50 protein-coding genes and 2 pseudogenes (1 of these 52 only partly in view) are annotated in these 56,937 nt (G+C 63.5%); 13 read left to right on the forward strand and 39 right to left on the reverse strand.

Translation table 11 applies throughout. The annotated features are described in order from the left end of the window. Positions 1-150: 150 nt before the first annotated feature. The 15 genes and pseudogenes from CSZ94_RS12695 to CSZ94_RS12755 form a co-directional block, all read right to left on the reverse strand. Entirely contained in the window at positions 151-2,205 is a 2,055-nt protein-coding gene (locus CSZ94_RS12695; protein WP_102121838.1) for a phospholipase D-like domain-containing protein, read from the reverse strand. 25 nt (positions 2,206-2,230) lie between these two features. Further along, positions 2,231-3,067 carry a DUF2345 domain-containing protein gene (locus tag CSZ94_RS28665; RefSeq protein WP_258000955.1) on the reverse strand — a complete coding sequence of 279 codons (837 nt, stop codon included), beginning with the start codon at positions 3,065-3,067 and terminating at the stop codon, positions 2,231-2,233. 63 nt (positions 3,068-3,130) lie between these two features. Beyond that, a pseudogene (locus tag CSZ94_RS28670) lies at positions 3,131-5,107 on the reverse strand (type VI secretion system Vgr family protein); the annotation flags it as partial. A gap of 50 nt (positions 5,108-5,157) precedes the next feature. Then, entirely contained in the window at positions 5,158-7,305 is a 2,148-nt protein-coding gene (locus tag CSZ94_RS12705) for a S46 family peptidase (RefSeq protein ID WP_374703578.1), read from the reverse strand. 40 nt (positions 7,306-7,345) lie between these two features. Further along, positions 7,346-9,034 (reverse strand): PAS domain S-box protein, encoded by a 1,689-nt coding sequence (locus tag CSZ94_RS12710; protein ID WP_258000947.1) that lies wholly within the window; start codon positions 9,032-9,034, stop codon positions 7,346-7,348. A gap of 67 nt (positions 9,035-9,101) precedes the next feature. Next, positions 9,102-9,353 carry a hypothetical protein gene (locus CSZ94_RS27620; RefSeq protein ID WP_146009798.1) on the reverse strand — a complete coding sequence of 84 codons (252 nt, stop codon included), beginning with the start codon at positions 9,351-9,353 and terminating at the stop codon, positions 9,102-9,104. Positions 9,354-9,460: 107 nt separating this feature from the next. Then, entirely contained in the window at positions 9,461-10,882 is a 1,422-nt protein-coding gene (locus CSZ94_RS12715; RefSeq protein ID WP_258000948.1) for an efflux transporter outer membrane subunit, read from the reverse strand. Then, the gene (locus CSZ94_RS12720) at positions 10,879-14,127 is read right to left on the reverse strand and encodes an efflux RND transporter permease subunit (RefSeq protein WP_102121840.1); all 3,249 of its coding nucleotides are present in this window, start codon (positions 14,125-14,127) and stop codon (positions 10,879-10,881) included. The genes CSZ94_RS12715 and CSZ94_RS12720 overlap by 4 nt, the downstream gene beginning before the upstream one ends. Further along, positions 14,124-17,243: an efflux RND transporter permease subunit gene (locus CSZ94_RS12725; protein WP_102121841.1), complete on the reverse strand. Its 3,120-nt coding sequence runs from the start codon at positions 17,241-17,243 to the stop codon at positions 14,124-14,126. The genes CSZ94_RS12720 and CSZ94_RS12725 overlap by 4 nt, the downstream gene beginning before the upstream one ends. Next, a complete protein-coding gene (locus CSZ94_RS12730; RefSeq protein WP_102121842.1) occupies positions 17,240-18,586 on the reverse strand; it encodes an efflux RND transporter periplasmic adaptor subunit in 1,347 nt (448 codons plus the stop codon). The genes CSZ94_RS12725 and CSZ94_RS12730 overlap by 4 nt, the downstream gene beginning before the upstream one ends. Before the next feature lie 428 nt (positions 18,587-19,014). Continuing rightward, positions 19,015-19,554 (reverse strand): GNAT family N-acetyltransferase, encoded by a 540-nt coding sequence (locus CSZ94_RS12735; RefSeq protein WP_102121884.1) that lies wholly within the window; start codon positions 19,552-19,554, stop codon positions 19,015-19,017. Positions 19,555-19,629: 75 nt separating this feature from the next. Then, entirely contained in the window at positions 19,630-21,504 is a 1,875-nt protein-coding gene (gene sppA / locus CSZ94_RS12740) for a signal peptide peptidase SppA (protein WP_102121843.1), read from the reverse strand. Positions 21,505-21,579: 75 nt separating this feature from the next. Then, positions 21,580-23,058: a sodium:solute symporter gene (locus CSZ94_RS12745; RefSeq protein WP_102121844.1), complete on the reverse strand. Its 1,479-nt coding sequence runs from the start codon at positions 23,056-23,058 to the stop codon at positions 21,580-21,582. A gap of 69 nt (positions 23,059-23,127) precedes the next feature. Beyond that, the gene (locus CSZ94_RS12750) at positions 23,128-24,345 is read right to left on the reverse strand and encodes a YeeE/YedE family protein (RefSeq protein ID WP_102121845.1); all 1,218 of its coding nucleotides are present in this window, start codon (positions 24,343-24,345) and stop codon (positions 23,128-23,130) included. 163 nt (positions 24,346-24,508) lie between these two features. Beyond that, positions 24,509-24,928 (reverse strand): annotated as a pseudogene (locus CSZ94_RS12755) (MFS transporter); the annotation flags it as partial. Positions 24,929-25,078: 150 nt separating this feature from the next. Here CSZ94_RS12755 and CSZ94_RS12760 point away from each other — a divergent pair. Further along, entirely contained in the window at positions 25,079-25,315 is a 237-nt protein-coding gene (locus CSZ94_RS12760; RefSeq protein WP_092794973.1) for a DUF3820 family protein, read from the forward strand. Between the two features lie 8 nt (positions 25,316-25,323). Here CSZ94_RS12760 and CSZ94_RS12765 read toward each other — a convergent pair whose 3' ends face one another. Then, on the reverse strand, positions 25,324-25,707 hold the full coding sequence (locus CSZ94_RS12765; RefSeq protein ID WP_102121846.1) for a glutaredoxin domain-containing protein: 384 nt from the start codon (positions 25,705-25,707) through the stop codon (positions 25,324-25,326). 99 nt (positions 25,708-25,806) lie between these two features. Here CSZ94_RS12765 and CSZ94_RS12770 point away from each other — a divergent pair, with 99 nt between their 5' ends. Then, entirely contained in the window at positions 25,807-26,352 is a 546-nt protein-coding gene (locus tag CSZ94_RS12770; protein ID WP_102121847.1) for a hypothetical protein, read from the forward strand. A gap of 52 nt (positions 26,353-26,404) precedes the next feature. Here the strand turns inward: CSZ94_RS12770 and CSZ94_RS27625 are convergent, their stop codons facing one another. Genes CSZ94_RS27625 through CSZ94_RS12785 form a run of 3 tightly spaced genes read right to left on the reverse strand, consistent with a single transcriptional unit; the run spans position 26,405 to position 28,446 of the window. After that, complete coding sequence (locus CSZ94_RS27625; RefSeq protein ID WP_258000950.1) at positions 26,405-27,172, reverse strand: GNAT family N-acetyltransferase; 768 nt, start codon at positions 27,170-27,172, stop codon at positions 26,405-26,407. Further along, entirely contained in the window at positions 27,120-27,941 is an 822-nt protein-coding gene (locus CSZ94_RS12780) for an APH(3')-I family aminoglycoside O-phosphotransferase (protein WP_102121849.1), read from the reverse strand. The genes CSZ94_RS27625 and CSZ94_RS12780 overlap by 53 nt, the downstream gene beginning before the upstream one ends. Positions 27,942-27,957: 16 nt before the next feature. Then, complete coding sequence (locus CSZ94_RS12785; protein ID WP_102121885.1) at positions 27,958-28,446, reverse strand: Lrp/AsnC family transcriptional regulator; 489 nt, start codon at positions 28,444-28,446, stop codon at positions 27,958-27,960. Between the two features lie 76 nt (positions 28,447-28,522). On the opposite strand from CSZ94_RS12785, the gene CSZ94_RS12790 reads away from it, so the two are divergent. Continuing rightward, a complete protein-coding gene (locus CSZ94_RS12790; protein WP_102121850.1) occupies positions 28,523-29,410 on the forward strand; it encodes an EamA family transporter in 888 nt (295 codons plus the stop codon). On the opposite strand, the gene CSZ94_RS12795 is transcribed toward CSZ94_RS12790, so the two are convergent. Both CSZ94_RS12795 and CSZ94_RS12800 read right to left on the reverse strand, forming a co-directional pair. Continuing rightward, entirely contained in the window at positions 29,397-30,698 is a 1,302-nt protein-coding gene (locus CSZ94_RS12795; protein ID WP_102121851.1) for an ATP-binding protein, read from the reverse strand. The genes CSZ94_RS12790 and CSZ94_RS12795 overlap by 14 nt on opposite strands. Beyond that, positions 30,695-31,372, reverse strand: a complete 678-nt coding sequence (locus CSZ94_RS12800) for a response regulator transcription factor (protein ID WP_102121852.1) — start codon at positions 31,370-31,372, stop codon at positions 30,695-30,697. Before CSZ94_RS12800 ends, CSZ94_RS12795 begins: the two co-directional genes overlap by 4 nt. 203 nt (positions 31,373-31,575) lie before the next feature. Here CSZ94_RS12800 and CSZ94_RS12805 point away from each other — a divergent pair, with 203 nt between their 5' ends. From CSZ94_RS12805 to CSZ94_RS12815, 3 genes are read left to right on the forward strand one after another with little or no spacing between them, the layout of a single operon-like run. Then, a complete protein-coding gene (locus CSZ94_RS12805) occupies positions 31,576-32,154 on the forward strand; it encodes a porin family protein (RefSeq protein WP_102121853.1) in 579 nt (192 codons plus the stop codon). Positions 32,155-32,163: 9 nt separating this feature from the next. Continuing rightward, positions 32,164-32,949, forward strand: coding sequence for a MipA/OmpV family protein (locus CSZ94_RS12810; RefSeq protein ID WP_102121854.1), 786 nt, complete (start codon positions 32,164-32,166; stop codon positions 32,947-32,949). Between the two features lie 5 nt (positions 32,950-32,954). After that, entirely contained in the window at positions 32,955-33,635 is a 681-nt protein-coding gene (locus CSZ94_RS12815) for a hypothetical protein (protein WP_102121855.1), read from the forward strand. Between the two features lie 12 nt (positions 33,636-33,647). On the opposite strand, the gene CSZ94_RS12820 is transcribed toward CSZ94_RS12815, so the two are convergent. Continuing rightward, a complete protein-coding gene (locus CSZ94_RS12820) occupies positions 33,648-34,871 on the reverse strand; it encodes an MFS transporter (RefSeq protein ID WP_219726003.1) in 1,224 nt (407 codons plus the stop codon). A gap of 85 nt (positions 34,872-34,956) precedes the next feature. Between CSZ94_RS12820 and CSZ94_RS12825 the strand changes: the two genes are divergently transcribed. Continuing rightward, positions 34,957-35,883: a LysR family transcriptional regulator gene (locus CSZ94_RS12825; protein ID WP_258000951.1), complete on the forward strand. Its 927-nt coding sequence runs from the start codon at positions 34,957-34,959 to the stop codon at positions 35,881-35,883. On the opposite strand, the gene CSZ94_RS12830 is transcribed toward CSZ94_RS12825, so the two are convergent. Together CSZ94_RS12830 and CSZ94_RS12835 are read right to left on the reverse strand one after the other, a co-directional pair. Next, entirely contained in the window at positions 35,880-38,039 is a 2,160-nt protein-coding gene (locus CSZ94_RS12830; RefSeq protein WP_102121858.1) for a putative bifunctional diguanylate cyclase/phosphodiesterase, read from the reverse strand. The genes CSZ94_RS12825 and CSZ94_RS12830 overlap by 4 nt on opposite strands. Positions 38,040-38,229: 190 nt before the next feature. Then, complete coding sequence (locus CSZ94_RS12835; protein WP_102121859.1) at positions 38,230-39,153, reverse strand: LysR family transcriptional regulator; 924 nt, start codon at positions 39,151-39,153, stop codon at positions 38,230-38,232. A gap of 166 nt (positions 39,154-39,319) precedes the next feature. Here CSZ94_RS12835 and CSZ94_RS12840 point away from each other — a divergent pair, with 166 nt between their 5' ends. The 4 genes from CSZ94_RS12840 (at position 39,320) to CSZ94_RS12855 (ending at position 43,365) form a co-directional block, all read left to right on the forward strand. Further along, complete coding sequence (locus tag CSZ94_RS12840) at positions 39,320-40,021, forward strand: pirin family protein (RefSeq protein WP_102121860.1); 702 nt, start codon at positions 39,320-39,322, stop codon at positions 40,019-40,021. A gap of 243 nt (positions 40,022-40,264) precedes the next feature. Further along, positions 40,265-40,918 carry a GTP cyclohydrolase II gene (gene ribA, locus CSZ94_RS12845; protein ID WP_102121861.1) on the forward strand — a complete coding sequence of 218 codons (654 nt, stop codon included), beginning with the start codon at positions 40,265-40,267 and terminating at the stop codon, positions 40,916-40,918. 66 nt (positions 40,919-40,984) lie between these two features. Next, on the forward strand, positions 40,985-42,388 hold the full coding sequence (locus tag CSZ94_RS12850) for a S1 family peptidase (protein ID WP_102121862.1): 1,404 nt from the start codon (positions 40,985-40,987) through the stop codon (positions 42,386-42,388). Further along, the gene (locus CSZ94_RS12855; protein ID WP_102121863.1) at positions 42,385-43,365 is read left to right on the forward strand and encodes an FHA domain-containing protein; all 981 of its coding nucleotides are present in this window, start codon (positions 42,385-42,387) and stop codon (positions 43,363-43,365) included. Before CSZ94_RS12850 ends, CSZ94_RS12855 begins: the two co-directional genes overlap by 4 nt. Positions 43,366-43,458: 93 nt before the next feature. Here CSZ94_RS12855 and CSZ94_RS12860 read toward each other — a convergent pair whose 3' ends face one another. Together CSZ94_RS12860 and CSZ94_RS28010 are read right to left on the reverse strand one after the other, a co-directional pair. Next, positions 43,459-44,115: a CCXG family PEP-CTERM protein gene (locus tag CSZ94_RS12860; RefSeq protein WP_102121864.1), complete on the reverse strand. Its 657-nt coding sequence runs from the start codon at positions 44,113-44,115 to the stop codon at positions 43,459-43,461. A 315-nt stretch (positions 44,116-44,430) separates the two neighbouring features. Continuing rightward, positions 44,431-44,595, reverse strand: a complete 165-nt coding sequence (locus CSZ94_RS28010; protein ID WP_180977453.1) for a hypothetical protein — start codon at positions 44,593-44,595, stop codon at positions 44,431-44,433. A 31-nt stretch (positions 44,596-44,626) separates the two neighbouring features. Between CSZ94_RS28010 and CSZ94_RS12865 the strand changes: the two genes are divergently transcribed. Beyond that, positions 44,627-44,983 (forward strand): MmcQ/YjbR family DNA-binding protein, encoded by a 357-nt coding sequence (locus CSZ94_RS12865; protein ID WP_258000952.1) that lies wholly within the window; start codon positions 44,627-44,629, stop codon positions 44,981-44,983. On the opposite strand, the gene CSZ94_RS12870 is transcribed toward CSZ94_RS12865, so the two are convergent. Further along, complete coding sequence (locus CSZ94_RS12870) at positions 44,984-45,604, reverse strand: TetR/AcrR family transcriptional regulator (RefSeq protein WP_102121865.1); 621 nt, start codon at positions 45,602-45,604, stop codon at positions 44,984-44,986. It lies immediately after the preceding gene. A 91-nt stretch (positions 45,605-45,695) separates the two neighbouring features. Between CSZ94_RS12870 and CSZ94_RS12875 the strand changes: the two genes are divergently transcribed. Next, positions 45,696-46,913 carry an MFS transporter gene (locus CSZ94_RS12875; RefSeq protein WP_102121866.1) on the forward strand — a complete coding sequence of 406 codons (1,218 nt, stop codon included), beginning with the start codon at positions 45,696-45,698 and terminating at the stop codon, positions 46,911-46,913. A 13-nt stretch (positions 46,914-46,926) separates the two neighbouring features. Here CSZ94_RS12875 and CSZ94_RS12880 read toward each other — a convergent pair whose 3' ends face one another. The 12 genes from CSZ94_RS12880 to CSZ94_RS12935 form a co-directional block, all read right to left on the reverse strand. Further along, positions 46,927-47,229, reverse strand: coding sequence for a hypothetical protein (locus CSZ94_RS12880; protein WP_180977454.1), 303 nt, complete (start codon positions 47,227-47,229; stop codon positions 46,927-46,929). A gap of 57 nt (positions 47,230-47,286) precedes the next feature. Beyond that, positions 47,287-48,450, reverse strand: a complete 1,164-nt coding sequence (locus CSZ94_RS12885; protein WP_102121868.1) for a PQQ-dependent sugar dehydrogenase — start codon at positions 48,448-48,450, stop codon at positions 47,287-47,289. Positions 48,451-48,487: 37 nt separating this feature from the next. Beyond that, complete coding sequence (ispF, locus tag CSZ94_RS12890) at positions 48,488-48,991, reverse strand: 2-C-methyl-D-erythritol 2,4-cyclodiphosphate synthase (protein WP_102121869.1); 504 nt, start codon at positions 48,989-48,991, stop codon at positions 48,488-48,490. Positions 48,992-49,011: 20 nt separating this feature from the next. Beyond that, positions 49,012-49,725, reverse strand: a complete 714-nt coding sequence (gene ispD / locus CSZ94_RS12895) for a 2-C-methyl-D-erythritol 4-phosphate cytidylyltransferase (RefSeq protein WP_102121886.1) — start codon at positions 49,723-49,725, stop codon at positions 49,012-49,014. Between the two features lie 20 nt (positions 49,726-49,745). Continuing rightward, the gene (locus tag CSZ94_RS12900; RefSeq protein ID WP_258000953.1) at positions 49,746-50,441 is read right to left on the reverse strand and encodes a hypothetical protein; all 696 of its coding nucleotides are present in this window, start codon (positions 50,439-50,441) and stop codon (positions 49,746-49,748) included. An 8-nt stretch (positions 50,442-50,449) separates the two neighbouring features. Further along, complete coding sequence (locus CSZ94_RS12905) at positions 50,450-51,007, reverse strand: NUDIX domain-containing protein (protein WP_102121871.1); 558 nt, start codon at positions 51,005-51,007, stop codon at positions 50,450-50,452. Positions 51,008-51,076: 69 nt separating this feature from the next. Further along, on the reverse strand, positions 51,077-51,406 hold the full coding sequence (locus tag CSZ94_RS12910; RefSeq protein ID WP_102121872.1) for a DUF2818 family protein: 330 nt from the start codon (positions 51,404-51,406) through the stop codon (positions 51,077-51,079). A 3-nt stretch (positions 51,407-51,409) separates the two neighbouring features. Next, entirely contained in the window at positions 51,410-52,912 is a 1,503-nt protein-coding gene (gene nuoN / locus CSZ94_RS12915; protein WP_102121873.1) for an NADH-quinone oxidoreductase subunit NuoN, read from the reverse strand. Between the two features lie 16 nt (positions 52,913-52,928). Then, the gene (locus tag CSZ94_RS12920; RefSeq protein ID WP_102121874.1) at positions 52,929-54,428 is read right to left on the reverse strand and encodes an NADH-quinone oxidoreductase subunit M; all 1,500 of its coding nucleotides are present in this window, start codon (positions 54,426-54,428) and stop codon (positions 52,929-52,931) included. 29 nt (positions 54,429-54,457) lie between these two features. Continuing rightward, positions 54,458-56,542 (reverse strand): NADH-quinone oxidoreductase subunit L, encoded by a 2,085-nt coding sequence (gene nuoL, locus CSZ94_RS12925; protein WP_102121875.1) that lies wholly within the window; start codon positions 56,540-56,542, stop codon positions 54,458-54,460. A 46-nt stretch (positions 56,543-56,588) separates the two neighbouring features. Continuing rightward, on the reverse strand, positions 56,589-56,897 hold the full coding sequence (nuoK, locus tag CSZ94_RS12930) for an NADH-quinone oxidoreductase subunit NuoK (protein WP_010399724.1): 309 nt from the start codon (positions 56,895-56,897) through the stop codon (positions 56,589-56,591). Further along, on the reverse strand, positions 56,894-56,937 hold the 3' end of the coding sequence (locus tag CSZ94_RS12935; RefSeq protein WP_102121887.1) for an NADH-quinone oxidoreductase subunit J. It continues 589 nt past the right edge of the window; 44 of the gene's 633 nt are visible here — the last part of the coding sequence; the start codon falls outside the window, past its right edge; its stop codon occupies positions 56,894-56,896. The genes nuoK and CSZ94_RS12935 overlap by 4 nt, the downstream gene beginning before the upstream one ends.

Genomic DNA, 56,937 nt, shown 5'->3' on the forward strand with positions numbered 1-56,937 from the left:
TCAAGCTCACCGCGCGTCAGGGCGGAGAGATCGGGAGGGGTACGTTTTTTTGCCATGACAGCATGATGAGCCGGTTTGAAAAGGTTTACAACTGTTTTTTGAAACACTGCTCATGCTGAACAGTTACGAAATTTTTATACTTTTTCATGCTCAACCCAAACGTAACGTTGAACTACGGTTATCTTCCAAGGGAAGCAAAAATCCGGTCATTTTCTTGTGGTCCGCACTTGCAGAATCCGATTTTTTCCTGCCGCGATTTTCTCCCATCAATTCAACCCATTTCCCGAACGCCGACACAATCTCCGCCTTCGTCCCGCCCCCGCCATCGACCAATCCCCCGCTATGCATGCGCCACACCCGCTTGCGCAAATCGCGGGCCACGCGGTAGTCGATGGTGGCGAGATTGATTTCGCTGTCGACGGCCATGCTGCGCTGGTTCAGGTTGGCGCTGCCCAGCGTCATGAACACGTCGTCGACCAGCATCAATTTGGAATGGATGTAGATTTCACGGTAGCGCCAGCGGTCATTGTCAAACGCGCTGACATTGAGCATGGCCACCGATACCTTCAGCCCGAATTCGCTTTCGAGCGTCATCACGTCGGGTTTCTTGATGCCGTTGGAATGCTGCACCACGTCGGGCAACTTGACTTCCGCCTCGGTGGAAATGCCGAATCCTGCCCTGACACGCCGGGTTTTCGGTCGCTTGTTGTAGTCGTCGATCATGGTGTTTTGCCCCGTCATGCCAGCGTGCTGTCCCAGCGCCGCCAGCGTGTCATGGGTGCGCGGCACCATCTGCGCCCGTTCGGGCACCGGGATGACGATGAACACGTGCATGACCGGCATATCTTCAAGACTCTTGCCCGCCTTGACACTGCCGGCCTTCCAGGCGGCGACCACCTTCTTGCGCTCGGCCAGCAAGTGCCGGGCCCATTCTTCATACTGGAAATACTGGTTTTCCACATACAGGTAGCCGGCCGCCAGGCTGGCCTGGGTCACCGCGCGAAAATAGGTTTCCTTGATCGTCTTGTCTTGCTCCTCGGGCTGCGTCAGCACGATCTGCACGGTGGAGTCGTCCGGCCCGGCCTCGTGCAACAGCTGGGCCGGCGGGTTTTTACATGAGGAATACCAACTCACGCATTCCCCGGCGGCTTGATGCGTGCGGTCGTCGACCGCGCGGTCCCATGCCTTCACGAAATTGTTGTACAGCGCGATCAATGCCTTGCCACCGTCGATGCGGCAGGCATAATCCTGGTACGGTTTCAGCGTGGCGAACCCGCCGTCCGCGGCCATTCCCTGCAAACACTCGCGCCGCTCGTTGGCACCGCCCTGTTCGCGGCGCGTGTCGTCAAGCAGATGGGCCGTCGTGTCCCAATAATCGCTCACCGAGTTCAGGCCCATCACGTAACCGACGGCCTTGGCACCCTTTTCGTGGGCGAAATCGATCAGGACCGGCTTCTGGTGATGCGTGCCCAGGTATTGCATGCCGGGCTTTTCAATTTCCCCCATCGTCAAGCCGTGCGGCTGGTTGATTTCGGTCGCGATGCTCTTGCTGATCGCGGCGCTGTCGCCGTGCCGCAAGCGAACCTCTAGGCCCTCCAACAAGCCATGGAACGCGGCCGCATACCAGCTGTGGCAATATTCTTCACGCGCCAGCATCGGGATATCCTCGGGCCGGACGATATCGCCCCTGAAAGCACTGCTTAAAACAAGTTTTTTCCTGACTGCCTCCTGCAACATCGCCAGGCTGGCTCTGGCGCTAATGTCGTCGGCGCGCTGTCCACCGGTTTTCCATGGCGAGGTACCGTGCGAATAGCCCGGCATAGTGCGCGCTATCGGCGAGCCGATCCGGTCATACCAGATCAGCAGGCGCACCCTGACGTAACGTCGCGTGGCGGCGATCAGCAAGTCGCCAAACGTTTCGCCCCGCGGCCAGGTGGCGCTGTTGCCGCGCACCAGTTCCATGCCCGGGTCGAAACCCCAGCAGCACAGGTCAATGGACTTTTTAGCCTTGGCGATCTCGGCGGCGATGTCGGCGAACCCTTCCTGTCCGCAAATGAACAGCGTCAGCTTGTTGTTATGCGTAATCGGATGCGTGGCCTTGCCCTTCAGGTTGCGGTTTTCCAGCAGCCACTGGAGCGAACTGACCGCAGTGCGTCCGACTTCGTCGATATGGGTGGTTTCGATGCGGCCGCTCGATTCCGGCATGATGCTCTCCCGTCAGTGTCGTGAATCATTGAACCCCGCGGCCATCGGCGGTGTCGTCGAATGCGCGCAAGCCGCAGTTCGACAGCTTGTGCTCGCCGTCCGGCGCCGCGTTCGGGTCGAAGCGTGCGCTCGCTTGCAATGAAAACTCTTCGCCATTGCCAAGGACGACACGGTAGCGCGGCGTGCCGTCCTGGTGCGCGATCAGGATGCGGCCGAATTCGTCGGTCAGGCCTTGCTCGACTTCGGCCTCGCCGTTGTACAGCGTGTACGGCACATTGGCGTACTGGCCGCCATCCGCATGGGCCTGTATCGTATGCTGCAATTGCCCCGCGACCGGCGCGATGGGCGGTTCCAGCTCCGGTTGCGGCCGGTTCTTGGGCGCCAGCGTTTCCAGGTTGCCATGAAACAAGGTCGGCGACGCGGTAAAAAACTGTACCTTGTCGCTAATTTCAAGCATGCAATTGGCGCCATGCAGACGCACGCCTTTGCGGCCGCGAATATTCACCCAGTCGCCCTGACTGATCAATTCCAGCACCTTGTTGGCGACGATATCGACCGCATCGGTTTGCGCCGCGATCTGCACCGGGCCAGCTGCGGCGATCAGTTTCATGCCAGCCTTGTGGACGAACAGGCGCAGCGCTGCGCCGATGCTGGCGAACAGGCCACCTCCGGCCGCCAGCGACAGGTCGCACCCGGTCGTCAGCGCCGTGTGCTCGGCGCTGGCGATGTGCGTCGATTGCGCGCTCGTCGTTTCGATACCGGCCGGACTGGCCAGCACCAGATGCGGCTTGGATAATTCGGGAAAGGCGTTTTCTCCATTGCCGGCATCGCCCTTGATCCCGGCATGCTGGGCTTTCAGCACATCGGCGGCGGCGCCCTGCTGGGCGGCGCTTTCTTGCGCGCCGTAATGCTGCGCCAGGGCGGCAAGCGCCTTGTGCCGCTCAGCAGCCTCGGCCAAGCGGCGCAAGGTTTCATCCATGCTCTTGATATGCGAGGCGGCGCCAGGGCGCGCTTCGGTGGTCAGCAACATGCCGCGGCCGGCGCGCGCCACGCCCCAGGCGTCTGACGCCAGTTCCCAGCCCTCGCCACGCGCATCCTTGCGCCCGTTGGCGTCTTCGATGCGGCTGATGCAGCCGAGCGACAATTGGCTGTGCTGATGATCGCTTTTCAGTTGCGCCTGGATGTGCTGGTGCGTATCGTCAAGTACCAACTGGTTGCCGCGCACGCCGTAGCCGCCGCCAGGCATCAGCTCGGCGCTGCGCCAGCCGCCCAGCATGCGTTGCCCCGGCAAATTCCACGGCGGCGCATGCTTGCCGTTGTACACCGCGCCGACAATGACGGGACGGTCGATATTACCGTCGAGAAACTGGATCAGCACTTCCTGGCCGATGCGCGGCAACGCGATCTGGCCGAACGCCTGGCCCGCCCATGGCGTCATGACCCTGATCCATGGCGAACTGCCCGCGTCGAACTTGCCCAGCCGGTCCCAGTGAAATTGCACCTTCACCCGGCCCAGCGCGTCGGTATGGATGGTTTCGCCTGCCGGCCCGGTGACAATCGCCGTCTGCACGCCGGGCAAGGCACAAGGCGTGCTGTTGAACTGCCGCCCCGGATACCAGCGGATGCTCTTGCGGATGCAGCGAAAACGGTTTTCATAATGCGACTTCGCACCCGTCCCTGCCTAGTAATTGTTGCTGGCGAGATGATCGACCGACAGGATCAGGTATTCGCGCGAGCCGATGTCCGGGCGCGCCGCTTCACCTCTGGCCGGCATGGCTTGCTTGCCGCTGAAGTGGCCGCCCAGCGTGAAACTGCGCCCGGCCTGGGCGCAGCGGTGATTGCCGCCAGCTTCGAAGGTTTGCGCCTGGCAGTTATGCTCCTCCAGGCGGCGTTGCGCCAGCGCTTCGCCGGCGCCCTTGTCGGCATAGCCATAGCCGGTGTTTTGATACAGTTCATGGGCAAACACGTCGCCCTGCTGGTGTAGCGCATAGCCACTGGCGCGACTGGCATACGGCTGCTTGTAGTTGAAGCTGGCCAGCGTGAGCGCGCCTGACGCGATCTTCCGTATTGCCTGCCAATCGCGTATGCCGTCGTCCTCCAGCGAGCCCGCGCCGCTGCGAAACACCATCTCGTCGGCTACACTGGCATCGTGGTCGCTTGGATCGATGCTGTCGCTCAGCCAGGTATTGTCGCCCAAACAGAGCGTATGACCGTCGGCGCGATGTTCATACCAGTAATGGAGTCCCTGGTCTTCCCAGCGCCGGTGCAGATGGTTGTAATCGGTTTCATTATGCTGGTTGGCGCAGCTTAATATCGCTTTTTCCTCATGCAGCCGGTTTTGCCAGTCGCGCTGCACATAATGATCGAAGGTCGTTTCGCTGATGTCGATGACCGTGCGTTCGTGGAACGAGACGTTGTCCATGCGCAGCCTGGAAAACGCCAGCCAGGGTTGCAGCACCATCTGGTAGAACGCGAAACCGCCATCGCTGCGCAACAAGCGAAATTCGCCGACATAACCATTAAAATGGCGCAAGCTGCCGTCATCGCGCACCATCGAAATCGTGACCATGCGTCCCATCATCGCGGTCAGGGGAACGTGGAGATTATCAGACAGCAGTTCGGCGTCGAAGCGGAAGTCGCGTGACATTTCCTCGTGTGCCCGCAAGCTGTTGACCAGCAGCGCAGTATCGGGCGGACCATCGTCGCGCGGAAAATCCATGCGCAGCAAGCGGCTGTCCTGGACTCGCCAGCTCGCTCCGAAAAGGCGCGCCAGATCGGCTGCCTGCTTGCCATCATCCATATTGCCTCCTTCGGACTTGCTCCCCTGGCCCATGCTAACCATGGCGGACGCTGGCATGTTGATGGAACTCAAAATAGTTTGCCATACGCAAAAAAGCCGCATCGGCCCTGGGGCAGATGCGGCTTTGCGCTGGCGCAAGCTGAAGTTAAAGATTACTTCTTGGCAGCCTTCGGATACTTGATCGTCATTTCCTTGAGCAAGTTATCCGCGTGGTCCACTTCCTGCATCACCCACAGCATGTAGCGGATGTCGAGGTGGATGGCGCGCGTGATGGCCGTGTCGAAGTACCAGTCCTTGGTGATCGATTCATACGTCGAATCGAAGTTCAGACCGATCAGCTCGCCGCGCTTGTTCATCACGGCCGAGCCGGAATTGCCGCCTGTCGTGTCGGCGCTGGTCAGGAAGTTGACGGGCACCGTGCCCAGCACGGGGTCGCGGAACTGGCCGTAGCGTTTTTCCTTGACGGCGTCGAGCAGCGCTTGCGGCGCTTCGAACGGGGCCTTGCCCGTGACTTTCTCGACGATCCCTTCCACGGTCGTAAACGGGCCCTTGGTGATGCCGTCGCGCGGCGAGTACGGAGATACCGTGCCGTACGTGACGCGCAGGGTCGAGTTGGCGTCAGGATACACCGGCTTGCCTTGTGTTTTCTTCCAGGCAATCACGGCTTGCATGTATTGCGGAATCACGCGCTCCAGGTTGCCGTCGATTTCCTTGCGGCGCTCTTCCAGCGCCGCCTCGACCACGTGCAGCTTGATGGCCAGCTGCATGAAGGCGTCGTCGGACCTTGCAACAGCAGCCTGGTCCTTTTCCAGCCAGGCCAGGCGCTTGGCCGTGTCAGCCAGTTGCGTCTGCTGGTACAGGGCCGCTACGGCGTCTGTCGCCGGCAACAGCGCGTCCAGACCTTGCGGATGGCTCTTCGCCGCCAGCTGGGCGTAACGCTTCAGGCACGCTGCAAAACGCGCCTGATCGACCTTGTTGACATACGACTGCTCCAGGCGGGCCAGACGGGCCTTGATGAAGGCCAGGTCACGCTGCTGGAAGCCCGATTCGCGCTCGGCGTCCGCTTTCTGGCGCTCCAGCGACAAACGGTAGATGGTGCGCGCGCTTTTCAGCAAGTCGCTATTGGTGGCCACCGACCAGGCGAACTCTTCTTCGCTCAAGGCCATGTCGCTGCCAATCGCCGCGTCCAGTTCGGCCAGCAAGGTGCTCGACACGTTCGGCTGCTTCGCATACCAGGCGCGGAACTCAGCATCCTGCACGTCCTTGATGGCGGCGATGTCCTTGCGGGCGAAACCGTCGAGCAAGCCCTGGGTTTTTTTCAGCACGTTGTTGATGCTTTTCACCACGCTGGCATAGCGCACGGCAGCGGCTGCATCGCCATTCGTGGCATCGGCCATCACGGCCAGATCGGCTTGCAGTTCGGCTACTTTCAGAGGGAAAGCCGTATCGCGCGCGAAGCGGATTTCCGCCGGCAGCTTGTAGCGGCTGGTGCGGCCGGGATAGCCCGCCAGCAAGATGCCGTCACCGGCTTTCAAGCCTTCGGCCGAGACGACCAGGAAGTCCTTCGATTTGTACGGCACGTTATCGGGCGACGGGTCGGCCGGACGGCCATCCTTGCCCACGTAGGCGCGCAGGAACGAGTAGTCGCCCGTGTGGCGCGGCCATTCGTAGTTGTCGATGTCGCCGCCGAAGTTGCCGATCTTGTCCGATGGCGCGTACACCAGGCGCACGTCGCGTATCATCATCTGGCGGATGCGGTAGTACTCGAGGCCGCGGTGAAAGGCGGGCACGGAGCAGCGGTACATCTTGTCCGTTTCGCATTCGGCGATCAAGTCCTTGACGCGCTTTTCCACGGCTTCGTGGCGCGCGCGGCCGCTCATGTCGGCCGTCAAGCCTTTCAGCACGCGCTCGCTGACGTTCTCCACCTTGTCGGTCACATACACCAGGCTGTTCGGACCGCCCGGCAGCTCGCTAGCGCGCGTCTTGGCCAGGAAGCCGTTGGTGATGTAATTATGTTCCGGGGTGGAATTGCGCTGCACGGCGCCATACGCGCAATGGTGGTTCGTCACCACCAGGCCCGCGTCGGAAACAAAAGCGGCCGAGCAGCCGCCCAGCGACACGATGGCGCTCATCGGGTGTTTACTCAAGTCGGCCAGTGTTTCCGCAGGTATTTCAATGCCGACCCGTTTCAGTTCGGCTTTCAGCTGTGGCAGTTGGTGTGGTTGCCACTGCCCTTCGTCGGCGTGTGCGCCGGCGAACGCGCCCAGTAAGGCGACTGGTAAAACGATTCTTTTGAACAAGATATGTCCCTCCATAAATAGCAGGCGAAAGTATAGCCTGTCACAGGGACCTGAGTCGGCAAAAATTAACCCATTGCAATTTCTGTATCAGGCGGCCGGCCGCCCCGCCCCCGACAAGGGAATCTGCAGGGACAAACGGCAACCGGCGCCCGACGCCGGCATGCCCACCTCGAAATGGCCGCCCAGCGCCGTCACCCGCTCGGCAATGCCGATCAGGCCGAAGCACTGCTTTTTGCGCTGCTGCTGTGGCGCAATGCCGATGCCGTTGTCGCTGATGGCCACGTACACGGCGCAGGCATCCGAACTGAGCTCGATCTCGACCAGGCTGGCCTGGGCATGGCGCATGGCGCATGACGTTGCTGAGCGCTTCCTGCACGATGCGGAACAGCACGATCTCGACCTGGCTGCCAATGGTGGCAAACAGGGCCTCGTCGCGTATCAGCAGGCGGCAAGCGACGCCGCTGCGCTTGCGGAAGTCACCCACCTGCCATTCGATGGCGGCCTGCAAGCCCAGGTCCAGCGCCATCGGGCGCAACTCGTTCATGATGCCGCGCACGCTCTTGATGGTGGTGTCGACATTGCTGAGCACGGCGCCGACCCGGCGGTGCAGGCGCGGATGGGAACCTTCGGTGCGCGCGCTGAGCATGGAAATATCGATGCGCAGCGCCAACAGGTTTTGCCCCAGTTCATCGTGGATATCGCGCGAGATGCGCTTGCGCTCGTCTTCCTTGGCCGTTTCCAGATGCAGCGCCAGCTGGCGTAGCTGCGCATGCGACTGGCGCAGGGCGCTATCCATCAGCTTGCGTTCGGTAATGTCCGTGTGCGTCACCACCACGCGCAGCGGCCCTTCGCCCAGGAAACGGCTGATCCTGGCCTGCGACCAGCGCGGGCCTGAACGCGTGGCAAATTCATACTCGAGCGCAAACGTGTCGGCAGTGCCGGCAATGACGGAGCGGATGCCGGCGGCCAGCTCGCGTCCGGAGCTGCGCTGCCAGCGCGGGTCCATCTCGCAAAACTCCAGGTACTGCAGCGGCGGCGGGTGCCCGACGAAGGCCACGCAAGCCTGGTTGGCGTGCACGACGCTGCCCGCCTGATCCAGCACCAGCACCCGGTCCGCCAGCGAATCGATGGTGGCGTGAAAGAAGCGCTCGGCATCGCGCAAGGCTTCCTGCGCCCGCTCGCGCTGCTGTACTTCCAGTTGCAGATGTTGGTTGGCGCGCAGCAATTCGGCCGTGCGATCGATGACACGCTGGTCCAGCTCGCGGTGCAGTTCGCGCAAGTCCGCCTCGGCCAGCTTGCGCTCGGTGATATCGGAAAACACGCCGACAAAGTGGCTGATGGCGCCATGCTGGTTGCGCATGGGCGTGATCGACAGCGACGAGACGAAGCGCTGGCCATTCTTGCGCCGGTTCACCAGTTCGCCACACCAGCTGCCATTCTGGTGCAGGCTGCGCCACATGGCTTCATAGAAATGCGGCAAATGCGTGCCGCCGCCGAGGAAGGATGGATCGCGCCCGATGGCTTCCTCCGCCTGGTAGCCGGTGATGGTAGTAAAGGCGGGGTTGACGGAAATGATGCGGTTGCCACTGTCGGTCACCAGCACGCCTTCGCGTATGCTGTTGATGATGACAAAGGCGCGCCGCAAGGCCGATACGCGCGCGTGCTCGTCGCCCAGATCCGTGACCAGCATGCGCACCGTGGTGCTGGCCGCGTCGAACGGTTCGCTCATGGCGCGCCCGCGCCTGCTTTGCCGTCTGCCACGGCGCAGGAAATGCCGTTTTTCCGGGCAAAGAGGATCATGTTGCGGATCTCTTTGCAGACCAGGCAATCGTCCTTGTGCTGCCAGAAAAACCATCCCAGGCACTCAGCCGATACATCGCTGCCAAGCGTTTTCGGAAACCGGCCCTGGTGCGCGCAATGCCGCTTTCCTGCGTCACGTTCACCAGGAAGGCACCGATGGCCGCCAGCGGGAAATCGATGGCGGCCACCTCATGCGCTGGAGCATTGCTGTGTTTGCTGCGTGTCATCGTCGGCAAGAATGCAGCCACGGCACGTGCGCCAGGCTGGCGGATGAATAATCTTGCATTCTAGCACTCAAGATGCGCAGAAAAACACGAATTTGCTGCAGGTTTTTCGGCCCGCGCCGGCCTGCCGTCTACGGCGCCTGCCAGCCGCCACCCAGCGACTGGATCAGGGCCACGGCCGTGGTCTGGCGGTCCACCTGCGCCTGCACCAGCGAACGGCGTGCCGACAACGCCGTCACCTGCGCCGTCACCACGTCCGTGTAGCCGACCTGGCCAGCGTTGTAGCGGTTCAGCATCTGCTGCTCGACCTGGTCGGCAGCCGACGAGGCCTGCTGGCGCAAGGCCAGTTGCTCGGCCAGCGCCCGCGTGGCCGACAACTGGTCTTCCACGGCGCCAAAGGCGGCCAGCACCGTCTGACGGTAGCGCGCCACGGCCGCCTCATGCCCGGCCTTCGCCGCGTCCACGCTGGCGGTGGTGGCGCCCGCGTTGAACAAGGTTTGCGCGGCCGACACGCCCAGCGACCACAGGCTGGACGATGCATTCAACAGGTCACCTACTTTGCTGGCACCGGAACCGTAGGAACCCGTCAAGTTCAGGCTCGGATAGTAGGCGGAGCGGGCGATGCCGATCTGCTCGTTGGCCACGGCCACCCTGCGCTCGGCGGCGGCGATGTCGGGACGGCGCTGCAGCAGGGTCGACGGTACGCCCAGCGGCACCTGGGGCACGGTCAGGGTCCACGGCGCCACGGCCAGGCTGAAGTCCGATGGCGCGCGTCCCAGCAGGATAGCGATCGCGTGTTCCAGCTGGGCGCGCGCGCGCGTCTGGCTGGACAGGTCGATCTGCGCATTGGCCAGCTGCGTCTGCGCCTGCAGCAGGTCGGACTTGGCGGCGATGCCCGAGTTAAAACGGTTGCTGGTGATGTCGAACACGCGCTTGTAGCCGGCGATGGTGGCGTTCAGCAGCGCGATCTGCGCATCGCTCTGGCGCAGCGAAAAATAATTGGTGGCCAGCTCGCCCTGCGCCGACAGGCGCGCGGCGGCCAGGTCGGCCGCGCTGGCCGCCGCGCTGGCGTCCGCCCCCGTCACGCCGGCGCGCAGGCGGCCCCAGATATCCGGTTCCCACGACGCGCCGATGGCGGCCTTGAAATTATTGTTCGTCTGCTGCTCGCCACCGCCACCGGAACGGGCGCCGCTGCCCGTCAGGTTCACGCTGGGGAACAGCGAGGCGCGCTGTTCGCGCACCAGCGCGCGCGCCTGCTCGTACGAGGCAACGGCTTCAGCCACGTTCTGGTTCGAGATGTCGATGCTGTCGGCCAGCTGGTTCAGTTGCGCGTCGCCGAACAGGGTCCACCAGGGGCCGCGCTCCAGAGCGTCGGCCGGCGCGGCAGGCTGCCAGCCGGCCGCCTCCTTGAACGTTTGCGGCGCGGCGGCCGCAGGCACTTCATACGCGGGGCTGACGGCGCAGCCAGCCAGCAGGAGGAAAGTGGTGGCCGCTGCCAGTGCCAGCAAGTGGCGTGCGGGTACGGCGGACGGGATAGGTTTTACTTGCTTCATGATTGTGTGCTCGGGTTATCTGGCCCAGGAATGCGGCTCAATTGCTGCTCGTCGGCGCTGCGCGTGCGCAGCTTGTCGAGCAGGATGTAGACCACCGGGGTGGTCAGCAATGTGAGTAACTGGCTGGCAATCAGGCCGCCGATGATGGCGACCCCCAAGGGCTGGCGTAGCTCTGACCCCTCGCCGAAACCGATCGCCAGCGGCAAGGCGCCAAGCGCCGCCGCAAGGGTGGTCATCAAAATGGGGCGGAAACGCAGCAAACATGCCTCGCGCACCGCTTCCACCGCTGTCAGTCCGCGCGAACGCTCGGCCTCCAGCGCGAAGTCGATGATCAATATAGCATTTTTCTTGACGATACCGATCAACAGGAACACGCCGATCAGGGCAATGATGGAAAACTCCATGCGCAACAGCAGCAAGGCCAGCACGGCGCCCACCCCCGCCGACGGCAAGGTTGACAGCACGGTGATCGGATGGATCAGGCTTTCGTACAGGATGCCCAACACGATGTAAATCACCACGATGGCCGCCAGGATCAACAGCGGCTGCTCCTTGTTGCTGTCCTGCGCACTCTTGGCCGAACCCTGGAAGCTGCCGCGCACATTCACCGGCATGCCGATTTCCGACTCCGCCTGGGCCACGGCAGCTTGCCCGTCGCTGAGCGGATAGCCGTCAGCCAGGTTGAACGACACGGTGGTGGCCAGCTCGCCGCCCTGATGGTTGATGGACGTGGCCGTCGAACTTTCGGCAAAGCTGCTGAACGAAGACAGCGGCACCATCGTCGCCAGGGTGGTACTCAATGCCGAGCCGCGCGACGGATCGCGCGCCGCCGTGGTGTTCGAGGTGGTGGCAGTCACCGCCGAGGTGACTGCGGGCGCGGTCGTGCTGGTGACAGCGGCGACGGCCGCCGCATTCGATGCCGGCACATACACGGAGCGCAGCGCTTCCGGGCTTTGCGCATAGCGCGGCGCCACTTCCATGATCACGTGGTACTGGTTCAGCTCAGCGTAGATGGTCGCCACCTGGCGCTGGCCGAAGCTGTTGTACAGCGCATTGTCGATGTCGCGCACCTGCACGCCCAGCTGCGTGGCGCGGTCCTTGTCGATGCTGACATAAGTTTCCACGCCGTTTTCCGCCTGGTCCGTGTCGACGTCGATCAGGGCCGGCTGCAGCTTCATCTGGTCGGCCAGTTTCGCCGCCCATTTCTTCAGGTCCGCCTGGTTGTCGCTGATCAGGGTGTACTGGTAGGTGGAATTGCTGGAACGCCCGCCCATGCGCAAATCCTGCACGGGGTTGAGGAACAGGGAAATGCCCGTCACCTTGGCCAGTTGCGGGCGCAGGCGCGCGATCACGGCCTGGCCCTTGTCGGTGCGCTGCGAGGCCGGTTTCAAATCGATGAACATGAAGCCGCCCCCTGCCCTGCCGCCGCCGGTGAACCCCACGACGGTGGCGACGGCCGGATCGTCCTTGATGATGTCGACCAGCTGGCGCAGCTTGCCCTGCATGGCCTGGAACGAGATGCTCTGGTCGGCGCGCATGCCGCCATTGATCTGGCCCGTGTCCTGCTGCGGGAAGAAGCCCTTGGGCGCGGCCGCGAACAGGTACACGTTCAAGCCGACGACAAACACCAGGATGGTCATCACCAGTGCGGCGCTGGACAGGGCCCAGTCCAGGCAATGTTCATACACTTTCAGCATGCGCTCGAAACCCCGTTCGAACCAGCGCGCCACTCTACCTGGCGCCTTGTGCTGCGCGCCGCTTTTCAGCAGCCAGGCGCACATCATCGGCGTGGTGGTCAATGAAATGACCAGCGAAATCATCACGGCGGCCGACAGGGTCACGGCAAATTCGCGGAACAATCGCCCTACCTGCCCGCCCATGAACAGCAGCGGGATGAAGACGGCCACCAGCGACAGGCTGATCGACAGCACGGTAAAACCCACTTCGCGCGCGCCCAGCAGGGCCGCCTTGAAACGGTCCATGCCCGCCTCGATGTGGCGCTGCGTGTTTTCCAGCACCACGATGGCATCGTCGACGACAAAGCCGGTGGCCACCGTGAGCGCCATCAGCGACAGATTGTTCAGGCTGAAACCGAGCATGTACATCACGCCGAAGGTGCCCAGCAAAGAGACGATGGTGGCCACGGCCGGGATGATGGTGGCGCGCACGCTGCGCAAAAAAGCGCTGACCACCAGCACGACGAGCACGATGGAGAGGACCAGCGTGAATTCGATCTCGTGCAGGGACGAGCGGATGGAATTGGTGCTGTCGGACGCCACCTGCAGCTTGATGTCGCCGGGCAGCTGCGCCTGCAGTTGCGGCAGCAGGGCGCGCACGCCGTCCACCGTGGCGATGACGTTGGCGCCCGGCTGGCGCGTGATCAGCACGATGACAGCCGGATCGCCGTTGAACAGGCCCAGGGTATTCGTGTTTTCCACGCCGTCGACCACTTCGGCCACGTCGTCGAGGCGGATGGCGGCGCCATCGCGCCAGGCCACCACCAGGCTGCGGTAATCGGCCGCGCTGCGACCGCCGGACGCCGTGCTGGCACCCGAGTAGATCTGCAGGCTGCGCTCATCGCCGGAGATCGCCCCCTTGGGCCGGTTGGCGTTGGTGGCCTGGATGGCCGCGCGCACATCTTCCATCGACACGGCATAGTGATTGAGCTGGTAAGGCAGCAGTTCCACGCGCACGGCCGGCAGCGAGCCGCCGCCCAGCTCCACGTCGCCCACGCCTTTGACTTGCGCCACCTTCTGCTGCACCAGGTTCGACACGGCATCGTAGATCTGGCCCGGCGTGCGCGTCTTTGACGTCAGCGCCAGGATGATCACGGGCGCGTCGGACGGATTGGCCTTGCGATACGTCGGATTGCTGCGCAGGGTGGCCGGCAAGTCCACGCGCGAGGCGGCAATGGCCGCCTGCACTTCGCGCGCGGCCGAATCGATCTTGCGGTTCAGGTCGAACTGCAGGTTGATGCGCGCCGAGCCGGTGCTGGACGACGAGGTCATCTCGTTGACGCCCGAAATCACGCCCAGGCGCCGCTCCAGCGGCGTGGCCACCGAGGTCGCCATGGTCGCGGGACTGGCCCCGGGCAGGCTGGCGCTGACGGAAATGGTCGGATAGTCGACCTGCGGCAGCGGCGAGACGGGCAGCACAAAGAAGGCGCCGACGCCCGCCAGCGCGATGCCGATGGTCAGCAGCACGGTGGCGATGGGGCGCTTGACGAACGGTTCGGACAGGTTCACGCGGCGCTCCCCGCGTTATCGGCCGGTTTGTCCAGGCTCACGCCCCGCGACTTTGGCGCGAAACGCTGGCCCAGGCGGTCGAAGCCCAGGTAGATGACGGGCGTGGTAAACAGCGTCAGCACCTGGCTGACGATCAGGCCGCCGAAGATGGCCAGGCCCAGCGGACGGCGCAACTCGGCTCCCTCGCCCCAGCCCAGCATCAGCGGCACGGCCGCGAACAGCGCCGCCAGGGTGGTCATCAAAATAGGACGGAAACGCAGCAGCGCCGCCTGGTGGATGGCTTCCTGCGGCCCCTTGCCCTCGTCGCGCTCGGCCTCGATGGCGAAGTCGATCATCATGATGGCGTTCTTCTTGACGATGCCGATCAGCAGGATGATGCCGATGATGCCGATCACGCCCAGGTCCTGCCCGGAAATCATCAGCGCCAGCAAGGCGCCCACGCCGGCCGACGGCAGGGTCGATAGTATCGTCAGCGGGTGGATATAGCTTTCATACAGCACGCCCAGCACGATGTAGACGCAGACGACGGCGGCCAAAATGAGCCACAGCTGGTTCGACAGCGAGTTTTCATATGCGCCGGCCGCACCCAGGAAAGTCAGGGTCACCGACGGCGGCATGGCGATGTCTTTCGCCGCAGCGCGGATGGCGTCGACGGCGCTGCCCAGCGCCACGCCTTGCGTGGTATCAAAGCCGAGTGTCGTGGCCGGGTACTGCGCCACGTGCGTGATTTGCAACGGCGCCTGTTTTTCGCTGACGCTGGCAAAGGCGGACAGCGGCGTCGACTTGCCGGATCCCGTGCGCACCTGCAGTTCCGACAGGTCGGCTGGCGTAGTGACGATGCCGGGCTGCGCTTCGAGAATCACGCGGTACTGGTTGGTTTCCGTGAAAATGGTCGAGATGATGCGCTGGCCGAAGGCGTTGTACAGCGCGTCGTCGACGGTGGCCGTGGTGACCGACATGCGCGCGGCGCTGTCACGGTCGATGGCCACCACCACGGCGGCGCCCGTGGCGCCTGCGTCCGTGACCACGTTGCGCAGCTGCGATTTTTCGCGCATGCGCGCCGCCAGCTTGCCGGCCCACTCGGTGACGCTGGCCGTATCGGCCCCTTCGAGCGAGACGCGGTACTGCGTCGGCCCCGATTCCGCATCGATGGTCAGATCCTGCGTCGGCTGCAAATACAGGGTCACGCCGGCCACCTTGGCCACGCGGTTGCGCAGACGTTCCATGATCTCGTCCTGGCTGCCGCTACGCGGACGCTTCAGGTTGATCAGCATGCTCCCCGTGTGCAACATGGTGTTGTTGGCCGCATCCACGCCCACCAGGGAACTCAAGGTATCGACAGCGGGGTCTTCCAGCAGCGCGCTGGCGGCCGCCTGCTGCAAGCTGGCCATGCGTTCGTACGAGACGGCTTGCGACGCTTCGATGCGCGCCTGCAGCTGGCCCGTGTCCTGCGTGGGGAACAGACCCTTCGGTATCGTGATGTACAAAATCACCGTCAGCAGCAAGGTGGCCAGGGCCACCAGCAAGGTCAAGCCCTGGCGTGTGAGTACCCACACCAGCGCATGGTCGTACTGCACGATGACGCGGTCGAGAAATGCCTGGATGCGCTGGCCCGTGGCGCTGACTTTTTCATCGGCGTGGCTTTTCAGCCAGCGCGCCGACATCATCGGCACCAGGGTCAGAGACACCACGGCGGAAATCAAAATCGTGATGGCCAGGGTCATGGCAAATTCACGGAACAAGCGGCCCACCACGTCGCCCATGAAGAGCAGGGGAATCAGCACGGCGATCAGCGACACGGTCAGCGAGATGATGGTAAAGCCGATCTGCGACGCGCCCTTCAGGGCAGCCGCCATCGGCGTTTCGCCCTCTTCGATGTAGCGGGCGATATTTTCGATCATGACGATAGCGTCATCGACGACGAAACCGGTGGCGATCGTCAGCGCCATCAAGGAGAGGTTGTTCAGGCTGTAGCCGAGCAAATACATGACGCCGCAGGCGCCGATCAGCGAGATCGGCACGGACAGGCTGGCGATCACGGTGGCGCGCATGCTGTGCAGAAAGGCGAAGATCACCAGCACCACCAGCAGCACGGACAATAACAGTTCCATTTCCACGTGTTCGACGGAGGCGCGGATGCCCGTCGTGCGGTCGCTCAGCACGTCGAGCCTCATGGCCGCCGGCAGGCTCGCTTGCAGCTTGGGCAGCAGGGCCTTGATGGCGTCGACCGTCTTGATGACGTTGGCGCCGGGCTGGCGCTGCACGTTCAGGATGATGGCCGGCTGCTTGCCCGACCAGGCGCCCAGGCGCGTGTTTTCCGCGCTGTCGACGACGTTGGCCACGTCGGACAGGCGCACGGGCGCGCCGTTTTTATAGGTGATGATCAGGCGCTTGTAATCTTCCGCCGTCACCAATTGATCGTTGGCATTGATGGTAAACGAGCGCGTGGGGCCGTCGAAACTGCCCTTGGCGCTATTGACGTTGGCCGCCGCGATGGCCGTGCGCAGGCTGTCGAGGCCCAGGCCGTACGAGGCCAGCAATTTGGTATCTCCCTGGATGCGCACGGCGGGACGCTGGCCGCCCGACAGCGACACCAGGCCCACGCCGTTGACCTGGCTGATTTTCAGCGCCAAACGCGTGTTGACGATATTTTGCACCTGCGTCAGCGGCATGGTGTCGGAGGTGATGGCCAGTGTCAGCACGGGTGCGTCGGCCGGGTTGATCTTGGCGTACACGGGCGGCGCCGGCAAGTCGGTGGGCAGCAGGGAACCGCCCGCGTTGATGGCCGCCTGCACTTCCTGCTCGGCTACATCCAGGGTCTGGCCCAGGGTGAATTGCAGCGTGATGAGGGAGACGCCGGCGGCGCTGGTGGAACTCATGCGCTGCAAGCCCGACATTTGCCCGAACTGGCGCTCCAGCGGCGCCGTCACGGTCTGCCCCATGACTTCGGGACTGGCGCCCGGGTACAAGGTCTGCACCTGGATGGTGGGGAAATCCACCTGCGGCAAGGCGGCCAGCGGCAGGAACTTGAAGCCGACCAGCCCCGCCAGCACGATGGCCAGCATCAGCAGCGCCGTAGCGACGGGGCGCTTGATGAAGGGAGTCGATGGACTCATTGCGCTGCGCCCTTCGCTGGTGCGGATGCCGATGCGGAAGCCGGGGCGCTGGCCGCGCCTTCAGCCTGCTGGCGGCGGTGGCGACGTTCGCCGTTTGCGCCAGTGGCAGCGCCGGCGCCGGCGCCGCGCGCGCTGGCCGGCTTGTCGCCCACCAGGGTGACTTTCGCGCCTTCCTTCAGGCGGTCCGCGCCTTCCGTGATGACTTGTTCGCCTGCCTCCAGGCCGGCGCGGATTTCCACCATGTCGGTCGTCGCCTGGCCCCGCGTGACCATGCGCACGGTGACGGTTTTATCCGCTTTCAGCACATACACAAAGTCGCCATTATTGCTGTGACGCAGGGCCGTCACGGGCACCAGCACGGCGCCCGTGATATTACCCAGCTCCAGGCGCACGTTGACGAACTGGCTGGGAAACAGGGCCATCTTGTCATTCGCGTAGCGGGCCTTGGCCCGCACGGTGCCCGTCTGCACGTCAACCTGGTTATCCAGCGCGCTCAGGCTGCCCTGGCCCAGCGTATGCGTGCGCGTGCGGTCCAGCGCCAGCGCCATCGGGGCCGTGCCGCCATTCAGGCGCTCCTGGATGGTCTGCACCTTGTCCTGTGGCACGGAAAACTGCACGTCGATGGGCGACAGCTGCGTCACCACCACCACGCCGCCCGCGTCGCTGGTGCTCACCAGGTTGCCGATATCGACCACCTTCAGGCCCGCGCGACCGCTGATCGGCGACACCACTTTTGTATAACCCAGGTTCAGTCTGGCCGTGCCTTCGGCGGCGCGGTCCGTCATGACGGTCCCTTCCAGCTGTTTGACCAGGGCGGCCTGCGTATCGACATCCTGGCGCGCGATGGAATCCTGGCCCAGCAGCGTTTGATAGCGCTTCAGGGTCAGGCGCGCGTTTTCCAGCTGCGCTTCATCGCGCTGGCGCTGGCCCGTGGCCTGCATCAGCGCCATCTCGAACTGGGCCGGGTCGATCTGCGCCACCACCTGGCCCGCCTTGACCATGCCGCCTTCCTTGAATTTCAGCTCCTTGAGGATGCCCGACACCTGCGGGCGCACCGTCACGGTGGACGCCGCAGTCACCGTGCCCAGCGCATCGAGCACCACGGGCAGGTCCGACTTCACGGCCGTGGCCACGCCAACGGTCGTCGAGGGAGCGCCGCGGCGCCCGCCGGGCCCACCAGGGCCACCAGGACCACCGGCGCCGGGCTGCGCGCTGACGCCGGAGTGGGTCAGATACCAGGCACCGCCGCCCAGCGCGGCCATCACTGCCAGCGCGATGACGCTGCCGACGATTTTCGAGCGGCGGCTGCGCCGTGGGGTATGGGGTGCTGTCTGCGAATCCATCGCTTATCCTTGTATAGGCCGCTCGCACGGCGAGTCTGTGGCGTCGGCCGAGGTGGGACACACTCAGGCCGGACGACCGTTTTTCGGGGTTGAATGAGCTGCAAAACGTGAAGGAGTCAAGCGCTGAAAATCAGCTGAAAAAGCCACGCTCCCATCGTGAAACGACTCTAGCATAGTCATGTTTCTGTTTCATTTCCTATTGAAACAATTGCACAGGCGGCCGTGGGCAGCCAGCGGGCGCTGCGGCACGGCACACAAGGGGGAACGGTGGAAAAATCAGGCTTGCGGGGCCAGGAGGCGCAGTCGCGGCACACGGCGGGCTGCTGGCATGTCGATACAAACTCGCTACAAAATTCCCGCCAGCCGCCTTGACAGGGGCAGGCACAGCCATTCCCTGGGCGAAAACGGCAGCGTTTCTTTACCTGGCTTTACAGCGTCATGCCGAGAATCACATCCTGGTAATCGGTGCGGCCCACGCGGAAAGTGCGCCGGCCCACCTGCGCAAAGCCGCAGCGCGCATAAAACGCCAGCGCGTCGTGGTTTTCCGCGTACACGCCCAGCAGCACCCTTCCCGCCCCGCTGGCGCGCGCCTGGCTGAGTGCCGCCTGCATCAGGCGCTGCCCCACGCGCTGGCCCTGGAAGCGGTGCAGCAGGTAGATGCGCTTGATTTCCAGGTCGTCCGGGCGCGGTTCGGCCACCGGCAGGCTGGCCGGACTGAGCACCAGATAGCCGACCGGGGCGCCACCGGGCGTGGCTTCGGCCAGCCACAGCCGCATGGCCGGCAGCGCCAGCCAGTCGCGGTACAGCTGCGCGTCGTGCTGGCGCTGGCAATGGGCGATGATGTCGGCGCCATCGAGGATGCCTGCAAACGCCTCCAGAAAGGTCGATTGTCCCACCAGCGCCAGCGCCTGTTCATCGCCCTTGGCGCACGGGCGAATGGTGATCGCCGTGTCAGTTTGTGTGCTCATGTCGCTTGCCATGCATCGCTCCTGATATGAAACAAGCCGGGCGAAGCCGGCTTGGATATGCTGTTGATGTGGGTGTTACTTGCCGCCCAAAGGCACCTCGCACAGGCAGTGCGTCAGGGCCATGAACGGTTTGTGCTCGCGCGTAATGCCCGACAGCCAGGAGAGGTCCTGCGCCATGCCCAGCGCCGCGTCGGCCGACAAACCCGTACTGGCCAGACCCAGTTTCACGTGCTCGCCCAGCCCCAGGGTAGCCATGGCCTTGGAGCCGAACATGCCGATCAAACGGTCCACGTTCGATGTTTCCTGCTCCAGGTAAGTTACGCGATAGTCGCTGCCCAGCTTGGCGCGCTTGGCGGCCGACGCCAGCGCATCGCCATAGCTGCCGATGCGGTCGACCAGGTTGCGCTCCTTCGCCTGCAAGCCTGTCCAGACGCGGCCCTGCGCCACTTCATTGATTTTTTCCGGCGTCGTCTTGCGCGCCTTGGCAGCCAGGTTCAGGAAGTCGCCATACACGTGGTTGATCGAGCCCTGGATCACTTGCGCGAAGCGCGGGTCGAGCGGGCGCAATGGGTTGCCCGCGTCGGCCAGCCAGGTGGTGGGCGAACCGGCCGTGTGGATGCCCAGCTTTTCCACCACCTTGTCGGCCGTCGGCAGAATCGCGAACACGCCGATGGAACCGGTGATGGTGGCCGCGTCGGCGATCACTTCATCGGACGAGGTGCTGATCCAGTAGCCGCCCGAAGCGGCCACGTTGCCCATCGAGACGACCACCGGCTTGCCGGCGGCGCGCGTCAGTTCCAGTTCGCGGCGAATCAGTTCTGAGCCGAAGGCGCTGCCGCCCGGCGAATCGATACGCAGCACGATGGCCTTGATCGATTTGTCTTCGCGTGCCTGGCGGATCAAACGCGAGGTGGACAGGCCGCCGATGGCGCCCGGTGGCGCGATGCCGTCGCCGATTTCACCCGACGCAATGACCACGCCGACGGCGTCGCCCATGTGCACGGGGCGCAAGCGCGCCAGGTAATCGGTGTAGTTCACCTGGCGGAAGTTCGTGCCTTCCGTATTCTTGGCGCCGCGCGCCATCATGAACTGGCGCAGTTCATCGCGCGTTTTCAGGCCGTCGACCAGCTTGGCGTCCAGCGACAGCTTGCCCAGGTCGCCGCCAGCGGCCGTCATCAGCGCGGGCAGCGCATCGATAGCCTGCAGGATGGCGCCGGCCGGCAGCTTGCGCGCCTTTTCCACATCCGTCGTGTAGGTGGTCCACAGACCGTTGTTCAGGTAGCGGTCCGCTTCGGCCGCCGCTTCGGAGGGGCCGTTGGCGATGAAAGGCTCGGCCGCGCTCTTGTACGTGCCCACTTTCAGCAGGTTCACCGTCACGCCCACTTTATCGAGTGCATCGCGGTAGTAATTGCGGTAGCGGCCAAAGCCTTCCAGCATGACGCCGCCCATCGGATGCAGGAATACCTCGTCGGCCTTGGCCGCCACCAGGTACTGGCGCTGGTTGTAGCTGGAACCCCAGGCCGTGACTTTCTTGCCCGTGGCACGGAAGCGCTCCACGCCGGCCGCCACTTCGCGCAGCGACGCCAGGCCGCCGCCCTGCAACTCGTCGAGCAGGATCACCATGGAGCCGATGTTCTTGTCCTTGGCCGCCGTGTCGAGTACCGCCAGCACGTCGCGCAGCTGCACGCTTTTCTTGGTTTCGCCGCTGACATTGGCCAGCACCGCCTCGCGCACGCCGCCCGGCGTTTCCTCGACCAGCGGGCCTTGCAAGTCCAGCACCAGGGTAGTCTTTTCCGCCAGGGGCTTGGCGCCGCCGCCAAAGATGGCGATCAGGATGGCGACGACGATCAGCAGGAAAATCAGGTTGATGACCGCGCGGCGGGTGGCGTCCAGCGCGCGCCAGAATGCGCCTAAGCCGCGGCGCAGCGGCGGGAAGGGGTTGAGTGACATTGATGCTCCGTGGGTTGATGTACCGAAAGGAAATCAATATAGCTGAAAATGGCTGTGGTCGCCTTGGGATTCGTCTTATTTTGACAAGTATTGCGCGCCTTGGCCGCCCTGCCCTGGCGGCGTGGAAATGAGGAACAGGCCGCCCAGCACCAGGGCGCCATTCAGGATCAGCAATTCCAGGCCGATGCGGTAATGTGCGAACAGCAGCGCCTGCTCCCCTTCGATCAGCGCGCACAGCAATGGCCCCGCCACGGCCACCAAAGGTACCCAGCGGTCGCGCACGCCGCGCCGGCTCAAGAGGCCGAAGGCGAACAGGCCCAGCAGCGGACCATAGGTATAGCTGGCCAGCTTCAGGATGATGACGATCATGCTGGGACTATCGATCCACTTGAAGGCCATGATCAGGAGCAAAAACAGTGCGGAAAACCCCAGGTGGACGCGGCGGCGCCAGCGCATCTGCATGGCCGCACTCAAATCCTGCCTGCGCTGCAGGCCCAGGATGTCGATGCAGAAGGTGGAGGTCAAGGCAGTGAGCGCCCCGTCCACGCTGGGAAACAGGGCGGAAATGAGGGCGATGAAGAAAATCAGCTGCACCACGGCGGGGAAATGCCCCAGCACCACGGCGGGGAACAGTTTATCGCCCGTGGCCGTCACGCCCGCCAGCGGCGCATACAGGTGCAGCAAGCCACCGAGGAAGAGAAACAGCAGCAGCACGCCGGTCAGCACCACGGTCAGGCTGAGCATGTTCTTTTGCGAATCGCGCAAGGTGAGCACGGAAATGTTCTTTTGCATCATTTCCTGGTCCATGCCCGTCATGGCGATGGTGATGAACATGCCGGCCACGATGTGCTTCCAGACATAGGCGGGGCTGTCCGGGTCGACGGTGAAGATGCGCGTGAGTCCCTGCGCGCGCATGCGCTCAAGGCTGTCGATGAGGGACAGGTCCATCTCGCGCAGCAAAAACACGCTGCAAATCACCAGCCCCGCCAGCATGCAGGCCGTTTGCAGGGTATCGGTCCAGACGATGGTTTTCACGCCGCCCTCATAGGTGTAGAGCAAAATCAGCAGCAGCGCGACAGCGGCCGTCAGCCAGAACGGCACGCCGAAGCTGTCGAGTATCGTCGCCTGCAGGATATTGACCACCAGATACAGCCGCGCCGTGGCGCCAAGCAAGCGCGACAGGATGAAAAACGCTGCCCCGCTCTGGTAGGAACGCCGTCCCAGGCGCAATTCCAGGTAGCGGTAAATCGACGTCAGCTGCAGCCGGTAATACAGCGGCAGCAAGATGAACGTGATGGCCAGGTAACCGAGTACATAGCCGAGCATCAGCTGGATGTAGCCGAAACCGTTGCTCCCCACGGCGCCCGGCACGCTGATGAAGGTGACGCCCGTGAGCGTGGTGCCGACCATGCCGAAGGCCACCAGCATCCAGTTGCTATCCTTGTTGCCGATGAAAAAACTGTCGTTGGTGGCGTGGCGCGAGGTACGCCACGCCACGCCCAGCAGGATCAGGAAATACGCGAGGACGACGGCAAACAGGATGGTGGGGGACATGGGCGTTGCGCTGGCGGCAAAGAGGAACAGGGGCAGAAATATACAGCAACGCCCCTATTTACGCCGGCATCAGCAGCCGCTCGGTTTCACGCGCTCCACTTCCAGCCCGAACCATGGACGCAAGCGCGTGCCGACGACGTTGCCGACGAAGGCGCAGACCAGCCACAGCCAGCCGTGCAGGCTGCCCGAGACGATGCCGCTGAAATACGCGCCGATATTGCAGCCATACGCCAGGCGCGCGCCGTAGCCGAGCAGCAAGCCGCCGACGATGGCGGCGATCAGCGAACGGCGCGGGATGCGCCACACGGGCGCATAACGGCCGGCCAGCGCCGCCGCCAGCATGGCGCCCAGCACGATGCCGATATCCATCACGGAAGTCTTGTCTTGCGTCAATGGCGCGGCCAGGGCGGCGGCGTTGGCCTTGGTGGACCAGTAGGCCCAGCTGGCCATGTCGATGCCGACCAGGGACGCCGCTTTCGCGCCCCACAGCGCAAACGCGGACGTCACGCCCCACGGCTTGCCCGACAGCGCCAGGGTGGCAAAGTTCAGCACGACGAGCGCGACGGCGCCCGCCACCAGCGGCCACGGGCCATGCAGCCAGGGCGACGCCTGCGCGGGCCGCAGTGGCGTGGCAACGAGCTTGCCATGACGGCGCTTTTCAACGAGCACCGTGAGGCCGGCGATCAGCGCAAAGACGCTCCAGTTCAGCACCAGCGCGGGCGCCAGGCCCAGGCTTGTGACGAGGGAAATGGGTTTCAATTGCGGCAGCGCCGTCCAGAATGGCATGTGCGCCGTGCCGATCACGGAGCCGACGATGAAGGCCGCCAGGGTGATGAGCATGCGCGTGCTGCCGCCACCGACCGTGTACAAGGTGCCGGAAGCGCAGCCGCCGCCCAGCTGCATGCCGATGCCGAAAAGGAAGGCACCGACAATCACCGAAGTGCCGGCCGGCGAGACCAGGCCCGCCACGGGCGTGCCGAACAGCGTGCCGGCAGACAGGGCGGGGAAGAACAGCGCCACGCCCACGGCCAGCATCAGCATTTGCGCGCGCAAGCCGTCGCCGCGGCCATCGGCAATGAAGACGCGCCAGGCCGACGTAAAGCCGAAGGCCGCGTGATACAGGGTGACGCCAAGCAAGGCGCCCACCACGTACAGCGCGGACAGCGTGGCGCCCACCGTCAGCGCCAGATACCAGGCACCGAGCACGATGAGCAACAGGGCAACGCCCAGCGGTTTCGGATTGAGGGCGGCGCGCAGGCGCAAGGGTGACATTGCGGTATCGGACATGGGGAGTAGGGGCGAGAGGAAGGTAAACGTCATTCTCGCCCGTTTTGGTATTTTCTGCCAGCAACTTACTTGTAACCCAGGCCAACCGGCCCAGGGCTGAGTGCGCCACGGCATGAATCGACTTTTCACCGCCAGCACGCACGGGAATAGGATAGCGCCGGTCCAGGCCGGCGCCCCAGGCGCCTCCGGCGATGCCCAGATTGCAGGCGGCGATATTCAGGCCCGAGGCCACGTTGACGGCGCGCGGCATAAAGTGCTCCGCTTGCTGCACCACATACACTTGCAGACCGGCAACGTTACCGAAGGCCACGGAGACGCCATACACCAGCAGCAGGCGCGGCTGGGCCAGCACCTGTACTTGCTGCAACAAGGAGGCAGGCTTGCTGTGGGCAATATTCGATGGCACCTACAGCAGACTGCCGATGAACGCCACCAGGCCCGGGGCCTGGACGGCGAGGAAAGTTTCGCGCCAGCCGAAATGCTGGCCGATGAAGGTGCCCAGCGGCACGCCCGTCACCAGGGCCACGCTCAAGCCCGTAAACATGATGGCAGATGCGCTGAGGGTCAGCGCGAGCGGGGCAATGGGCATGACAAACTCCGATAAAAGATGTAGTCATGCAGTATCGGGGTTTTCTTTGTAGCGAAAAATACCTCATCGGGCAGAAGATACTTGCGCCTGAATCAATAATATAGCAATCTGCTACACTGGCCCGATCAAAACCGGAGCTGTTGCATGAATTCAGAAAAACTGGCGCTGCTGCTCACACGCGAAATGCCATATGGGAAATATCAGGGACGCTTGCTGGCCGACTTGCCGGGACACTATCTGGGCTGGTTCGCGCGCGAGGGCTTTCCCTCGGGCGAACTGGGCAGCTTGATCGCGCTGATGTACGAGCTCGACCACAATGATTTACGCGGCTTGCTCGACCCCTTGCGCACGCGCAAATCGCCGTGGCGGCCGGGGGAATAAGCCAGGTCTTAAAACTGGCGCACCTTCTTCGCCAGCATGGCGCTGAACTCGCCATTTTCCACCAGTTTTTGCAGCTCGCTGGCGCCGCCAATGAGCACGCCATTGACAAAGACCAGGGGGAAAGTCGGCCAGCCCGTCCACATTTTCAAGGCATTGCGGCGATGCCACTGGTTCAGATAGCTGCCGTATTGCAGGTACTGGTAGGGCGTGCCCAGCACGTCGAGGATCTTGCGCGCCTTTCGCGGAAACGGATTGAGCGCCATGCCGACCACCACCACCTGGTGCGCGGCGATGGCAGCCTGCACTTCGCGTACGATGTCCTGGTGCTTGCTGCCGATCAAAGGGCGAGCGGCGGGATGAATCTGGGCTTCGTCAAGGATGGCGCGGGTCATGAAAGTCCTAGGGTGAGTGGCATGCGGATCACGCATTGTGCCACGCGCACAGGCTGGCGTGCGCTTCACTGCGCTTCTTCGCCTCTTTGCGTGAAATAAATGCAAGGAATCACGCCCCTGTTCCAGTATCGCCACACCCGCCGCCTGATCGCTTCGCTTCTGCTCGCCGCCAGTTGCACCAGCGCCCACGCCGCTGCCAATCCTGGACTCGAAACGGGCTTGCTCCATGCGCTGCACCTGAAAAAGGGCACGACGGACAGAGTCGGTACCTCGGGCAAGGCCATCCGGGCCGACATGCGCGAAGGCTACATCGGCAAGCACCCCGACCAGCGCGCCGACTGCACCGATTACTACCTGCTGAAAAAACCGGCCAGCTTCATGGGGCATGAACTGGTGCGCATCGAGGAAGAATACATCCCGCAATACATCGGCTGCTGCGTCAACCCCGGCGCCGGCGTGATGGTCAGGGTGCGCGGTAAGACGCAGAAGCTGCAAGCGTTCGCCCGTGCCCAGCGCTGCACCTTGCGCGACCCTGTCGATATCCGGCATGAACTGAACAAGGTGGTCATCAAGACCCGGCTGCCCAAGGGCCATTACGCGGCATTGAGCTGCCGGGAACGCGATGCCGAGCGCGATGAGCCGTAAGCCGTAACATGGCCGCCCGCCTTCCGCCCTGCGCAAGTACGCTATCGCCACCTCAAGTCATCGTGGCCGTCGAATACGGTGATTGGACCTGCCAGCCCAGGCTTGCATACAGTTTCAAGCCATCCTCGGTTGCCACCAGCACCCGGCGCGCGCTGCCTGATCTCTGCCTGGCCGCCAGCGCGGCGATCAATACTCGCCCCAGCCCCCGGCGCCGGTGCGCGGCTTCGGTGACAATGCGGTCAAAAACAAAGACGCGGGCATGTTCCACGGCGTGGCCGCTGGCGGCAACAGTGCCCTCGCCGGTGACAATCCGCGCCATCGTGATGGCCTGTGACGTTGCCACTTCCAGCCGGTAGCCGGCCGGCAAGGCTGGTGCATGCAGACTGCCTTCCTGGGTCATGAAAAAGCCGCCAGGCAGCAATTGCCACCGAGGCGGCAAGAGACGGAGCAATTGCTCCCCCGAACCACACATCTTGATGAAGATATGCGGACCGTGAATCGAGGCTGCCAACGCGCTAATGCCTGGAGCAGGCCCTGGAAAAACGTAGCGCCGGATTTCCCCCGGCAAGCCCGTCTCGACGCGCCAGCCGCCATGATCGGGCACGGGTAGCGCCAAACCACGTGCCATGGAACGTGCCGTCAGCCAGGCAGCAAGAAGGCCGGGCTCAAGCAGATGCGCATTTCCTTGCTCCTCCATCGCCAGGCTCCCACAGTCGTCCCTGCTGCTGATGCCAGCGTGCAGCCGGCGGCTACCCGCCGGCCCCCATTCAGAACAGTTCGTCGAGCAGCAAATAAAATTGCAGCTTGCCTTGATCGGCATCAAGGATCCCATATTGCTGCACAAACCTTTGCTGTAGCGCGGCATCCAACTCACCGAGACTACGCCAGACGATGGCCAGGTCCTGGTAGCGGTCGGCAACGCCGGCCCGTCCCACGTCGATGCAGCCGACGACGGCGCCTTCCTGCAGGAGGATATTCTCCAGCGAAAAATCGCCATGCGTCACGGCGAGCTCGGGCACCAGGGGCAGGCAATCCTGCAGCGCCGCCCACACCTGCTGTGCCGTCCAGCCTTCCCGCCCGGCATCGAAATCGTCAGCATCGACCAGGCCCGCATCGATGCGCTGGCGTGCCTGGGCCAGCCGAACAGCATGGCCGGCGTCGAACGGACAGGTAGCCACCGGCAGCGCATGCAAGCGGCGCAGGAAGGCCGCCAGCGCGTCGACCACGACGGGGCCCAGCGCGGGGTGCGCTTCCAGCACCGCGGACGCCGTCGTGCCAGGCAGCGCAGTCAGCAGCAGCCATGCCTGGTCCGGGTCTGCCCGGCGGGCGAACTGCACCACGGCCGGCACGGGAAGGTATGGCGCCAGCCAGCGCAGGCGCGCCATTTCATCGGCGAGGTCGGCGGCGGCGCTACCCCTGCCGTGCTTCAGGTACAAGTCCGGCGCAGCGGCCCTGCCCTGCAGCCGGTAGACGGCGGCGTCCGACGCTCCGACGCTGTCGCTCGCCCACGCATACGCTGCCAGTGCGGCGCGCATGTGGGCGGGCATGGTGGCCATCACGGCGGCTTGTTTCTTTTCGGAGATCGTCATTTGCCTGGACTGTGGCCTATCCCAGCGGCACGTGCAAGCCCATCTTGAGGCAAGTCAAGGCCACCGAAGTGCGGTAGCGCCGGATATTGTCGTCGCCGCCGAACAAACGTTCCGTCAGCGCCTCGTATTCGGCCATGCTGCTGGCGGTAATGATCAGCAGGTAATCGGCCTCGCCCGTGATGCCATAGCATTGCTGGATGGCAGGCTCGGCCATGATGCGCGCGCGCAGGCCGGCCGTGCGCAGCGGATGCTCGTCGTGCAGGTGCACTTCCACCGTCAGTATCAGGGGGCGGCCCAGGCGATTCGCGTCGAGCACGGCCACTTCATGACGGATCACGCCGCTTTCGCGCAGGCGGCGGATGCGTCGCTGCACGGCCGGTGCGGACAAATGCACGGCGTGGGCGATTTCGCGCTGCGAGGTCGTATTGTCTCGCTGCAAGATGTCCAGGATCGCCAGGTCGAAGGCATCGAGGGTGAGGGAAGGCGTGAGCGAAAGTTGCGTCATGATGATCAAAATACAGTGCAAATATCGGAGCAGACACAATAAACTTTCATGCTTCCGATATCAAGTCATACTCGCCATGCCACAGCACCGTTACTCTTCTTTTATCCCCTTGCTGGCCATCCTGGGCTCCGTCACCTGCCTGGGACTGGGCACGTCGTGGGCCAAGCATAGCCTGTTCCCGCTGGTCGGTGCACAGGGCACGACGGCCGTGCGCGTGGGCTTTTCCGCCCTGTTGCTGTTGCTGTTCTGGCGGCCGTGGCGCTGGCAGCTGAGCCGCGCCGACCTGCGCATGGTGGCCCTGTACGGCGCCGCGCTGGGCTTGACGAACCTGTGTTTCTACATGGCCTTGCGCACGATTCCTTTCGGCATCGCCGTGGCGATCGAGTTTTCCGGCCCGCTGGCCGTGGCGCTGCTGGCCTCGCGCCGTCCGCTCGACTTCGTCTGGGTGGCCTTGGCCGTGGCGGGACTGGCGCTGCTGCTGCCGCTCGGCCACGACATCAGCAATCTGGACCCCACCGGCGTGCTGTTCGCCCTGGCCGCCGCCGTCTGCTGGGCTACCTATATTATCTTCGGCAAGCGCGCCAGCCATTTGCATGCAGGCCATTCGGTGTCGCTGGGCCTGGCGATGGCCGCGCTGGTGGTGGTGCCCGTGGGCCTGATGCATAGCGGCGCCGCCCTGCTTTCGCCCGTCGTGCTGGCCGTGGGCCTGGGCGTGGCCTTGATTTCCAGCGCGATACCGATTTCGCTGGAAATGGTGGCCCTGAAACGGCTGACGCCGCAAGCGTTCGGCATCATGAGCAGCATGGAACCTGCCGTCGCCGCCATGCTGGCCTTCATCCTGCTCGATGAACGGCTGGGTGCCGCGCAGTGGCTGGCCATCGCCATGATCATGGCCGCGTCGATGGGCAGTTCCTACATGGCGCAGCGCCAGAAACGCGGTGCGCCGGCGCTCAGGCCCGAATAGAAATCGTGAAGCGCGCGCCGCCCAGCGGCGAGTCGTCGATGGTGATGGCGCCGCCGTGCAGCGCGACAGCCCGGGCGGCGATGGCCAGTCCCAGGCCATGGCCGGCGGCCGCATGGTCCTGCTCGCGGGCCAGGCGGTAGAACGGGGCGAACACCTGTACGCGCTGGTCGGCAGGAATGCCGGGGCCGTCATCCTCGATGACGATGCGCAACGCCTCGCCGTCACGCGTGGCCGACAGCGCGATGCGCGCGACGGCATACTTGGCGGCATTACCGAGCAGGTTGCCGATGGCGCGCGCCAGCAAACGGGGATCGCCGCGCAGTTCGCCCAGGTCGTCGGCGATGCCGGCGTCCACTTGCTGCGGCAAATGCGCCGCCATGCAGGCGCGCAGCAGCGGCGCCAGGGTGAACGGCTGGCCCGGCAAGACTTGCGCATGATCAAGCTGCATCAAGCCCAGCAGCTCGTTGACCAGCGTCTTCAATTCTTCGACATCCACGCCCATGACGTCGATGCGCCGCCGCATGGCAGGGTCATGACCTGCATGCCGTTCGGCCAGCAGCGCCAAGCCGAATTCCAGCCGCGCGATCGGCGTGCGCAGCTCGTGCGACACCGACAGCAGCAAATGCCGGCGCGCCTCCAGCAGGGAGCCGATGCGCTCAGCCATCTCGTTGATGCGGCCCGCCAGCGGCGCGATGCTCGATGCGGGGCTGACCTGCGCCCGCGCCGCCAGGTCGCCCCGTCCGAAATCGTCGGCCATGCGCGACAGCGCCGCCAGGCTGCGGCCGTGCGCGCGCGTCCACCACCCGAGCGGCAGCAGCAGGCATAGGGCGATGACGGCGAAACGGATCGTTTCCATGCGCAGCGCCTGGCCGACGTCGATGGGCAGGTTCTGCGCGTGGATCACGTCGTCCTCGCTGCCGGCATAGCGCGCGCCCGTGCCGTCCACGCGGCGGTAAAAGCCCTTGCCGCCCACATCCATCACCACGGCGCCTTGCAGCAGCGGCGCGCGCCGGGCGGCCGGCAGCGCCGCCAGCACAGTGGACAAGGGCTGCAGCTCCAGCGTGACGTCCGACACTTCGCGCACCTTGTTCAGGCGCGGCAGCCATTCATCGGCGGGCGCCTGGTCGATGTACTGCTCCAGCAGGAAGATCTGGCCGGCGGCCTGGTCGCGCGCAATATGCTCGATCGGATCGCCGAACAGGAGGCTGAAAGTGAAGTAAATGACGCAGCTGGCCAGCGCGATGGCCAGCACCACCAGCAGTGCGAAACGCCAGAATAGACGGCTCATTCCCAGGCGGAGGGCGTGAGCAGATAGCCTTCGCCCCACACCGTCTTGATGCGCTCGGCGGCGCCGTCGTCGAACTTGCGGCGCAGGCGCGAGATGCAGTTGTCGATGCTGCGGTCGAGGCCATCGAATTCGATGCCGCGCATCTTGACGAGGATGTCGTTGCGCGACATGACCTTGCCCGCGGCGTCGGCCAGGATGGCGAACAGCTTGAATTCAGCACTGTTCATGGCGATTTCCTGCCCGCGCCAGTGCACGGCGCGGTTCTCGCGCGACACGCGCAGCTGGCCGATGACGATGTCGCTGCCGGCCGCCGCGCTGCCGCGCCGCTGCAGTGCGCGCAGGCGGGCCAGCAGCACGCGCGGCTGGACCGGCTTGTTCACGTAATCGTCGGCGCCCTGCTCCAGGCCCGAGACTTCGTCGAAGGAGTCTTCGCGCGCGGTGAGTATCAGGATGGGCACGGCGCTGAGCTGGCGCAACTGGCGGCACACCACCAGGCCATCGACGCCGGGCAAGGTCAGGTCGAGTATGACCAGATCAGGCTGGAGGTCGCGGAAGCGCGCCAGGGCCTGGTCGCCGCGCGTGACGACGTCGACCGCATAGTCATATTGTTCCAGATATTCCTTGACCAGCGCGGCCAGCCGCGCATCGTCTTCCACCAGCATGACACCTTGCATCGCTCCTCCGCGCCGCCAATTTTGTGGCGTATTGTAGTGGAGCGCGGCGCGAAAGTGGCACATTCGACAATCAAGTACACATTTGTACACTTTTCATACAAATGCGGCCTACAAATTGCGGACAATTCAAGGACAAACACAGGCGGATTCCGGGACGATGTTTGCCTAACATTCATGGCTCTTACCTCAACCGGAATCCGAACATGAAAAAATTTGTATGCAGCACCCTGCTCGCCGTCGCCGCCACCTCGATCGTCCACGCCGAAGGCCTGTACGTGGGCGCCAACGTCAGCCCGTCCAGCGACGGCAAGATCCAGTATGCGGCTGGCGGCGCGACGAGCCAGCGCGGCGCCAGCGGCAAGGCGGTGCCGTTCGGCGTCTTTGCGGGCTACGAGCTGGCGCCGGCCTGGGCCCTGGAGGGCGGCTACCGCGCCAGCGGCGGCGCGACCAGTTTCGACCTCGCTCCCGGCTACCAGCTCAAGGTGCGCGCCAGCGCCGCCTACCTGGCGGCGCGCGGCACGTGGCGCCTGGACGAGAACTGGTCGCTGTTCGGCAAGGCCGGCGTGGCGCGCAGCCGCGTCGAATTCACCACCGACGGCAAGAATGCGCCGCCCCGTGAATCGGCGAACAATACCGGCCTGTACGCCAGCGTGGGAGTGGCCTATCAGATCAGCAAGGACGTGGCGCTGCAGCTCGAATGGGAGCACGCCCCGAAAGTCAAATACGAAGGACTCGATAGCACGATGAACCGTCTGGCGCTCGGTGTCCGCGTCGGCTTTTAAAAGGATGGCATGAACAAGTTCGCTCCCCGTTTTTCTCCCCTGCTGTTGCTGCTGGCCGCCGGCGTTCCGGCACTGGCCGAGGCAGCCAGCGGCACCAGCACCCTGATGATGCCCGACGGGAGCAGGGATATGTACGTGGGAGCGGCTGTCACGGGCAGTTCCGCGACGGATGATGGCGCACCGCGCACCGCCGTCCTGCGGCCGCTGCTGCAAGTCCAGTGGAGCAACGGCGTGTTCGTCTCGGCCAGCGGCGTGGCGGGCATGCACCTGTCGGCCACGCCGGGCGTGGAATACGGCCCGTTGCTGGCCGCCAGCAATGCGCGCGATCCGGAAGATGGCTGGCGCCTGCGCGGCACGCGGCGCATCAAGGGCTCGCCCGATGTGGGCGGCTTTTATGGCTATTACCTGGGCGACGCGGCGCGCGTCACGTCGAACCTGATGTACGACACGAGTGCGCACGGCTGGCGCGCACAGCTCGCCGTGCAAAAGACCCTGCCATCGCTGGCGGCCCATCATACGGCGATCTTATCGGCCGGCGTCTCGCTGGCCAGCGGCGCCGTGATGGACGAGCGGTACGCCGTCAGCTTCACCGCCGGCGGCGCGCGCGACTACCGCCCGGCCGGCGGCGTCACCTGCATCGACGCGGCTATCCACTGGAACTGGGCCCTGAGCAGCAAGTGGCTGCTCAACAGCGCCGTGACGGGCACGCGGCTGGGCAGCGGGCCGGCCCACAGCCCCTTCATCGAACGGCGCAACGTCATCACCTGGTCCAGCGGACTCGGTTACCGGTTTTAAGCGCCATGCTCAAAGTCCTGCTTCTCGGCCTGGCACTGCTGCCCGCGTTCGCCTGCGCACAGGAAAGCAGCGACTGGACCGCGTATCGCGACGCCTACCGCCACATGATCTGGTTCGAGAAGTACGGCAAGCCCAAGCAATTCCTGCAAAACCATCTGCGCCTGCGTCCGCGCGACGCCAGCGTATCCATGGGCGACTTGCGCCTGACCTTGCACGGCAAGGGCGCGCAGCTGGCGCTGCCGCTCGATGCGCTGGGCCGCGCCGTTTTCCCGTTCTCCAAGGCCGCGTATGACCACAGTGCGGAGCTGACCTGGAACCGCAAGCCGGGGCAGATCACCACAAGCGCCTGGGTCTCCATCGTCACGCGGCCCGATGGCGTCTATGCGGCGGCCGACCTGCGCGCCGCCTGCGAACAGCTGCTCGCCTACCTGCGCTCCACGGGCGGGGCGAACGGCAAGCGCTGCGCCGGCGTGCAGTTTGCGTATGCGAGGACGGATGCGGCGCAAGTGCGCTACCAGGGAGGCGAAAGCACGGCGCTCCCGCTGGCGGCGCAGGAGGGCCCCGCGTTTCCCGGCGACGCCGTGGCCGGTTTCCGCATCTTCGCCTACCGTTTCAGTGCGCACCCGGACGGAGGCCAGGTCCTCACCAGCGGCACGCCGCTGGCGATTGCCGCCCTACTGGAATAAGGCGGGCCGCGTTCAGTGCGCGCCCGCGCCCGCCACGTGGTCAGCCAGGTTGCGGCGCGCCAGCCACGCCAGCGGCAGCAGTGCCAGCAAGGCGGCGGCCGCGCCCGCCCACGGCGACGACGCCATCAGCTGGCGCGACACCAGCAGCGCGCCCAGCATGGAGCCGAAGGAAATGCCCAGGTTAAAGGCCGAGATGTTCAAGCCGGAGGCGAAATCGACGGCTTGCGGCGTGTAGCGCTCGGCCGTAGCCAGCATGCCGGCTTGCAGGGCCGGCGACAGGCCGAAGGCGAATACGCCCCAGACGAACAGCATCACCGTCATCATCCATGGCGAGCTGATGCAGAGCGCCACGCCCACTTGCGTGGCGGCCAGCAAGAGCAGCATCAGGCGCAAGGCCTTTTGCCAGCCCAGGTGGCTGGTCAGATAGCCGCCCGCCAGGTTGCCGCCAAAGGTGGCGGCACCAAACACGATCAGCAAGGCGCTGGCCATGGTGGCGGAAAAGCCCGTCACCTCCGTCAGAATGGGCGTGATGAAGGTAAACGCGGCAAAGCTGCTGCCAAAGCCGAACGTGGTGACAGCCATCATCGTCAAAATGGGGCCGCTGCCGAGCGCCGCCAGCTGCGTCATGGCCTTGCCGCCCTTGCCCTGCTGCAAGCCGGCCGGCAGCCAGCGCGCCATGGCGCCCAATCCCAGCGCGGCCAGCACGACGACGGCAAAGAACGGCAAACGCCAGCCCATCAAATTGCCGAGGAAACTGCCGAGCGGCACGCCGATCACCATGGCCAAAGTCAATCCCGCAAACATCACGGAAATCGCCCTGCCCGCCTGCGCCTTGGCGACCAGGCTGGCGGCCACGGTGGCGCCGATGGCAAAGAAGGTGCCGTGCGCCACGGCCGTGATGACCCGTCCCACCAGCAACAGTGCAAACGTATGCGACAAGGCGGCCAGCAAGTTACCGGCCAGGAACACGCTCATCAGCCCCAGCAAGGCCGCCTTGCGCGGAAGGCGCGACATCAGCAGCACCAGCAGCGGCGTGCCGATGGCCAGCGCCAGCGCATACAGGCTGACCAGGGAGCCGGCCGATTCGATGGAAATATGCAAATCCTTGGCAATGGTCGGCAAGATGCCGACGACGATGAATTCGGTGACGCCGATGGCAAAGGCGCCGACGGCCAGCGCCAGCACGCCGCGCGGCATCTTGCTGGCTTGAGGGGAAACAGGGCTTGCGGTGGTCATGACGGCTCCAACAATGGTTCAAGCCGGTCAGTGTATCGATGGAATTACTTTTGATATAGACTCTAATAATGGAAACACCTGTGAAATGGATTCAATAATGGCGCGGCAAGACATCAACCGTTCATTCGAGATGGCCGTCTTCGTGGCCGTGGTGGAGACGGGCGCATTTTCCGCCGCCGCGCGCCGCCTGGCCTTGACGCCGTCGGCCGTCAGCAAACTGGTCAGCCGACTGGAAACGCGGCTCGGCGCGCGCCTGCTGCAGCGCAGCACGCGCCAGTTGCACAACACGCCAGAGGGCGACGCCTTCTTCGTGCAATGCAAGCGCATCCTCGACGATATCGAAGGCGCCGAGCGCGAAGCGGCGCAGGGCGCGGCGCCGCGCGGGCGCTTGCGCATCAACTGTTTCGTGCCGTTCGGCGTGCACCATCTGCTGCCCATCCTGCCCGAGTTCGCCCAGCGCTATCCCGACATCGTGCTCGACGTCGTCGTCAGCGACGCCATCGTCGACTTGCTGGAAGACCGCACCGACATCGCCATCCGCACGGGCAAGCTGAAGGAATCGAACCTGGTGGCGCGCAAGCTGGGCGAAGATGCGATGGTCGTGGTGGCGTCGCCGGCGTACGTGGCGCGCCACGGCCTGCCGCACACGCCACAGGAATTATCCGCACACAATTTGTTGGCCTTCAACTTCCGCTGCCAGAACGAAACCTGGCCCTTCCTCCACGGGAGCGGCGGTACCATGCAGGTCGCGCCGCAAGGCAATACCTGCGTCAGCGATGGCGAAAGCATGCGCCAGCTGGTGCTGGCGGGCATGGGACTGGGACGGTTTTCGCGCCAGCATGTGCAGCGCGATATCGAGCAAGGTCATTTAATTCCCTTGCTGCAGGACTACAATCCGGGCGACAAGGAACTCGTGCACGCCGTCTTCGTGGGACCGGGCTTGCAAGTGCCGGCACGCGTGCGCGTGATGCTCGATTATCTGCTGGAAAAAGTGCAGCTGGGCAGCGCTTAAACCGCCACCGCTTCCAGGCGCAGCTGCCGCCCCTCGCCCAGCATCACCTCGAATTCCGCCGCCGGCACTGCCGGGCTGAACAGATAGCCTTGCAACTGGTCGCAACCGAGTTCGCGCAGGAAGCGCATCTGCTCGGCCGTTTCCACCCCTTCGGCGACGATTTCCTGGCGCAACTGCTGCGCCATGGTGACGATGGCGCGGGCGATGGCGCAATCGTTTTCCTCGAACGGCAAGCCGATGACGAAGGAGCGGTCGATCTTCAGGGTGCTGATGGGGAACTTCTTCAAGTACGCCAGGCTGGAATAGCCGGTGCCGAAGTCGTCCAGCGCCAGCGCCAGGCCCATGGCCACCAGCTGGTTCATGATGTCGATCACCTTGTCGGCGCCCCGCATCAACAGGCTTTCCGTGATTTCCAGCATGATCTGGTCGGGCCGCACCTGGTAGCGCTCCAGCACGGCCGCTATGCGCGCCGGCAACTGTTCATCGAACTGGCGCGCCGACAGGTTGACGGCGATGGCCGGCATGTGCAGGCCACGGTCTTCCCAGTTGCGTATCTGGCGGCAAGCCTCGTCCAGCACCCAGGTGCCGAGTTCCAGAATCAAACTGGTTTCCTCGGCAACGGGAATGAAGAGGCCGGGCGAGACCATGCCGCGCATCGGATGCTTCCAGCGCAGCAGGGCTTCCGCGCCCACGATGCGGCCGCTGGTCAGGCTCACTTTCGGCTGGTAATGCAATTCCAGTTCCTTGTCGCCCAGCGCCAGCCGCATTTCGCTTTCCAGACGCAAATGTTCCTTGGCACGCCGGTTCATGTCTTCGCGGTAAAACAGGAAGGTCGATTCGATGGCCTGCCCCGCCTTGGCCACGGCCACGTCGGCAAAGCGGAACAGGGCCGGCGCTTCCAGGCCATCTTCCGGATACACGGTGATGCCGATGCTGGCGCCCACGTGCAGGGCGTGTCCATCGATATTGATCGGTGCTTCGAGCAGGTTAAGCAGCTTTTGCGCCACATTCGCCGCGTGTTCGCGCTTTTCGATGTGCAATAGCGCGACGACGAATTTGCTGTTGTCGACACGCGCCAGGATATCGGCGTCGCGCAGGGCGCCACGGAACAGCTGACCGATGGCGATCACCAGCTGGTCACCCACTTCATGGCCCAAGGTATCGCTGATGGAACCGATGCGGCTGATGTCGATGACCATCAGCGCGCCATGCGTGCCCTGCCGTTTCGCTTCGGCCAGGCCCTGGTCGACCAGCTGGTTCAGCAGGCAGCGGTTGGGCAAGCCCGTCAGGCTGTCGTAGTTGGCCATGCGCTGCATGCGCGCCTCGGCATCCTTGTGCACTGAGATATCGGAAAACAGGGAAAACACATGGCTGATTTCGCCAAATTCGTCGCGCACGACGCTGATGGTGACGTCTTGCGGGAACAGTTCGCCATTCTTGCGCTTGCCGATGATTTCGCCGCGCCAGGAACCGTGTCCGCGCATGGCGGCGCGCACCTTGGCGCGGAAATCGGGGTCGTGCACGCCCGAGCGCAGCAAGTCCGGCGTGCGGCCGATGGCTTCGGCCGGCGAATAACCGGTGATGCGGCTAAAGGAACTGTTGATGGAGACGATGCGCTCTTCCGCGTCCGTGATCATCACGGCTTGCTCGCTGTCTTCGATGATGCGCGCATGCAACCTCACCTTGTCCACATCGGACAGCGGTTCGCTCATGGCCGACAAGCGCACGGCCATGCCGCACGCCTTGCCGACCTGGTCGTGGATCACATGGCGGCGCATGCGCAACCACGTCACCATGCCCGATTTCTTGCGCCGGCGCACATCGGTCGCCACGTCGCCCTGCTTGAAATGCAATTCCAGCACGCTCGCTTCCGCATCGTCTTCCGGATACAGGAACAGGATGTGCTGGCCCAGCGCTTCCAGTTCGGAATAGCCGAACATCTGTTCGGCACCATGGTTCCAGCCGATCAGGAAGCCATCGGGATCGATTTCCAGCAAGGCGTCGGCCGGCGCCACGCGCACCATTGGCCGGCTGGCGCCGCGCAGCCGCTCCAGCTCTTCCTGCAGCCGCGCCAGGGTGGCAGCTTGCTGCTGCCCCGCCTGTTCACGGGCATCCTGGGCCAGGCGCAGGCACAGCGCGACCTTCGCCTCAAGCATGGCAACCCCAATCTTGGGCCAGGTCGAGGGAAAATTTCAGGGGCGCTGCGGTGTATGTAATCATCAAAATCCCACTAAGGGGCATGGAGGTCGGGGCAGAAAGACGGTCGAAATACTGTGAATATGGTAACTTAAAAATGTTGGCATATGTCAACATTTTAAGACCTACGCAGAATGGCTGGGGGCTGCGTCAGGCCCGTCCCGGCAGATGCTGCGCCAGGCGGGCAAACACATCCGGTTCGCGCATGCGCGCAATCCACCAGCGCAGCGCGGCGCCATCCTCGCCCACGCGCCACGCCAGGTAAAACGTTTCCGACGGCTTTGGCTCTTCCACGGCCTTTTCCACCAGCAGGCCGCGCGCGATGGCGGCGCGCGCACACGGCCCCGGCAGGAAGCCAAAGCCCAATCCCAGCACCTGGTAATCGAACTTGACCTGCATGCTCGGCACGCTCAAAGCATCTTGCCCCAGCAGCAAACCCACCGTGCGCGGCGCCATCTGACGCGCCGAATCGGCCACCACCACGGCCCGGTGCTGCTGCAAGTGGCCGCGCGACAAGGGTTCCGACGCCTGCGCCAGCGGGTGCGTGGGCGCCACGGCAAACACGAAGTCGAGCATGCCTATCGGCTGCGCGATATAGCCGCCGCCCGCCGGCCCGTCGCCGGGCGCGCCCACCAGCAAGTCGACCCTGCGGTCCAGCAGCGCTTCCCAGGTGCCAGACAGGGTGTCTTGCGACAGGCGCAAGCGCGTCTGCTGCGCCACCTGGTAAAAGGCGCGCACGTCGTCGGCCAGCGCCACGGCGGAAAACATGGAATCGATGCCGATGGACAATTCCGTTTCCCAGCCGGACGCCACCCTGCGCACGCGGTGCTCGAGGTCCTGCGCCGCCTTCAGCAGATAGCGGCCCTCTTTCAGCAACTCCTGGCCGGCCGCCGTCAGCGTGACTTTCGGCCCATTGCGCAGAAACACCTGCACGCCGAGGTCGTCTTCCAGCTTGGCCACCGTATAGGAAATGGTGGACGGCACTTTATGCAACTCCTTGCCGGCCGACGAGAACGATCCGCGGCGGTCGATGGCGTCGACGATTTGCAAGGCTTCCAGGCTCAGTCTTAACATTCGATTTTTTCGATCATAGTACGCAAGATTTTCCGTTTTTCTTTCCAGCCTGGCCGGCCTATACTTTCTCCATCGTACAGCGAAGGGCAGCATAGGCGCCATGGCAACTGCCTGGCAACGGCCCTTCGAAATTATCGCACATTCATTGAGAGAAACGGAGTCCACCATGTTACAGATTCGTCATAGCGAAGAACGCGGCGCCGCCAACCACGGTTGGCTCAATTCCCACCACAGCTTTTCCTTCGGCAGCTACCACGATCCGCTGCACATGGGCTTTGGCCCCTTGCTGGTGATCAATGAAGACCGCGTCACGCCAGGCCAGGGTTTCGGCACGCATGGCCACCGCGACATGGAAATCATTTCGTATGTGCTCGACGGCGCGCTCGAGCACAAGGACAGCATGGGCACCGGTTCCGTCCTGCACTACGGCGATGTGCAGCGCATGAGCGCCGGCAGCGGCGTGCGCCACAGCGAGTTCAACCATTCTGCCACGGATGGCTTGCACTTCCTGCAAATCTGGATACAGCCGAACGTGACGGGCATTGCCCCCAGTTATGAAGAGAAACACTTCACGCCAGACAGCAAACGGGGCAAGCTGCGTTTGATCGCCTCGTCCGACGGGCGCCAGGGTTCCGTGCTGATACACCAGGATGCGGCCATCTACGCCAGCATCCTGCAGGAAGGCGAGCAAGCCGAACATGCGCTGGACGAAGGCCGCATTGCCTATGTGCACCTGATCCGCGGCAGCCTGGTGGTCAACGGCACGCCCTTGAAAGCGGGCGATGCGCTGAAATTGACCCAAGAGGCCGTAGTGACGTTGACGCTGGCAGAGGATGCCGAAGTGCTGGTCTTCGATCTGCCTCGATAAGGGTCGCTGGCCCAAGCCCTGCGCGGCATGCTGTTGCTGGTGGAACGGGGATTCGGCAAGGCCAGCCGTCTTGTAAAAAGCGGATCCGGCCGCAATTAGAGGGGCAGTACCAGGCATTCCAGCCTTCAAATCTCAGCCAGGGGAAATGGTTTCCCCTGCTTTTTGGTATGATGACAGGGCGCGCCGGCACCGCAGTGGTGCGGCGCGCCTTTATTTTCGAACATTACCTAGATGAGCACAACCATGCAAAGCGGCGCAGACCTCCTGGCGACAGGCGAATTGGATTACACGACTTCCTGCGCACTGCCGACACCGTGGGCCCAGTTCACCCTGCACGCCTTTGTCGAGCACGCCACGGGCAAGGAACACCTGGCCATGGTGCTGGGCGATGTCGGCAACGGCGAACCGGTGCTGGCGCGCGTGCATTCCGAGTGCCTGACGGGCGACGTGCTGTTTTCCCAGCGCTGCGACTGCGGCGCCCAGCTCGAAGGCGCCTTGAAGCGCATCGCCGAAGAAGGCCGCGGCATTCTGCTGTATCTGCGCCAGGAAGGGCGCGGCATCGGCCTGATCAACAAAATCCGCGCCTACCGCCTGCAAGAGGCCGGCGCCGACACGGTGCAGGCAAATGAACAGCTGGGTTTCAAGGCCGACGCGCGCAACTACACCTTGTGCAAACCCATGTTTGCGCAATTCGGCATCAACAGCCTGCGTTTGATGACGAACAACCCGCGCAAGATCTCCGCCATGGAAGCGCTGGGCATCACGGTGGCCGAACGGGTGCCGCTGCTGGTCAACCGCAACGCCTTCAACCAGCACTACCTGAACACCAAGCAAAGCAAGCTGGGTCACATGATGACGCCGGAAACGGCGCCGGCGCTGGAAGACGGCGCCCTGTAATTGACGCTCCGGCTTGCCGCCCCGGCTTGCCGGGCTGGCGCGCCCCTGCTCACGCACAAAGGATGCATGAAATTATCTAACTTCGTCTTCTTGCTGGCCAGCCTGTGCGCTGCAGCAGGCGCACACGCGGCTCCGGCGCCGGCGCCAGTTGCGGCACCCACCGCTTCGACTCCTCCCGCCAAACCGCCACCGGCCACCGCCGCGCCAGCCGCCACCGAACATGCAGCCTTGCCGCCGCCCTCGTCGGCCGCGCAAAAACTCTACACGGCCGCGCGCGCCGACATCCTGCAAGTGCGTGTACTGCTGAAAAATGGCCGCACGCAATCGTCGGTCGGTTCCGGCTTCCTGATAGGCACGGGCGACCTGGTCGTGAGCAACTATCACGTCGTGTCGCAATTCGCGCTCGACCCCGATACCTATGTGGGCGAATGGGTGGACACCAGCGGCCAGCGCGGCAATGTGGAATTACTGGCCGTCGACGTGCTGCACGACCTGGCCGTCTTGCGCGTGAACCGCCATGGCACGGGCTTTTTCAAGATGCCCGAGCCGCTGGCGCCCCTGACCCAGGGCCAATACCTGTATTCGATGGGCAATCCGCTGGACCTGGGCTTCGCCATCTCGGAAGGCGCGTACAACGGCGTCGTCACGCGCAGCTTCTACGACCAGCTGATGTTTACGGGACCGATCAATGCCGGCATGAGCGGCGGCCCCAGCGTAACGGCCAGCGGCGACGTGGCCGGCGTGAACGTGTCGAAGCGCCTCGATGGCGAACTCGTGAGTTTCCTCGTGCCGGCCCGCTATGCCCAGCAATTGCTGGCCAAGGTAGCCCTGCAAGGCAAGCCGCCGAAAGACTTCAAGCCGCTGGTGACGGCGCAACTGCTGGCGCACCAGGACGTCATGCTGGCGCGCCTGCTCGACACGCCATTAAGCCTGAAAGCCATGGGCCCGTACCGCGTGCCCGTGCGCGAGTCCGACCAGATGCGCTGCTGGGGCCGCTCCAACGTGAAGTCCGACAAGCCCTACATGCTCGACAACACCAGTTGCGCCATGGAATCGGCCATCTTCATTTCCGGCGCCCTGCAGACAGGGCAAGTGTCGATGCGCCACGAATTCCTGCGCAGCAGCGAACTGGGCGCGCTGCGCTTTTCCGAGCTGGCCAGCGCCTCGTTCAAGAATGAAAGTTTCGGCAGCTACAAAAGCGTGCACCTGACGGGCCCCCATTGCACCGAACAGTTCGTCAAGAACGCCACCCTGCCCCTGCGCGCCGTCCTGTGCGTGCGTGCCTACCGCAAGTTTACCGGTCTGTACGACTTTGCCCTGCTGGCCGCCAGCACCGATGAGCCACTCATGAGCCTGCAAAGCCGCATCGACGCGCGCGGCGTGTCCTACGCCAATGGCATGCGCGTCACCCGCACCTTCCTCGAAGCGCTGTCGCGCGCCCCATCCACCACCGGGACGCGCAAGCCATGACAGCACCGTACTTCATCGAAATCCTCGCCGAAAATGGCGAAGTGCAGCAACGCCAGCGCATCGCCACCCTGCCGATCCGCATCGGCCGCGGCTACGACAACGACTTCATCCTCGACGACGCGCATACGGCCGCCCGCCACGCCATCATCGAAGACGATGGCGCAGGCGGCCTGCTGCTGCGCGACCTGGGCAGCCAGAATGGCGTAATCCACCGGGGCCAGCGGCAACGGCAAGTGGCCCTGCACGGCAACAGCATCGTGCGCCTGGGACACACGCGCCTGCGCGTGCGCGCCAGCGACCACCCTGTTGCGCCCGAACTGAGCGACACCACCAGACACGACTGGGAAGGCTTGCGTCCCGCCGTCGCTGGCCTGGCCATGACAGGCGCCTCGGCCGCCTTCAGCAACTGGCTCGGCGACGCGGAAGCCTTCGACCCGATTTCCTACCTGATGATCATCGCCTACGCGCTGGCTGGCGGCCTCGTGTGGGCGTCGATCTGGGCCGTGGCAAACCGCCTGTTCGGCCATGTGGCGCGCTTCGGCCGCCACCTGTTCATCATCGGCTGCGGCTTGCTGGCCATGGAAGTATGGGAACTGGGCAGCAATGTGGCGGCGTATGCGCTGTCGCTGGAAGTGCTGACGGGCTACGGGCGGCATATGTTCATCGTCATTGTATGCGCCATGGTCTACTACCATTTGTGCACGATCAAACCCCAGCACGCGCGCCGCTTCGGCCTCGTTGCCGTCGTGCTGGCCATCCTTGGCTCAAGCCTGATCCTGCTGAGCAACCTGCAGATCAGCGGTCGCCTGGCCGACGAGTCCTACATGTCGGTGATCTACCCGCCGGCCTTGCGCCTGAGCCCGAATCACACGACGGACGCTTTCTTCCGCGATGCGGCTGGCCTGCAGCGCGCCGTCGACGCCGAGCGGGGCAAGGCGGCCAAGGGGGCCGACGAAGACGAAGACAGCGGCGATTAAAAGCGCCAATAGGCAAAAAGCCCGCCGTGTCCTTGCAGACCGGCGGGCTTTTTTGTCGCGCGCTTGCAGCGCGCGCTACTACGTCATGGCAATTTAGAACTTGGCTTCCTGTTTGCGGCGCGCCGTAAAGCCCAGCAGACCCAGGCCAACCAGCAGCATGGCGTAGGTGCTTGGTTCAGGGACGGCCGAGATCAAGCCGTCATTGGCGCCAAAGCTGGTGAAATTGCTGCTGCCCGCCTTGAACTGGACTTGCTGGCCGCCATCGCAGCAGCCTTCCAGGCCGAAGATGCTCAAGGTATGGTTGCCTGCAGACAAGGCGCCCGCACCGGCGAGGAACTGGCTGCTGCTATTGTAGTTACCAGCCCACCACAGGTCGCTGCTCTTGAAGTCCAGCGCCACGCCGTCGAGGAACAGGGCGCCGCCCTTGCCGAAGTCGACACCGCTACGGAAGCTCCAGGCGCCCGCATCGGCCGCACTGACGCCAAAATTGATCACCGACTTGAAGGCGATATTCGAACCACTGCCGAACAGGCTGCTATTTGTGACATTGTTGTAGCTGGCAATGGTCGTCGTGCCATAGCCGGCGCCCGGCGTGGCAACGGCGGCATTCACCACGGACTGGTAAGCGGCGGCGGAAGTTTGCGCGCCGGCATTCGAGTAGCCAGTGGAGAGCGTGATGGTGCTGGCGTTCGCTTGGGCAAACACAGCAGCAGCGATCAGGGACAGGGCGATTTTAGGCAAGTTTTTCATATTATGTATCCAGTCAGTAAGTATTCAACGGACGCAGCAGGTGTGAGAGCGCTTGAGCTGAATACACGCTGCATTGAGGCGTGTCGGCATAGCGCGGGAAATTGCAAGGATGAGCGGTCGGGGGCACAGCTTCCGCAGAACATCGCGAACTTGCGGTGTGCCATGGCGGCACTGCAAGCGTCCTGGAAAGGGTTCGGGTTCCCGGGACAAAGCCAGTCAGTTGACGGGTCAGGTAAAACGTTGAGTCTATTTTATCTTAAATTTCATGGAAGCAAAGTATTTTTCTTTTTAGCATGTAAGATATTTTTATGACAATCACGCGCCAGGCAGGTATAACGGCCTGGACAGCCGTGCCGCCTGGGCAATGTCCTCGTCGCGCAGGCTGGCGAGGTGTCGCAACAGCACCACAAAGGCACGCAGCAGTGTCGTATCTTGCGCATTTCTTTTCGCATGCCGCTGCACCACGCGGCGAAACAGCATGGCAAAATGCAGTCATGCAGCTATCTGTCTGATGAGGGGGAAAGAGGAAATGGTCGACCTGGAAGAACTACGCTATCTGGCACTGTCGTTTCCCGACGCCACCGAGGAAGAACACCACGACCGTCCAGCCTTCCGCGTCGGCGGGAAGATCTTTGCCACCCTGCCCGACGACGAGCACATCAACGTGCTGCTCGATGCGGAAGCGGCGCATATCGCCACCGTCATCACACCGTCCGGCTGCGAAAAACTGTGGTGGGGCGAACGACTGGCCGGCATCACGGTGCGCCTGGCGGACGCCGAACTGGACATGCTGGCCGCTGCCCTGACGGCCGCCTGGCGGCGCAAGGCGCCCAGCGACCTGGCCAAGACCATCGCCCCGACCGGGTAGTTACAGCGGCCAATTGCGTAGCAGCAATCCCACCATCTGCTGCAATTGCTCGCGCGATACGCCCGCCGCCGCCTGGATGGCCATGCCTTGCGACAGGGTCACGACAAAGCGCGCCTGCTGCTCGGGACAGGAATCGGGCGGCAAATCCCCCTCCTCCTTGGCACGCCGCAAGCGGTCGCGCAACTTGATTTCACCGCGCAGCCGGCGCGCAAACAATTCATCGCGGATAGGCAAGGCATCGTCGCTGCAGGCGAGCGCCGCATTCACGCCCATGCAACCGTGCGGACCGTCGGGCATGGTTTGCGCTTCGACATACTGCGTCAGCAAGGCTTGCACCACCTGGCGCGCCGTCGGCTGCTCCAGCGCCGCATCGAAAAACTGCATGCGCGTGTCACTGTAGCGCTCCAGCGCCTTGTGGAACAGCTGCTCCTTGTTGCCGAAGACGGCATACAGGCTGGGCCGGTTCATGCCCATGGCTTTCGTCAATTCCGGCAGGGAACTGCCTTCATAGCCTTTTTCCCAGAACACTTTCATGGCGCAATCGAGCGCCTCGTCCGCGTCGAAGGTGCGTGGCCTGCCCGTTTTCGCCTTCACTGCTGACTCATTTTTATCTTGTTTCATACCGTTCGGTAAAAAATTATTGACAACACTGTCTGCCTGCCCTGATTATATACCGACCGGTTAAAAACCTCTCGGCTGTCAGGAACCTCACATGCAAACACTTTCCAACGCTTCTGACGACGAACCCACCGTGGCGCCCTGGCTGGCCGTCCTGTCCGTCGGCATCGGCGCCTTCGCCCTCGTCACGTCCGAATTCCTGCCCGTCGGCCTGCTGCCGGCCATGGCCGCCGAACTGGCCATCAGCAAGGGCCAGGCGGGGCTGATGATCACGACGCCCGGCACCGTTGCCGCGTTTGCCGCCATCTTCGTGACCGTCGGCTCGGGCCGCCTGGACCGCCGCATCGTGCTGCTGGCGCTCACGGCCCTGCTGGTCGCCTCAAACCTGCTGGTGGCGCTGGCCCCCTCGTATGGCTGGATACTGCTGGGCCGCGCCATGCTGGGCGTGGGCGTGGGCGGCTTCTGGGCCATCGGCAGCGCCATCGGCCCGCGCCTGGTGGCACCGCAGCATGCGTCGCGCGCCATGTCCATCATCTTCGCCGGCGTCTCGCTGGGCACGGTGGCGGGCGTGCCCGCTGGCGCGCTGGTGGGCGAGCTGGTCGGCTGGCGCGTGGCTTTCGGCGCAGCCAGCGCCATTGCCGTGCTGGTCTTCATCGGCCAGCTATTGCTGCTGCCCAAACTGCCACCGACGCAGGCCATCCGCCTGCGCCAGTTGCCGATGATTTTCGGCATCCGCAAGGCCAGGCTGGGCCTGATCGCCACGGCCATGCTCTTCACGGGCCAATTCGCCGCCTACACGTATATCGCGCCCTTCCTCACGCAGATCTCGCACCTGGCCACCGGCACGGTCAGCGCCATGCTGCTGGTGTACGGCGCTTCCGGCTTCATCGGCAATCTGGTGGGCGGCTGGGCCGCCGGCCGCTACGAACGGGCCGCGTTGATGCTGACGGGTGCCGTACTGGGCCTGTCCACCCTGGCCCTGGCCGCGTTCGGCAGCCATGCACTCACCGCCATGCTGCTGGTGGCCGTGTGGGGCTTCGGTTTCGGCGCCATGCCGATCGCCGTGCAGACGTGGATGTTCAAGGCCGCGCCGCACTTGATGGAAGGCGGTAGCGCGCTCTTCGTTGCCATCGTGCAAGTGTCGCTGGCGTCGGGCGCCTTGCTCGGTGGCATGGCCGTCGACCAACTGGGCGTATCGAGCGCGCTGCTGGTCGGCGGCGTGTTCGCCCTCGGCTGCGCGCTGACGATCGCGTTCTTCGGCAAGCCGCAAGCGAGCACCAAGGCGGGCGCCGGCGCGGCCTGCAAGGCCTAGCAAGGACGTCGGTTCAGATGCGGCCGCGACGAAATTCGCCGAGGAATTTCGTCACGTCGGCCGGCGTCATTGGCACGTCTGCATCGCCGTGAAATGCATACAGGAAGGGCGTGCCGCCCAGGCGGTCCGTCAGCTTGGCAAAGAGTAAAAAACGGCTGCCCAGCGGGTAGCGCTGCAGCTCGACCAGGCGGCGCGAGCACTGCACGGCCAGCTCCGGAGAAAAAGCCTGGCCCGGCACGGGGCGCATTTCCACCCGGCCATTGATCGCGCGCGATTCGACGGCAACCTGCCGGTATGCATAAGTATCACGGGCCATGCCGCCACCTTGAATGAAGTAAAGGCGCCATCTTAAGCGAAGTGGGCGCCCGCCGTGCTACTGCGCCACGATGCGCAGCAAACGGCCATTGTCTTCATCCGTCAGCGCATACAGGTAACCATCCGGTCCCTGGCGCACGTCGCGCACGCGCGCGCCGATGGCCAGGCGGTCCTGCCCCGTCACCTTGCCGCTGGCATCGACGGCGATGCGGCGGATATCCTTGGCCGCCAGGCCGCCGCTGAAGATGCTGCCACGCCAGGCGGCAATCTTGTCGCCCGTGTAGACGGCCAGCCCTGACGGCGCCGGCGACGGCACCCAGGCCACGCTCGGCTTGAGCATGCCCGGCACTGCATGCTTGCCGACGGGTTCATGCGTTTTGTAGTCGGCGCCATAACTTTGCAGGGGCCAGCCATAGTTGCCGCCCGCCACCACCAGGTTCAGCTCATCGCCGCCATACGGACCGTGCTCCGTGGCCCATACGCGGCCAGAAACCGGGTCGAGCGCCAGGCCCTGCACATTGCGGTGGCCGAGCGACCAGATTTCCGGCAAGGCGCCCTTGGCCGCCAGCGGGTTGCCGGGCGCCGGCTTGCCGTCTTCCGTCAGGCGCAGGATGGAACCCTGGTGCGTGGCCAGGTTTTGCGCCTGTTCGCGCGCCAGGCGGTCGCCTATGCGCAGCGGCGGATTGCCGCCATCTGCCACGCTCATCAGCAAAGTGCCATCCGGCAGCCACAGCAGGCGCGAACCGAAGTGCTGGCCGCCGCTTTTATCCGTGGCCACCCTGAACAGGGTCTGGATGCCCGTCACCTTCTTGCCGTCGAACACGCCGCGCACCAGGGTCGTGCGGTTGGCGTCACTGGTGCCCGTCGACACCGTCATGTAGACTCTTGACGTGGCCTTGCCAGCATCTTGCGGGTGAATGACGATATCGAGCAAGCCGCCCTGCCCGCCCGTGAAGACTTTGGGCATGCCTTCCAGCGCCACATCCTCGAAATTCTTGCCATTCAGCAAATGCAAGGTGCCCTGCTTGCTGGTGACCAGCGCGCGCCCCTCGCCCAGCCAGGCGATGCCCCACGGTTGGCGCACGCCCTGCGCGACGGTCTCGGCCTGCCAGCCCTGTTTGGCGGCGGGCGGCTCGCCCGTGGCTTGCAGTTCGGCCCAGGCCGATGGCGCGGCGGCCAATGCCCATGCAAGCAAGATGCTGGTGCGGCGTAACTGGAACATGCTCTCTCCTGTCGATGATTACTGCGAAGGTGGTGGATCAGGCGCGCAGCAGCAAGGCCACGGCTTCGGCCGCGATGCCTTCTTCACGGCCCAGGTAACCCAGCTTCTCATTCGTCTTGGCCTTGATGTTGACCTGGCCCACACTCACGCCCAGGTCGTCGGCCACATTCGCGCACATGGCGGCGATGTGCGGCGCCATCTTCGGGCGCTGGGCGATGATGGTGGCGTCGATATTGCCGATGATATAACCGCTCGCCTGCACGCGGCGCACGGCTTCGCGCAGCAGGGTGCGCGAATCGGCGCCCTTGAATTGCGCATCCGTATCGGGAAAATGGCGGCCGATGTCGCCCAGGGCGGCGGCGCCGAAGATGGCGTCCGTGATGGCGTGCAGCAGCACGTCCGCGTCGGAATGGCCGAGCAAGCCCAGGTGATGGGGGATGTTCACGCCGCCGATGATCAGGTCGCGGTGCTCCACCAGCGCGTGGCAGTCATAGCCCTGGCCGATGCGGAAAGGCAGTACGGGAGTGGTGATGGTCGTCATGCGGTCTTTCTGTTCAGGATTCAAGGATGGGCCAAATACAGCTCGGCCGTGTGTATGTCGCGCGGCAAGGTCACCTTCAGGTTGCGCGGGTGGCCCTCGACGAGCCGGGGCGCCAGGCCCAGCGCTTCGACGGCGCTGGCGTCGTCCGTGATGGCGTGCGGGTCCGGTGCTTGCGACAGGGCCCGGTGCAGCAAGGCATAGCTGAACATCTGCGGCGTCTGCGCCAGCCACAGGCCGTCGCGCGGCACCGTTTGCGCCGACAGGCTGCCCGCCCCCGCCCGCTTGACGGTATCGACCACGGGCAAGGCCAGCAAGCCGCCGGCCGCATGCTCGCCCACCTCGGTGATGAGCTTGCCGATCAGCGCCGGCGTCAGGCCGGGACGGGCCGCGTCGTGCACCAGCACCTGGTCATGTGCGGCGATGCTGCCGTGCAGCGCCTGCAAGGCGTTCAATATCGTTTCCATGCGCGTGGCGCCGCCGCAGCGCAGCACCGTCACGCCATGCTCTGCGCCCTGCTCCGGCATGACGCCGTCGATCTGGCCATCGTCCGCACTGACCACGATATACGTGTGTGCGATCAGGGGGCTGGCAAGAAAGGCGTCCACGGCGTGGCGCAGCATGGGCTTGCCGGCGATGGACAGGTATTGCTTGGGGCTACCCGCCGCCATGCGCGCGCCCACGCCGGCGGCGGGGATCAGCGCAAAGTAACGGACGGTGTTTGGTGCTGCTGTCATGCCATTCCTCATCTAATTGCCTAGTTGGCGGGCGCTGCCTTGCCCGACAGGATGTTCTGGATCTCGCCTTTGCACGCCTTGCCCAGGCGTGCATATTCCTGCGGCGAATCGATGGCCGCCTGCAAGGTTTCCACCTTGCGCATTTCGGCCTTGACGTATGGCAACCAGCCCGTGTCGATCTCGCGCGCCAGCGCCGCCTTCGCCGTGCCGCTGGGCGCATACAGGGGCCGCGCCTCGAAGCGCCTGGCCAAGGCCGCACGCACGGTCTTTTCCACGCGTGGCAAGTGTTCCATATAGGTTTTCATATGCCGCAGCTCATGCGCGAGTATCTCATCATACGCGCAGCTGCCGGGGACAAACTCGCGGCCGACATAGATCACCACGGGCGCATACGTGAGGGTCACGGTAATTTGCGGCGCCACGCATTCATAGCCGCTGACCGGGTCTTGCAGCATGGGACCGGCCAGCGCGATGGCCACGCGCGAGTCGGTCTTGGTCAATCCCAGCACCCAGGTATTCGCGCGCGCCATGCCCTTCATCACGGTCAGGGCCTTGTACGGCAGATGCGTGTCGATGCTGTAGCCGTTCTGCTGCGCCGTCAGCACGGACACCGTCTTGCTGATCGTGTCTTCGCAACGTACCTGGAACGGCGTGCGCGGCTGTGCCTGCACACCCAGGGTGACACAGGCAAGCAGCAGGAAAAGAGCCGTGCGCATGCGCAGGATCAAGCCGCTTGCCAGGCGCCGCTGGTGATCTTGTCGAGCCAAAAGATGCCGATGACGGTTTTCACGTCCGTGATGGTGCCATCCCTGACCCAGTCGAGCAACTGCGGCACTGTCGCCGTAAACGTTTCCAGGAACTCGCCCTCGTCAAGGCGGCGCTCGCCCGCCACGAGGCCGCGCGCCAAAAACAGTTCCAGGTGTTCGTCGGAATAGGCGATGGCGTTATGGATGGTGGAAACAAATTGCCAGTCGCTCGCCGTGTAGCCCGTTTCTTCCAGCAATTCGCGCTGGGCGCAGGCCAGATGGGCCTCGCCTGCGTCGATTTTGCCGGCCGGGAATTCGATGAACACGCGGTCCAGCGGATAGCGGTATTGGCGTTCCATCAGCACCGTGCCGTCGTCGAGCAGCGGCAGGATGACGACGGCGCCCGGGTGCAGGATGAATTCACGCACCGTGATCTTGCCATCAGGCAAGGTCACGCGGTCGCGCTGCACGCGCAGGAAGCCGCCCTGGTAGACGAGTTCGCCGTCGACTTTGGTTTCAATCAGATTCGTATCCATGGGATTCCTTAGCTCATGTGCTGACAAATAAAAAAACGGCGCCAGAGGCGCCGCTTTCGGAGGGTGGTGCTAGCGGCGTTTGCGCAGGTAGCGTCCGACAAATCCTGGGAAAGCCAGCACCAGAAACAGACAGCCGGTGATGGCGTAGAACTCCCACGTCTGCGGGAAACCGTTGCCGATGCGCGCTTCCAGCGCGAACGCCACGGCGCCGACGATGAAGTACAGTATCACCAACTCCAGCAGGCGCAGTGCCAGCGGCTTGCGCCAGCCTTTGTCCCCGTCTGCCTGCAGCGCCTTTTTCAGGGGCACGACGGCAAACAGTTTCTCGTTCAAGAATGGCAGGTTGGCGCCCAGGATGCCCAGGGCGATCACCAGCCAGCTCGAGGCGGTGACATCCATCGGTCAGGACGCCAGCGTCTTGGTGATGGCGGTCGCGCAGGCAGCCAGGATGCTGTTAGGCATCACACCGAGGGCCAGGACAAACACGCCGTTCAAGGCCAGCACGACGCGCATGTCGCCATGCACGACCAGCGCGTTGCTGTCCGTCGGCTCGTCGAACCACATCATTTTCACGACGCGCAGGTAATAGAAGGCGCCGATCAGCGAGAACAGCACGGCGGCGATGGTCAGCCACAGCTGGCCCGTAGCCAGCACGGAAGCGAGCACCGAATACTTGGCCATGAAGCCCATCAGCGGCGGTACGCCGGCCAGCGAGAACATGAACAGCGTCATCACCAGCGCGAAGATCGGGCTGCGTTTGCCCAGGCCCTTGAAGTCGGCCAGTTCTTCTGCTTCGAAACCATTACGTGCCAACAACATGATCACGCCAAAGGTACCCAGGGTGGTGAACACGTAGGTGATCACGTAATACATCGAGGCGCCGTAGGCGGTGGCTGCGCCAGCCGCGTTCAGGGTGTTGTTCGGTGCGTCCACGGTGCCCGACAGCAGGCCCAGCAGCACGAAGCCCATTTGCGCGATGGTCGAGTACGCCAACATGCGCTTCAAATTGGTTTGCGCGATGGCGGTGAAGTTACCGATGGCCAGCGACATCACGGCCAGCACCAGCAGCATTTGCTGCCAGTCATGCGCCATCGGCAGCAAGCCTTCGCCCAGCAAACGCAGGGTGATGGCAAACGCGGCCAGTTTCGGCGCGCCGCCCAGCAGCAAGGTCACGGCCGTCGGCGAACCTTGATACACGTCAGGCACCCACATGTGGAATGGCACGACACCCAGTTTGAAGGCCAGGCCCGCTACCAGGAACACCAGGCCGAAGACCATGATGGTGCCGTTGGTCTTGCCGTTTTCCAGCGCCACGCGCAGTTCGCCCAGATCCAGCGTGCCGGACGCGCCATACAGCATCGAGATACCGTACAACATGAAACCGGAAGCCAGCGCGCCCAGGATGAAGTATTTCATGGCCGCTTCCGTGGCCTTGGCATTGTCACGGCGCAAGGCGATCAGCGCGTACAGCGACAGCGACATCAGTTCCAGACCCAGATAGATGATCAGGAAGTTGTTGGCCGAGATCATGATCATCTGGCCCAGCAGTGCAAACAGGGCCAGCACATAGAACTCGCCGCCCAGGTTACCCGACAGCATGTTGCGGTCGGTGGCATAGGCGCGCGAGTAGATCAGGGTCAGCGCCACGGCGCCGTAGGAGAACAGTTTCAACAGCTGCGACATCGGGTCCGACACGAACATATTGTGGAACGTGTAGACGGTGGTGCCGGCGTTGAAGTCGCCCACGGTCAGCAAGGCGCAGCCTGCCAAGGTCAGCAGGGACAGCGCATAGGTGATCGAGCGCTTCGCCGCAGGCAAGAACATATCGATCAGCAAGAGCGCCGAGGTGGCGATCAGCAGAAAGATTTCCGCGTACAGCGGTAGCAGATTAGGTGCATTAGTCATGTTATCGGTCTTCTATTTAAGGCAACTTGCTGATGGCGACATGCTGCAGCAGGTCGGCAACCGAAGTTTGCATCGTGTCGGTGAACGGGGCTGGGTACAGACCCATCACGAGCACGGCGATGGCCAGCACAGCAAGCATGAAGAATTCACGTTTGTTGATATCGGTCAATTCGGCCACATGCTTGTTCTTGATCTTGCCGAACACCACGCGCTTGGCCATCCACAGCGAGTACGCCGCGCCCCAGATCAGTGCCGTTGCAGCCAGCAGACCAATCCAGAAGTTGTATTGCACCGCGCCCAGGATCACCATGAACTCGCCGACGAAGCCGGACGTGGCGGGCAAACCGCAGTTGGCCATCGAGAACAGCAAGAACAGGGCAGCAAATTTCGGCATGCGGTTCACGACGCCGCCGTAGTCGGCGATGTTGCGGGTATGCATGCGGTCATACAGCACGCCGATGCACAGGAACATCGCAGCGGAGATGAAGCCGTGCGAGACCATCTGCACGATACCGCCCTGCACCGAAATGTCGTTGAACATGAAGAAGCCGAGGGTCACAAAACCCATGTGCGCAATCGACGAATAGGCGACCAGTTTTTTCATGTCGGTTTGCACCAGGGCAACCAGACCGATGTAGATGACGGCGATCAGCGACAGGGCGATCATGAAGCCCGACAGGTAGTGGCTGGCGTCCGGCGTGATCGGCAGCGAAAAACGCAGGAAACCATACGCGCCCAGTTTCAGCATGATGGCGGCCAGCACGGCGGAACCACCGGTAGGCGCTTCCACGTGAACGTCCGGCAACCACGTGTGGACAGGGAACATCGGCACTTTCACGGCAAACGCCATCAGGAAGGCCAGGAAGATGAAGATCTGTTCGTTCATCGTCAGCTTGAACGCATGCCAGGCCAGGATGTCGAAGCTACCCGTCACATTGCGCAGGTAGATGATGGCAACCAGGGTCAGCAGCGAACCGAAGAAGGTGTACAGGAAGAACTTGAACGAGGCGTACACGCGGTTCGAGCCGCCCCAGATACCGATGATGATGAACATCGGGATCAGGGTTGCTTCAAAGAAGAAGTAGAACAGCAAGCCGTCCAGCGCGCAGAACACGCCGATCATCAGGCCCGACAAGATCAGGAAGGCACCCATGTACTGGGCGATGCGCTTCTCGATCACTTGCCAGGCGGAAATGACGACGATGACCGTGATGAAGGCCGTCAGTGGAATGAACCACAGCGACAGGCCATCGATACCCAGCGAGTACCAGATATTGAAAGTTTCAACCCACGGTGCTTTTTCGACGAATTGCATGCCGTGAGCGGCGTTGTCGAAATGCTGGATCAGCGGCAAGGTGCACAGCATGCTGAGCACGGCGCCAGCCAGCGACAGCCAGCGGGTAAAACCCGCTTTGCTGTCACGGCCGAGAGCCAGGACCAGGACGCCGCAAATGATCGGCACCCAGATCGACAGACTCAGGTAAGGAGGTAGTGTAGAAATCGTAGACTGCATCATGGTTCTCAGTATTCTTTTATCAGGTCAGCTTACTTAGCGGGCCAGAATGGCAGGAAATAGATCAGGAAGCCCAGCACGCCCAGGATCATCACGAATGCATAGTGATAGATGTAGCCGGTCTGCAAGCCTCGCGACAGCGAGGACAGCCAGGCGACGACCTTGGCGCTACCGTTGACCAGCAGGCCATCGATGAGCTTCTTGTCACCGAAGTTCCACAGGCCATTACCCAGCAAACGGGCACCGCCGGCGAACACGACTTCATTGAACTTGTCCAGGTAGTACTTGTTGTCCAGCAAGGTGTGGATCGCATGGAACTTGGCAAAGAACCAGGCCGGCACACGCGGGTTGACCATGTAGCAGTAGTAGGCTGCCACCACGCCGGACAATGCCAGCCAGAACGGGGCCGTCGACAGGCCATGGATCGCCATCGCCATTGCGCCGTGGAATTCATGCGACAACTCTTCCATTGCTGGATGGTTTTCGCCGACGAAGATCACGCCCTTGAAGAAATCGCCATGCAGCATCGGGCCTATCGTCAGGTAGCCGATCAGCAGCGACGGGATCGCCAGCATCACCAGCGGGAACCACACGACGAATGGGGATTCATGCGGCTTCTGGCCAGGTTCCAGACCGTGGTGCGCGTGGTCGTCTTCCTCTTCTTCATCGTGCGCGTCCGAATCATGCTTGGCCGCTGGCGCGTGATGGTCATCGTGGCCGTGCGCATGCGCCTGACCGAAACGTTCCTTGCCATGGAAGACGAGGAAATACATGCGGAACGAGTAGAAGGCGGTGACGAACACGCCAGCCAGTACGGCGAACTGGGCAAAGCCAGCGCCCCAGATATGCGTCGCTTCGACGGCTTCGATGATGCTGTCTTTCGAGTAGAAACCGGAGAACAGCGGCGTGCCGATCAGGGCCAGCGAACCGACCAGTGAGGTGATCCAGGTGATCGGCATGTACTTGCGCAGGCCACCCATGTTGCGGATGTCCTGGTCATGGTGCATGCCGATGATGACGGAACCGGCGCCCAGGAACAGCAGTGCCTTGAAGAAGGCGTGCGTCATCAGGTGGAACACGGCCACGGAGTACGCGGACGAGCCCAGCGCGACGGTCATGTAGCCCAGTTGCGACAGCGTCGAGTAAGCGACGACGCGTTTGATGTCGTTCTGGATCATGCCCAAAAAGCCCATGAACAGCGCCGTGATGGAACCGATCACCAGGATGAAGGACAGTGCCGTGTCGGACAATTCGAACAGCGGCGACATGCGCGACACCATGAAGATACCGGCCGTCACCATCGTCGCGGCGTGTATCAGTGCCGAGATCGGGGTAGGACCTTCCATCGAATCAGGCAGCCATACGTGCAGCGGGAACTGCGCCGATTTGCCCATCGCGCCGATGAACAGGCAGATGCAGGCAACGGTCAGCAGGGCCCAATCGGTGCCTGGCAGGGTCAGGGTGGACAAGGCTTCCTTCTTGGCGAAGATTTCCTGGTAGTCCAGCGACTGACCATAGGCCAGCAGCAGGCCGATGCCCAGGATGAAGCCGAAGTCGCCCACGCGGTTGACCAGGAAAGCCTTCATGTTGGCCACGATGGCCGTCGGACGCTGGTACCAGAAACCGATCAGCAGGTAAGAGACCAGGCCCACGGCTTCCCAACCGAAGAACAGTTGCAGGAAGTTGTTGGCCATGACCAGCATCAGCATCGAGAACGTGAACAGCGAGATGTAGGCGAAGAAGCGGTTGTAGCCTTCGTCATCCTTCATGTAGCCGATCGTGTAGATGTGCACCATCAGGGAGACGAAGGTGACCACGCACATCATCATCGCCGACAGCGAATCGATCTGGAAGCCCACTTCCATCTTCAGGCTGCCGATCGTCATCCAGTTATAGATCGTGCCATTGAATGTCGCGCCATCCATCACTGCCAGCAATGTCTGCATGGACAGGATGAACGCTATCAGTACGCCCAGGATCGTCGCGGTATGCGACGTCTTGCGTCCGACCAAATTACCCAGGAACTGGGTGCCAAGCAAGCCTGCAATCGCGGCACCGGCCAGCGGCGCCAGCGGTACGGCAAGAAGGAGGTTAGGGTTGAGGAGTTGCCCCGCCATGATGAACCTTAATCGTTATTATTCGAGAGATCGAGTCTGAAAAACATCAGCCTTTGAGGCTGTCCAGGTCTTCGACGTTGATGGTATCCAGATTGCGGAACATCACCACCAGAATAGCCAGACCGATAGCCGACTCAGCGGCGGCAACCGTCAGGATGAAGAAAACGAAGATCTGACCGGCCGCGTCGCCCATGAAATGGGAGAACGCGATGAAATTCATATTCACCGCCAGCAGCATCAATTCGATTGCCATCAGCAATACGATGATGTTCTTGCGGTTCAGGAAAATACCGACGATCGAGATTGCGAACAGGATCGCGCCCAGGACCAGAAAATGTGTGAGCGATAATGTCATGGTGCCTCCTTAACTTCCGGCTCAGCCGCAGGACGCTCGA

This window comes from Janthinobacterium sp. ROICE36, from assembly GCF_002869965.1.
In the GTDB taxonomy this organism is placed as follows: Bacteria; Pseudomonadota; Gammaproteobacteria; order Burkholderiales; family Burkholderiaceae_D; genus Janthinobacterium.

Excerpts from the sequence above, each read along its gene's own strand:
- CSZ94_RS12695 (WP_102121838.1), bottom strand. The coding sequence starts at position 2,205 with ATGCCGGAATCGAGCGGCCGCATCGAAACCACCCATATCGACGAAGTC.
- CSZ94_RS12710 (WP_258000947.1), bottom strand. The coding sequence starts at position 9,034 with ATGAGCGAACCGTTCGACGCGGCCAGCACCACGGTGCGCATGCTGGTC.
- CSZ94_RS12715 (WP_258000948.1), bottom strand. The coding sequence starts at position 10,882 with ATGAAGCAAGTAAAACCTATCCCGTCCGCCGTACCCGCACGCCACTTG.
- CSZ94_RS12725 (WP_102121841.1), bottom strand. The coding sequence starts at position 17,243 with ATGAGTCCATCGACTCCCTTCATCAAGCGCCCCGTCGCTACGGCGCTG.
- CSZ94_RS12730 (WP_102121842.1), bottom strand. The coding sequence starts at position 18,586 with ATGGATTCGCAGACAGCACCCCATACCCCACGGCGCAGCCGCCGCTCG.
- CSZ94_RS12735 (WP_102121884.1), bottom strand. The coding sequence starts at position 19,554 with ATGAGCACACAAACTGACACGGCGATCACCATTCGCCCGTGCGCCAAG.
- sppA (WP_102121843.1), bottom strand. The coding sequence starts at position 21,504 with ATGTCACTCAACCCCTTCCCGCCGCTGCGCCGCGGCTTAGGCGCATTC.
- CSZ94_RS12745 (WP_102121844.1), bottom strand. The coding sequence starts at position 23,058 with ATGTCCCCCACCATCCTGTTTGCCGTCGTCCTCGCGTATTTCCTGATC.
- CSZ94_RS12750 (WP_102121845.1), bottom strand. The coding sequence starts at position 24,345 with ATGTCCGATACCGCAATGTCACCCTTGCGCCTGCGCGCCGCCCTCAAT.
- CSZ94_RS12760 (WP_092794973.1), top strand. The coding sequence starts at position 25,079 with ATGAATTCAGAAAAACTGGCGCTGCTGCTCACACGCGAAATGCCATAT.
- CSZ94_RS12765 (WP_102121846.1), bottom strand. The coding sequence starts at position 25,707 with ATGACCCGCGCCATCCTTGACGAAGCCCAGATTCATCCCGCCGCTCGC.
- CSZ94_RS12770 (WP_102121847.1), top strand. The coding sequence starts at position 25,807 with ATGCAAGGAATCACGCCCCTGTTCCAGTATCGCCACACCCGCCGCCTG.
- CSZ94_RS27625 (WP_258000950.1), bottom strand. The coding sequence starts at position 27,172 with ATGCCGATCAAGGCAAGCTGCAATTTTATTTGCTGCTCGACGAACTGT.
- CSZ94_RS12780 (WP_102121849.1), bottom strand. The coding sequence starts at position 27,941 with ATGACGATCTCCGAAAAGAAACAAGCCGCCGTGATGGCCACCATGCCC.
- CSZ94_RS12785 (WP_102121885.1), bottom strand. The coding sequence starts at position 28,446 with ATGACGCAACTTTCGCTCACGCCTTCCCTCACCCTCGATGCCTTCGAC.
- CSZ94_RS12790 (WP_102121850.1), top strand. The coding sequence starts at position 28,523 with ATGCCACAGCACCGTTACTCTTCTTTTATCCCCTTGCTGGCCATCCTG.
- CSZ94_RS12795 (WP_102121851.1), bottom strand. The coding sequence starts at position 30,698 with ATGAGCCGTCTATTCTGGCGTTTCGCACTGCTGGTGGTGCTGGCCATC.
- CSZ94_RS12800 (WP_102121852.1), bottom strand. The coding sequence starts at position 31,372 with ATGCAAGGTGTCATGCTGGTGGAAGACGATGCGCGGCTGGCCGCGCTG.
- CSZ94_RS12805 (WP_102121853.1), top strand. The coding sequence starts at position 31,576 with ATGAAAAAATTTGTATGCAGCACCCTGCTCGCCGTCGCCGCCACCTCG.
- CSZ94_RS12810 (WP_102121854.1), top strand. The coding sequence starts at position 32,164 with ATGAACAAGTTCGCTCCCCGTTTTTCTCCCCTGCTGTTGCTGCTGGCC.
- CSZ94_RS12815 (WP_102121855.1), top strand. The coding sequence starts at position 32,955 with ATGCTCAAAGTCCTGCTTCTCGGCCTGGCACTGCTGCCCGCGTTCGCC.
- CSZ94_RS12820 (WP_219726003.1), bottom strand. The coding sequence starts at position 34,871 with ATGACCACCGCAAGCCCTGTTTCCCCTCAAGCCAGCAAGATGCCGCGC.
- CSZ94_RS12825 (WP_258000951.1), top strand. The coding sequence starts at position 34,957 with ATGGATTCAATAATGGCGCGGCAAGACATCAACCGTTCATTCGAGATG.
- CSZ94_RS12830 (WP_102121858.1), bottom strand. The coding sequence starts at position 38,039 with ATGCTTGAGGCGAAGGTCGCGCTGTGCCTGCGCCTGGCCCAGGATGCC.
- CSZ94_RS12835 (WP_102121859.1), bottom strand. The coding sequence starts at position 39,153 with ATGTTAAGACTGAGCCTGGAAGCCTTGCAAATCGTCGACGCCATCGAC.
- CSZ94_RS12840 (WP_102121860.1), top strand. The coding sequence starts at position 39,320 with ATGTTACAGATTCGTCATAGCGAAGAACGCGGCGCCGCCAACCACGGT.
- ribA (WP_102121861.1), top strand. The coding sequence starts at position 40,265 with ATGCAAAGCGGCGCAGACCTCCTGGCGACAGGCGAATTGGATTACACG.
- CSZ94_RS12850 (WP_102121862.1), top strand. The coding sequence starts at position 40,985 with ATGAAATTATCTAACTTCGTCTTCTTGCTGGCCAGCCTGTGCGCTGCA.
- CSZ94_RS12855 (WP_102121863.1), top strand. The coding sequence starts at position 42,385 with ATGACAGCACCGTACTTCATCGAAATCCTCGCCGAAAATGGCGAAGTG.
- CSZ94_RS12860 (WP_102121864.1), bottom strand. The coding sequence starts at position 44,115 with ATGAAAAACTTGCCTAAAATCGCCCTGTCCCTGATCGCTGCTGCTGTG.
- CSZ94_RS28010 (WP_180977453.1), bottom strand. The coding sequence starts at position 44,595 with ATGCTGTTTCGCCGCGTGGTGCAGCGGCATGCGAAAAGAAATGCGCAA.
- CSZ94_RS12865 (WP_258000952.1), top strand. The coding sequence starts at position 44,627 with ATGAGGGGGAAAGAGGAAATGGTCGACCTGGAAGAACTACGCTATCTG.
- CSZ94_RS12870 (WP_102121865.1), bottom strand. The coding sequence starts at position 45,604 with ATGAAACAAGATAAAAATGAGTCAGCAGTGAAGGCGAAAACGGGCAGG.
- CSZ94_RS12875 (WP_102121866.1), top strand. The coding sequence starts at position 45,696 with ATGCAAACACTTTCCAACGCTTCTGACGACGAACCCACCGTGGCGCCC.
- CSZ94_RS12880 (WP_180977454.1), bottom strand. The coding sequence starts at position 47,229 with ATGGCCCGTGATACTTATGCATACCGGCAGGTTGCCGTCGAATCGCGC.
- CSZ94_RS12885 (WP_102121868.1), bottom strand. The coding sequence starts at position 48,450 with ATGTTCCAGTTACGCCGCACCAGCATCTTGCTTGCATGGGCATTGGCC.
- ispF (WP_102121869.1), bottom strand. The coding sequence starts at position 48,991 with ATGACGACCATCACCACTCCCGTACTGCCTTTCCGCATCGGCCAGGGC.
- ispD (WP_102121886.1), bottom strand. The coding sequence starts at position 49,725 with ATGACAGCAGCACCAAACACCGTCCGTTACTTTGCGCTGATCCCCGCC.
- CSZ94_RS12900 (WP_258000953.1), bottom strand. The coding sequence starts at position 50,441 with ATGCGCACGGCTCTTTTCCTGCTGCTTGCCTGTGTCACCCTGGGTGTG.
- CSZ94_RS12905 (WP_102121871.1), bottom strand. The coding sequence starts at position 51,007 with ATGGATACGAATCTGATTGAAACCAAAGTCGACGGCGAACTCGTCTAC.
- CSZ94_RS12910 (WP_102121872.1), bottom strand. The coding sequence starts at position 51,406 with ATGGATGTCACCGCCTCGAGCTGGCTGGTGATCGCCCTGGGCATCCTG.
- nuoN (WP_102121873.1), bottom strand. The coding sequence starts at position 52,912 with ATGACTAATGCACCTAATCTGCTACCGCTGTACGCGGAAATCTTTCTG.
- CSZ94_RS12920 (WP_102121874.1), bottom strand. The coding sequence starts at position 54,428 with ATGATGCAGTCTACGATTTCTACACTACCTCCTTACCTGAGTCTGTCG.
- nuoL (WP_102121875.1), bottom strand. The coding sequence starts at position 56,542 with ATGGCGGGGCAACTCCTCAACCCTAACCTCCTTCTTGCCGTACCGCTG.
- nuoK (WP_010399724.1), bottom strand. The coding sequence starts at position 56,897 with ATGACATTATCGCTCACACATTTTCTGGTCCTGGGCGCGATCCTGTTC.